This is a genomic window from Terriglobales bacterium, from assembly GCA_035764005.1.
Classification (GTDB): Bacteria; Acidobacteriota; Terriglobia; order Terriglobales; family Acidobacteriaceae; genus Gp1-AA112.
In genome coordinates, this window is the sequence record DASTZZ010000069.1 from 1 (window position 1) to 57,671 (window position 57,671).

Annotated in this window: 47 protein-coding genes and 1 tRNA gene (1 of these 48 running past the window's edge); 19 read left to right on the plus strand and 29 right to left on the minus strand. The window is 56.1% G+C overall.

The window, feature by feature from the left end; genetic code table 11:
- Window positions 1-32 precede the first annotated feature (32 nt).
- A complete protein-coding gene (locus VFU50_10925) occupies window positions 33-575 on the minus strand; it encodes a putative metal-dependent hydrolase (GenBank protein ID HEU5233366.1) in 543 nt (180 codons plus the stop codon).
- Between the two features lie 219 nt (window positions 576-794).
- Window positions 795-1,184: a thioesterase family protein gene (locus tag VFU50_10930; GenBank protein HEU5233367.1), complete on the minus strand. Its 390-nt coding sequence runs from the start codon at window positions 1,182-1,184 to the stop codon at window positions 795-797.
- A 367-nt stretch (window positions 1,185-1,551) separates the two neighbouring features.
- Between VFU50_10930 and VFU50_10935 the strand changes: the two genes are divergently transcribed.
- Window positions 1,552-4,791 (plus strand): TonB-dependent receptor, encoded by a 3,240-nt coding sequence (locus VFU50_10935; protein ID HEU5233368.1) that lies wholly within the window; start codon window positions 1,552-1,554, stop codon window positions 4,789-4,791.
- A gap of 106 nt (window positions 4,792-4,897) precedes the next feature.
- On the opposite strand, the gene VFU50_10940 is transcribed toward VFU50_10935, so the two are convergent.
- The gene (locus tag VFU50_10940) at window positions 4,898-5,632 is read right to left on the minus strand and encodes a hypothetical protein (protein HEU5233369.1); all 735 of its coding nucleotides are present in this window, start codon (window positions 5,630-5,632) and stop codon (window positions 4,898-4,900) included.
- Between the two features lie 344 nt (window positions 5,633-5,976).
- Here VFU50_10940 and VFU50_10945 point away from each other — a divergent pair, with 344 nt between their 5' ends.
- Window positions 5,977-7,596, plus strand: coding sequence for a M20/M25/M40 family metallo-hydrolase (locus VFU50_10945; protein ID HEU5233370.1), 1,620 nt, complete (start codon window positions 5,977-5,979; stop codon window positions 7,594-7,596).
- Window positions 7,597-7,746: 150 nt separating this feature from the next.
- On the opposite strand, the gene VFU50_10950 is transcribed toward VFU50_10945, so the two are convergent.
- The 7 genes from VFU50_10950 to VFU50_10980 form a co-directional block, all read right to left on the minus strand.
- Window positions 7,747-8,913 carry a M24 family metallopeptidase gene (locus tag VFU50_10950; protein HEU5233371.1) on the minus strand — a complete coding sequence of 389 codons (1,167 nt, stop codon included), beginning with the start codon at window positions 8,911-8,913 and terminating at the stop codon, window positions 7,747-7,749.
- 46 nt (window positions 8,914-8,959) lie between these two features.
- Window positions 8,960-10,210 (minus strand): beta-ketoacyl-[acyl-carrier-protein] synthase family protein, encoded by a 1,251-nt coding sequence (locus tag VFU50_10955; protein ID HEU5233372.1) that lies wholly within the window; start codon window positions 10,208-10,210, stop codon window positions 8,960-8,962.
- 116 nt (window positions 10,211-10,326) lie between these two features.
- On the minus strand, window positions 10,327-11,283 hold the full coding sequence (locus VFU50_10960) for an SDR family oxidoreductase (GenBank protein HEU5233373.1): 957 nt from the start codon (window positions 11,281-11,283) through the stop codon (window positions 10,327-10,329).
- A gap of 86 nt (window positions 11,284-11,369) precedes the next feature.
- The gene (locus VFU50_10965; GenBank protein ID HEU5233374.1) at window positions 11,370-11,837 is read right to left on the minus strand and encodes a hypothetical protein; all 468 of its coding nucleotides are present in this window, start codon (window positions 11,835-11,837) and stop codon (window positions 11,370-11,372) included.
- Window positions 11,838-11,847: 10 nt separating this feature from the next.
- A complete protein-coding gene (locus tag VFU50_10970; GenBank protein ID HEU5233375.1) occupies window positions 11,848-13,305 on the minus strand; it encodes a sigma-54 dependent transcriptional regulator in 1,458 nt (485 codons plus the stop codon).
- A complete protein-coding gene (locus VFU50_10975; GenBank protein ID HEU5233376.1) occupies window positions 13,302-14,153 on the minus strand; it encodes a HAMP domain-containing sensor histidine kinase in 852 nt (283 codons plus the stop codon). The genes VFU50_10970 and VFU50_10975 overlap by 4 nt, the downstream gene beginning before the upstream one ends.
- 253 nt (window positions 14,154-14,406) lie before the next feature.
- Window positions 14,407-14,745 carry a PilZ domain-containing protein gene (locus VFU50_10980; protein HEU5233377.1) on the minus strand — a complete coding sequence of 113 codons (339 nt, stop codon included), beginning with the start codon at window positions 14,743-14,745 and terminating at the stop codon, window positions 14,407-14,409.
- 664 nt (window positions 14,746-15,409) lie between these two features.
- Here VFU50_10980 and VFU50_10985 point away from each other — a divergent pair.
- Entirely contained in the window at window positions 15,410-16,474 is a 1,065-nt protein-coding gene (locus VFU50_10985; GenBank protein HEU5233378.1) for a sigma-54 dependent transcriptional regulator, read from the plus strand.
- Between the two features lie 317 nt (window positions 16,475-16,791).
- Here VFU50_10985 and VFU50_10990 read toward each other — a convergent pair whose 3' ends face one another.
- Entirely contained in the window at window positions 16,792-17,877 is a 1,086-nt protein-coding gene (locus VFU50_10990) for a GntG family PLP-dependent aldolase (GenBank protein ID HEU5233379.1), read from the minus strand.
- 142 nt (window positions 17,878-18,019) lie between these two features.
- Between VFU50_10990 and VFU50_10995 the strand changes: the two genes are divergently transcribed.
- On the plus strand, window positions 18,020-18,259 hold the full coding sequence (locus tag VFU50_10995) for a hypothetical protein (protein ID HEU5233380.1): 240 nt from the start codon (window positions 18,020-18,022) through the stop codon (window positions 18,257-18,259).
- Window positions 18,260-18,284: 25 nt separating this feature from the next.
- Here the strand turns inward: VFU50_10995 and hemW are convergent, their stop codons facing one another.
- From hemW to uvrA, 4 genes are all read right to left on the minus strand, one after another.
- Complete coding sequence (gene hemW, locus VFU50_11000; protein HEU5233381.1) at window positions 18,285-19,481, minus strand: radical SAM family heme chaperone HemW; 1,197 nt, start codon at window positions 19,479-19,481, stop codon at window positions 18,285-18,287.
- A gap of 145 nt (window positions 19,482-19,626) precedes the next feature.
- A complete protein-coding gene (gene pyrE, locus VFU50_11005; GenBank protein ID HEU5233382.1) occupies window positions 19,627-20,247 on the minus strand; it encodes an orotate phosphoribosyltransferase in 621 nt (206 codons plus the stop codon).
- A 326-nt stretch (window positions 20,248-20,573) separates the two neighbouring features.
- Window positions 20,574-21,380: a type II CAAX endopeptidase family protein gene (locus VFU50_11010; protein ID HEU5233383.1), complete on the minus strand. Its 807-nt coding sequence runs from the start codon at window positions 21,378-21,380 to the stop codon at window positions 20,574-20,576.
- Between the two features lie 247 nt (window positions 21,381-21,627).
- Complete coding sequence (gene uvrA / locus VFU50_11015; GenBank protein HEU5233384.1) at window positions 21,628-24,465, minus strand: excinuclease ABC subunit UvrA; 2,838 nt, start codon at window positions 24,463-24,465, stop codon at window positions 21,628-21,630.
- A 338-nt stretch (window positions 24,466-24,803) separates the two neighbouring features.
- Here uvrA and VFU50_11020 point away from each other — a divergent pair, with 338 nt between their 5' ends.
- Complete coding sequence (locus VFU50_11020; GenBank protein HEU5233385.1) at window positions 24,804-25,004, plus strand: hypothetical protein; 201 nt, start codon at window positions 24,804-24,806, stop codon at window positions 25,002-25,004.
- Window positions 25,005-25,323: 319 nt separating this feature from the next.
- Here the strand turns inward: VFU50_11020 and VFU50_11025 are convergent, their stop codons facing one another.
- Window positions 25,324-26,316, minus strand: coding sequence for a hypothetical protein (locus VFU50_11025; GenBank protein HEU5233386.1), 993 nt, complete (start codon window positions 26,314-26,316; stop codon window positions 25,324-25,326).
- Between the two features lie 261 nt (window positions 26,317-26,577).
- Here VFU50_11025 and VFU50_11030 point away from each other — a divergent pair, with 261 nt between their 5' ends.
- Window positions 26,578-27,576: a hypothetical protein gene (locus tag VFU50_11030; protein HEU5233387.1), complete on the plus strand. Its 999-nt coding sequence runs from the start codon at window positions 26,578-26,580 to the stop codon at window positions 27,574-27,576.
- Between the two features lie 336 nt (window positions 27,577-27,912).
- Window positions 27,913-28,989, plus strand: coding sequence for a bifunctional DNA-binding transcriptional regulator/O6-methylguanine-DNA methyltransferase Ada (ada, locus tag VFU50_11035; protein ID HEU5233388.1), 1,077 nt, complete (start codon window positions 27,913-27,915; stop codon window positions 28,987-28,989).
- Between the two features lie 370 nt (window positions 28,990-29,359).
- Here the strand turns inward: ada and VFU50_11040 are convergent, their stop codons facing one another.
- Window positions 29,360-31,276, minus strand: coding sequence for a SpoIVB peptidase S55 domain-containing protein (locus VFU50_11040; GenBank protein ID HEU5233389.1), 1,917 nt, complete (start codon window positions 31,274-31,276; stop codon window positions 29,360-29,362).
- Between the two features lie 115 nt (window positions 31,277-31,391).
- On the opposite strand from VFU50_11040, the gene VFU50_11045 reads away from it, so the two are divergent.
- Window positions 31,392-32,534, plus strand: coding sequence for a VWA domain-containing protein (locus VFU50_11045; GenBank protein ID HEU5233390.1), 1,143 nt, complete (start codon window positions 31,392-31,394; stop codon window positions 32,532-32,534).
- 193 nt (window positions 32,535-32,727) lie between these two features.
- The gene (locus tag VFU50_11050; GenBank protein HEU5233391.1) at window positions 32,728-35,163 is read left to right on the plus strand and encodes a hypothetical protein; all 2,436 of its coding nucleotides are present in this window, start codon (window positions 32,728-32,730) and stop codon (window positions 35,161-35,163) included.
- On the opposite strand, the gene VFU50_11055 is transcribed toward VFU50_11050, so the two are convergent.
- Both VFU50_11055 and VFU50_11060 read right to left on the minus strand, forming a co-directional pair.
- Window positions 35,155-35,601 (minus strand): TA system VapC family ribonuclease toxin, encoded by a 447-nt coding sequence (locus VFU50_11055; GenBank protein ID HEU5233392.1) that lies wholly within the window; start codon window positions 35,599-35,601, stop codon window positions 35,155-35,157. The two genes, VFU50_11050 and VFU50_11055, sit on opposite strands and share 9 nt — an antisense overlap.
- Window positions 35,567-35,797 carry a hypothetical protein gene (locus tag VFU50_11060; protein ID HEU5233393.1) on the minus strand — a complete coding sequence of 77 codons (231 nt, stop codon included), beginning with the start codon at window positions 35,795-35,797 and terminating at the stop codon, window positions 35,567-35,569. Before VFU50_11060 ends, VFU50_11055 begins: the two co-directional genes overlap by 35 nt.
- A gap of 140 nt (window positions 35,798-35,937) precedes the next feature.
- Here VFU50_11060 and VFU50_11065 point away from each other — a divergent pair, with 140 nt between their 5' ends.
- The 4 genes from VFU50_11065 (at window position 35,938) to VFU50_11080 (ending at window position 40,099) form a co-directional block, all read left to right on the plus strand.
- Window positions 35,938-36,546 carry a sigma-70 family RNA polymerase sigma factor gene (locus tag VFU50_11065; protein HEU5233394.1) on the plus strand — a complete coding sequence of 203 codons (609 nt, stop codon included), beginning with the start codon at window positions 35,938-35,940 and terminating at the stop codon, window positions 36,544-36,546.
- Window positions 36,543-37,331, plus strand: a complete 789-nt coding sequence (locus VFU50_11070; protein HEU5233395.1) for a hypothetical protein — start codon at window positions 36,543-36,545, stop codon at window positions 37,329-37,331. The genes VFU50_11065 and VFU50_11070 overlap by 4 nt, the downstream gene beginning before the upstream one ends.
- Window positions 37,332-37,372: 41 nt before the next feature.
- Window positions 37,373-38,857 carry a tetratricopeptide repeat protein gene (locus VFU50_11075; GenBank protein HEU5233396.1) on the plus strand — a complete coding sequence of 495 codons (1,485 nt, stop codon included), beginning with the start codon at window positions 37,373-37,375 and terminating at the stop codon, window positions 38,855-38,857.
- Between the two features lie 162 nt (window positions 38,858-39,019).
- On the plus strand, window positions 39,020-40,099 hold the full coding sequence (locus VFU50_11080; GenBank protein ID HEU5233397.1) for a HEAT repeat domain-containing protein: 1,080 nt from the start codon (window positions 39,020-39,022) through the stop codon (window positions 40,097-40,099).
- A gap of 291 nt (window positions 40,100-40,390) precedes the next feature.
- Here VFU50_11080 and VFU50_11085 read toward each other — a convergent pair whose 3' ends face one another.
- The 3 genes from VFU50_11085 to VFU50_11095 are packed head-to-tail and all read right to left on the minus strand — an operon-like array spanning window position 40,391 to window position 42,038.
- The gene (locus tag VFU50_11085; protein HEU5233398.1) at window positions 40,391-40,933 is read right to left on the minus strand and encodes a periplasmic heavy metal sensor; all 543 of its coding nucleotides are present in this window, start codon (window positions 40,931-40,933) and stop codon (window positions 40,391-40,393) included.
- Window positions 40,930-41,457, minus strand: coding sequence for a hypothetical protein (locus VFU50_11090; GenBank protein ID HEU5233399.1), 528 nt, complete (start codon window positions 41,455-41,457; stop codon window positions 40,930-40,932). The genes VFU50_11085 and VFU50_11090 overlap by 4 nt, the downstream gene beginning before the upstream one ends.
- The gene (locus VFU50_11095) at window positions 41,454-42,038 is read right to left on the minus strand and encodes a sigma-70 family RNA polymerase sigma factor (GenBank protein HEU5233400.1); all 585 of its coding nucleotides are present in this window, start codon (window positions 42,036-42,038) and stop codon (window positions 41,454-41,456) included. The genes VFU50_11090 and VFU50_11095 overlap by 4 nt, the downstream gene beginning before the upstream one ends.
- A gap of 331 nt (window positions 42,039-42,369) precedes the next feature.
- Here VFU50_11095 and rmuC point away from each other — a divergent pair, with 331 nt between their 5' ends.
- Entirely contained in the window at window positions 42,370-43,794 is a 1,425-nt protein-coding gene (gene rmuC, locus VFU50_11100) for a DNA recombination protein RmuC (protein ID HEU5233401.1), read from the plus strand.
- Between the two features lie 38 nt (window positions 43,795-43,832).
- Here rmuC and VFU50_11105 read toward each other — a convergent pair whose 3' ends face one another.
- Entirely contained in the window at window positions 43,833-44,243 is a 411-nt protein-coding gene (locus VFU50_11105) for a hypothetical protein (protein HEU5233402.1), read from the minus strand.
- Between the two features lie 202 nt (window positions 44,244-44,445).
- On the opposite strand from VFU50_11105, the gene VFU50_11110 reads away from it, so the two are divergent.
- Entirely contained in the window at window positions 44,446-44,739 is a 294-nt protein-coding gene (locus VFU50_11110; GenBank protein HEU5233403.1) for a hypothetical protein, read from the plus strand.
- Between the two features lie 143 nt (window positions 44,740-44,882).
- Here VFU50_11110 and VFU50_11115 read toward each other — a convergent pair.
- Window positions 44,883-44,975, minus strand: a tRNA-Ser gene (locus VFU50_11115).
- Window positions 44,976-45,271: 296 nt separating this feature from the next.
- Here VFU50_11115 and VFU50_11120 point away from each other — a divergent pair.
- Window positions 45,272-46,333, plus strand: coding sequence for a P1 family peptidase (locus VFU50_11120; GenBank protein HEU5233404.1), 1,062 nt, complete (start codon window positions 45,272-45,274; stop codon window positions 46,331-46,333).
- Between the two features lie 113 nt (window positions 46,334-46,446).
- On the opposite strand, the gene VFU50_11125 is transcribed toward VFU50_11120, so the two are convergent.
- Window positions 46,447-48,873, minus strand: a complete 2,427-nt coding sequence (locus VFU50_11125; protein ID HEU5233405.1) for an ABC transporter permease — start codon at window positions 48,871-48,873, stop codon at window positions 46,447-46,449.
- Window positions 48,874-49,141: 268 nt separating this feature from the next.
- Window positions 49,142-50,557 (minus strand): hypothetical protein, encoded by a 1,416-nt coding sequence (locus tag VFU50_11130; protein ID HEU5233406.1) that lies wholly within the window; start codon window positions 50,555-50,557, stop codon window positions 49,142-49,144.
- Between the two features lie 480 nt (window positions 50,558-51,037).
- On the opposite strand from VFU50_11130, the gene VFU50_11135 reads away from it, so the two are divergent.
- Window positions 51,038-51,832 carry a hypothetical protein gene (locus VFU50_11135; GenBank protein HEU5233407.1) on the plus strand — a complete coding sequence of 265 codons (795 nt, stop codon included), beginning with the start codon at window positions 51,038-51,040 and terminating at the stop codon, window positions 51,830-51,832.
- A 375-nt stretch (window positions 51,833-52,207) separates the two neighbouring features.
- Here VFU50_11135 and VFU50_11140 read toward each other — a convergent pair whose 3' ends face one another.
- Window positions 52,208-52,675, minus strand: coding sequence for a hypothetical protein (locus VFU50_11140; GenBank protein HEU5233408.1), 468 nt, complete (start codon window positions 52,673-52,675; stop codon window positions 52,208-52,210).
- A gap of 580 nt (window positions 52,676-53,255) precedes the next feature.
- Between VFU50_11140 and VFU50_11145 the strand changes: the two genes are divergently transcribed.
- Window positions 53,256-55,016 (plus strand): hypothetical protein, encoded by a 1,761-nt coding sequence (locus VFU50_11145; protein HEU5233409.1) that lies wholly within the window; start codon window positions 53,256-53,258, stop codon window positions 55,014-55,016.
- 47 nt (window positions 55,017-55,063) lie between these two features.
- Here the strand turns inward: VFU50_11145 and VFU50_11150 are convergent, their stop codons facing one another.
- On the minus strand, window positions 55,064-55,906 hold the full coding sequence (locus tag VFU50_11150) for an energy transducer TonB (GenBank protein ID HEU5233410.1): 843 nt from the start codon (window positions 55,904-55,906) through the stop codon (window positions 55,064-55,066).
- A gap of 217 nt (window positions 55,907-56,123) precedes the next feature.
- On the minus strand, window positions 56,124-57,332 hold the full coding sequence (locus tag VFU50_11155; protein ID HEU5233411.1) for a glycoside hydrolase family 76 protein: 1,209 nt from the start codon (window positions 57,330-57,332) through the stop codon (window positions 56,124-56,126).
- Window positions 57,333-57,393: 61 nt separating this feature from the next.
- Here VFU50_11155 and VFU50_11160 point away from each other — a divergent pair, with 61 nt between their 5' ends.
- Window positions 57,394-57,671, plus strand: partial view of a hypothetical protein gene (locus tag VFU50_11160; GenBank protein HEU5233412.1) — the 5' end (the start) only. Its footprint extends 430 nt past the window's final position; only the first 278 of its 708 coding nucleotides appear in the window; its start codon is at window positions 57,394-57,396; the stop codon falls past the right edge of the window.

Genomic DNA, 57,671 nt, shown 5'->3' on the forward strand with positions numbered 1-57,671 from the left:
CCGATGGCCCGATCACCCGATGACCCGATTCCTCACCATCGCATTCGCTGTCGCAAGCTGGTTATGTGCGCCACGTGATGCCGCCCATGCCAGGCATAGAGGGCAACCATCCAGTCCAGCGTGCGCACTCCATGTTCGGGGTGGCGGAAGGTGCGGGAATAATCGGCATCGGTCAAGGCGCGAAGAAGGTGATTCCAGCGTTCGTGCACAGCGTCGAGCATCGTGAGCGACGTTTCAATTGGCGTGTTAGGCACGTCGGCGAGAGTTGCCCATGCTTTTTCGTCGTACGGCTTGATCGTAGGCTCGCGTTCAGTGAGCGCCAGTTTGGTTCGGATAAAGGCGTGCATGTGCGAATCAGGCACATGGTGCACGACCTGCCGCACTGTCCATCCACCCGGACGATACGGCGTATCGAGCTGAGCTGCATTGAGTCCGCGCACAGCTTCGCGCATCTTTGCCGGAGTCTGCGCAATCGCCTCGATAGCAGCCGTGCGCTGCGCTGCACTCATCAGAGTTTCATATTGGAACTTGCCAATTGGATAGCTGAGATCTGGGACCGATACGGCCGTGCTCATGAAGTCTCCTCTCTTTGATGTTCCGTCAATTGATTTCGAGAGCGCGAGCTTGGTCGCAATATCTTGGTGAATCACGTGGAGCCGGGCGCCCTAGCCCGGGTGTTTTGCTTGGAACTGTTACCTCCGCGTGGACCGTGTTCTGATCCGTTCCATCGGCCGTGGATTTACAAGCAATATGGAATTACACCAAGCACCCGGGCGAGGACGCCCGGCTCCACGTTAGGTATTCCTGATCTTGTCCAAAAACCTCTTCACATTCACAACAGCGCGGTGCACTGTGCCCGATCCGATTGACTGTTGCTCATTGCGAGCAGTTACCCGGTAAATGAAGAATCGCCCGTCGATGCGCTCCAACACGGCCTCGGCGACAACTGTTTCTCCGATACCGGTAGGTGCGCGGTGATCCACATGGATCGCTGTCCCAACAGTCGTTTCCCCATCTTCGCAATAAGGCTCCTGCGCCAGATAACAAGCACCCTCCATCCACCCGATCATCCAGGGCGTAGCCAGCACTGGCGGCAACTTCGGATCGATTCCTGCGAGCGTGTGCTTGTGTTCGACTACATGTGTCAATTCGGCGTGGATGCCCATGGGAACGTCTTTGCTCATGCTGTATCGACGATAAGAGGCTCGACTATACGGGAGTTGGAAAGCGGTGTGCAATCGTTTGACTAAGCTGCCCATTTCAACGCGGATTTCCGGACTTTCATAGATTTTGCATGACACTCGGTCCCAAGCTACAAAATCCCGTATCGGCTGTGAATATCCTCTGCACTACTCTTGCTGCACTCTTTGTAAAATTCACGATCGATCAATCTTGGTATGGAAAACTGTCGCTCAGCGATGATAGATTGCAACGTCCCCCTTCCAGTTTTCATGGATTCCAGGCTGCCGGATCCTGGGCTCTCCTGACCGGACGCCTGACTGATAGGTAGATTTTCGCTTGATGCTGTCAACTTACAGGAGCTTCGAATATATGCTGTCGCAAATTAGCAGTACGCTCAGCGTGCGCTTTGCCGATTCACGCGGATACCTGCGAATCTTTGCCTTGCTTGCCACATCTCTGCTGCTGTGCGTGAGTGGCCTCGCTCAATCAACAACTGACGGCGCGATTGGCGGCACCGTTTACGACGCCAACGGTGCAGTCGTGCCCAATGCCACCGTCACAGTCCACAACAACGGCACCAACGCCGAACAGCGCATCACGACTGACGCCTCGGGCTACTACCGTGTGCGCCAGCTTCAGCCGGCGACCTACACCGTAACCGTCAACTCAACGGGATTCTCGCCCTACAAAGCTGAGAACGTCGTGGTTCAAGTAGGCAGTTTGACCGATGTTTCGCCGCGACTCGGAGTTGCGGGGGCTGCGGAAACGGTCAGCGTGACCGCAGAGACTCCAGAAATCAACACAAGCTCGCCGGATTTCGCGCCCGTCGTGGATGCGACTCAAGTCCAGAATCTCCCGATCAATGGTGGACGCTGGTCTGAATTTGCGCTTCTTACTCCTACAGTCCTGAACAACGGCAGCGGCTTTGGACTCATCAGCGTGCGTGGAGTCAGTGTGCTCCTGAACAACAACACGGTGGATGGAGCCGACAACAACCAAGCTTTCTTCTCCGAGGAGCGTGGGCGCACTCGAGCGGGATATTCGACTCCGAAAACCGCGGTACAAGAATTTCAGGTAAACACATCAAACTACTCGGCGGAATACGGTCGAGCGGCAGGTGCGGTTATTAACACTGTGACGAAGAGCGGCACCAACGCACTGCACGGAGAGGCGTATTTCTATGATCGAGATAACGATTGGGGAGCCAAGAACCCATACACGACAGTCTTCGCCCAGACCGGTCCCGGCCAATTTACGAAAACAGTTATTAAGCCGAAAGACTGGAGAAAGATCTGGGGACTTTCGATCGGCGGTCCAATCATCAAAGATCGGCTGTTCTTCTATTTCAACTATGATCAGTTCCGGCGCAACTTCCCCGGTGTCGCTGCGCTAACCAATCCGACTGCTTTCTTTGCCGCTCCAACAGCTTCACAATTGAATACCCTCTCCGGCAATCTTGGAATCACAACCGCCGCCGCGCAGACGCTGTACACCACTGCCCAGAATGACTTCATTGGCGAATTGGGAACAGTTCCTCGAACAGGCGAGCAGATCATTTTCCTGCCAAAAGTCGATTGGAATATCAGCAGCAAAAACCATGCATCATTCGAACTGAACAGGATGCGCTGGCACTCGCCCGCAGGTATTCAAACGCAGGCAAACGTCAATTTTGCGAATTCAAGCTTTGGGAATGACGACGTGAAGGATACCTGGGGCATCGCCAAGCTCAACACATTCATTACAAACACACTGGCGAATGAAGCCCGGTTTCAATACGGTCGAGATTTCGAATTCGAGCACCCGCAACCCGCAAATGCCTATGAACAGGCACATCTGCTGCATCCAACGGGCTATACCAATCCATTAGGAATTCCGCCGAACGTATTCTTCAGTTTCAATTCGTTCAATTTTGGAACCGCGACTTTCCTCGATCGTGCCGCATTCCCCGATGAACGACGCACTCAATTTGCCGACACAATTACCTGGTCTCACGGTAATCACAATCTAAAGTTTGGCGGAGACATTCTGCGCACCGATGATTTAAGCCAAAATCTCAGATTGCAATTTGGCGAATTCTTGTACACAAGCTTTGAAAACTATGTCTCTGACCTCACAACGCCGAACCGTTGCGGCGCAGCGCATACCCTGCCCTGCTACAGCAACTACCAGCAAGGATTCGGACCGTTGGGACTTGAGTTCCAGAACAGCGATATCGGCTTGTTTGCCCAGGATGATTGGAAGATTCTTCCGCGGCTTACTCTAAACCTCGGCCTGCGCTGGGATTACGAAACTATGCCTGATCCCAAGTTCCCCAACACCCTCGTACCGCAAAGCACCGCTTTACCGTCTGACAAGAACAACTTGGGACCGCGCGTTGGTTTCGCATATGACCTCTCCGGCAACGGTACTTCCGTTGTACGAGGCGGCTATGGCATCTTCTTTGGCCGAATCATTAATTCGACCATCTACAATGCATTGATCAACACTGGCAATCCCTCCGGCCAGGCATCGTTTACGTTTAATGGAACGAGTAACACGACTCCTGGCGCACCTCCGTTCCCCCAGATCCTCACATCACTTCCGACTGGCGCAACGACTGCCAAACCTAATGTTGTTTTCCTCGACAAACATTTCCAGGCTCCTCAAATCCACGAGGCCGATCTCACGTTCCAGCACGATTTAGGACATAACAATGTTGTCTCGCTTAGCTGGTTGGGGAGTTATTCGCGCGAGCTACCTGGTTTTGTCGACAGCAATATTGCTCCTGCTACTTCTACAATCCGCTACACGATTCAACCGGGCGGTCCTCTACCGGCAGGCACTGTCGTAAGTATGCCGCTCTATACCGCGCGTCTGAATTCAGCGTTCGGCTCCATGACTGACGTCTTCAGTGGGCTGAATGGTTCTTACAATGCGCTTGCTGCGCAATTCACGCATCGCATGACCAAGAACGTCGAGTTCAATGCGAACTACACATGGGCGCATGCGATTGACTACAACCAAAACGAATCCACGTTCAGTGACACTAACGACCTTTTTGATCCATACAATCTCAGTCTGGAAAAGGGAAACTCGATCTACGATGTGCCCAACCGCTTTGTGTTTAACGCGGTGGCGCAAACGCCTTGGAGATTAGATGGCTGGAAAGGAATACTCAGCAATGGATGGGAGATTGCGCCGCTCGTCCAGATTCAGGACGGTCTTCCCTACTCACTGACCACCTCGGGCGGTGCTCCAAGTGGAACCGGCGCACTACTGAGCAGCACCATCAACGGCTCAGGAGGGCGCTCCGGATTGCCCATTCTTCAACGCAACAGTTTCCGGTTCCCGGGAACGCAAGTTGTGGATCTTCGCATTTCCAAACATTTTGCTTTCCACGATCGCTATAGCCTTGAATTGTTGGGCGAAGCATTCAATCTGCTCAATCACTTCAACGCTACCGGAATTACTACGCTGGGTTACAAAACGGGTGGAACGGCGGCGGCTCCGATACTGACTCCAAACGTGGACAACACAGGTACTCTGTTGTTCGGCCAAGTTACAAATGCCAACAGTAATTTCGCCTACTCGCCGAGACAGGTGCAGTTGGGAGTTCGACTGATGTTTTAGAAGACCTTTATTAAGTTCAAGGCGGCAGCCGAAAGGCTGCCGCTTTTTTGGGCCGAAGACTCCGTGACCTCAGGTTTAAACCTTCGTGACCTTCGTGTTCGCTCTTCTAACGTCGGCGGTAGTGAATCACAAACTCGTAAGGCGGAACGGGAGGAAAGAGCTCTGCGATTTTTCGCAAGCGCTCAGCGAGAGAGCCCGGCACGAGGAGCGGGTAATCACGTTCGCGCAGGTCGTAGTAGTCAACATCGACTGCTAGCGACAGAAGATAGACGGCAATCGCGTCTGCGAACGTCGTGTTCAGATATTCATTGCGGGCCTTTTCGCGATCGCCGGAGTGTCCTGTTGCTAACTTTCGGAGTTCGAAGGCGTCCATGCTGCTTTCTCCGCGGACATTCGCTTCGGCTTGCTTCCAAACAATCGCCGCGAATTCTTCCGAAACGCCGGCCTTCTCAACAAACGCATGGCCTACATTGATGAAGAACTCGAAAGCAACGGAGAACTTGTCTTCCATTACGCGCGTCGAGATGAAGACGCACTGTGAGTTGCCGACGTTGTAGTTACGATGGCATACGGCGCGGTCGCTCAGCTCGGTTTCGTAGCGCTCGGCAATACGGGTTTCGTCGCCTTCGCCGACCGTGAGCGGGACGAAGTAATACGCTTTGCGCTGCAAGGCGGCGGCGATCGCCGGCGGCACGGCTCCGATCACGCGCTCCAGGTCCTCGCGCGAGATGGTGTTCTCGCCAAACATCGTGTAGCAGATGCCGTTAGCCGCTTGCGCGACTTTGGCGCTGCGCACGACGTCGGCAGCCGGACGAGTCTCCACGTTGGCGGTCTGGGACATTGAGCAGATTCTATCAGCCGCCGCTCACTCCCACAGTGACGGCTGTCGGCTGGACTTGGCTTTGTCTGTCATTCCGAACGCCTGGTTTTGGCGGAGGAATCCCTACGGACGCTCATGAACGTCGGTTTGTCTTGGCCATAGGGATTCCTCTCTCCTGCTCACGCAAACGACACGCGCGAGCATCCGCTCGGAATGACAGAACAAAGCCGTCGCACCTGTTACTATTCTCCCCGCACTCCATCGAGTGCGGCGAGTGCGCGTCCACAGGCAGGCGCGAACCCCATACATTTCATCATTTCATTGGAGGTCACAACGTGAAGGTTGCGACACGCTGTTGTCTTTGTGTGCTTTTACTTCTGCCTCTCTATTCGTTTTCGCAAGCGCAGGAAAAAGTCGATCTCGACATGGTCACGAAAATCCGGTACGAGGGATTCCGTAATTCGCATATCCGCGAGATCGCCGAGGGATTGCTGGAGCAGATCGGCCCGCGTCTCACCGGCTCTCCTAACATGAAACGCGCGAATGACTGGACTCGCGACGAGCTCACGAAGTTCGGTCTGGTCAATGCGCATCTGGAATCCTGGGGACCTTTCGGTCGCGGATGGTCGAATGACTACGTCAACGTCCGCATGCTCTCGCCGGATATTCAGACCTTCATCGCATATCCCAAGGCCTGGACGCCGGGCACGGATGGCGCCGTGCATGGCGACTGTGTGCGCGCCGATATCAAGACCAAGCAGGACTTTGCTAAGTACAAAGGCAAGCTGGCGGGCAAGATCGTCATCTTCGGCGACATGCCCGAAGTAAAGCCCATTGTTGAAGCTCCATACGAGCGCTATACGGACAAATCGCTCACTGATATCGCCGATTACGAAATTCCCAGTGAGAAGCCGCGCTTCAGCCCCGAAGACATACAGCGTCGGCAGCAGTTCCAGCGCGACCTGAACGCATTCTTTGCGGAAGAAAAGCCGCTTGCCGTTATCGATCACAGCCGAGGAACCGCCGGTGGCGGAACGGTTTTCGTGCAATCGGGCGGTCCTTATCAGAAGAATCAGCCACAAGCCGCTGTACCGCAGATAACGATGGCAATCGAGCAATGGGACCGCATTGCGCGTCTGCTCGAAGACAAGCAGCCTGTTCAGCTTGAGGTGAACGTCAAGAGTAATTGGTACGACGCCGACGATCAGTACGACACGCTTGCCGAGATTCCCGGAACCGACAAAAAAGATGAAGTTGTGATGCTCGGCGCTCACCTCGATTCGTGGCATAGCGGTACAGGGGCGACCGACAACGGCGCCGGGTCGATCGTAATGATGGAAGCCGTGCGAATCCTGAAGGCTTTGGATGTGAAGCCGCGGCGCACGATCCGCATCGGGCTATGGAGCGGCGAAGAAGAAGGGTTGCTCGGCTCGCAGTGGTATGTCATGCACCATTTTGGGTCGCGCCCGCCGCTGACCGGCCTGCAGCAAGGCACGCCTAGCCTGCGTCGGCGAGAGGCTGGACCGATGACGGTGAAGCCGGAGCAGTCGAAGGTCTCGGTATATTTCAACATCGATAACGGCACGGGCAAGATTCGCGGTGTCTACATGCAAGGTAATGCCGCCGTGCAGCCGATCTTTGAGGCTTGGATGAAGCCCTTCAAAGATCTGGGCATGGATACGCTCACGATGCGCGATACCGGCGGCACCGATCATCTTTCATTCGACGCCGTTGGCATTCCCGGATTCCAGTTCATTCAGGATCCAATCGAGTATGAGACGCGCACGCATCACTCGAACATGGACGTCTACGATCGTTTGCAGTTCGACGACTTGAAACAGATTGCTGTGATTGTCGCGGATTTCGTCTATAACGCCGCTATGCGCGATCAGATGTTCCCGCGCAAGCCGATCGAGAAGGAGTTGCCGAAGCCGCCACAGCAGAAAGAAGAAGGAGAGGGCGCTCCCAATTCGGGAATGAATTAGCGCTGTCATTCCGAACGCCTGCTTTTGGCGTGAGGAATCCCTATCAACTTCAACCCCGGTTTTAAAAGCTTGTGGTGTCGGTAGGGATTCCTCTCTCCTGCTCACGCGAACTGCACGCGTGAGCATCCGCTCGGAATGACAAAAAATCGCTCAAATCAAAACTAACTCTTCCTGTTGTCGTCCTGTCACCTCGGCCTTCCCCGGGCGAGTGAGCACATTCACTTCGCTGCGAACTCCAAATTCCGGGAGATAGATCCCCGGCTCAATAGAGAAGCAGGTATTCGGCAGAATCTGACGCTCATCTTTCGTTTCGAAGTTATCGATGTTGGCGCCGTTGCCGTGTATCGCCGAACTGATATTGTGCCCGGTGCGGTGAACGAACTTGTCGCCGTAGCCCTTGCTGGAAATGAAGTCCCTTACGGCTTTATCTACTTCCCAACCGGCGATCTTCCGCCCTGCAGCAAAAGCCTTTTGCACCGTTTCGGAGCCTAGCTTGCGAGCGTCGCGCACAATGGAGAAGACTTCGCGCTGACGATCGCTTGGATTCTTACCGATAAAGCCGGTCCAGGTGATGTCGTAGAAGCAGGCTTCGGGATCTTTGGTTTTTGCCCATACGTCGAGCAGAACAAAATCCCCTTCTCTCATAGGCTCAGTGCGATCGGCGCGAGGCTCGAAGTGCGGGTCGCCGCTGTGAGCGTTCACGCCAACGATCGGGGTATCTTGTGACAGCAGGTTCTCTCGACGAAAAGCTTCGAGAATCCACTGTGCAATTTCGAATTCATTGGTTCCACCATTGCGAACCCGTTGGCCGATCACCTTAAATGCTTCAGGAATAATTCTGTCGACTGCGTCGCGTGCCGCGTAATGGCTGGCAATTTGCTCATTTGTAAGCACAGCTTCGAACTCGCTGACCAGGTCGCCGGAGCTGAGAACGTTCACTCCGAACGTGCGTAGAAGTTCTACGGTGCCGGCATCAACCAGTCCGACATAGGGAATCGCGTTTTGCGGCGAGTATTGCATGGCCAACCGCGGATAGGGCTTCACCATCTCCTGCAGGTTGCGCTGGAGTTCCTGCCAGGAAGAGTAGCTGCGCTTGGAGCCGGGCAGCGTGTCCAGATGGCCCGCCTCGATACGATGCACTAGCTTCTGAGGCTCGCCGGTTGCAGGCACGAGATAGAACCAGCGGCGTGTGACCATCAGGTCAGGACGTAAGCCGAGGACACGATACGCAATGGGATCACGATGATGATGATCGTAGAAGAGCCAGGCGTCAAAGTTGCGCTCACGCAGCGCTGATTGGATGCGGTCGAGATTCATGCAGGCAATTTTAAACCTGCGCTCCGTGTCCTCAGTGGCTCCGTGGTTAATGGATTTTTCGCAGAACCAGCGCGGAGTTCTTTGAACCGAACGCAATACAATTGCAAACCGCGTGCTCTACCTCGTGCTTGCGCCCAACTTCGGGAACGTAGTCGAGGTCACAGTCGGGATCGGGGTTATCAAGATTGATGGTGGGGGGAATCTGCGAGTGATGCATGGCAACAAGCGTCGCCGCGACTCCTGCTGCCCCGCAGGCGCCCTGCGGATGCCCAATCTGGGATTTCAGTCCCGACATAGGAGTGGAGTGTGCGCGTTCGCCCAAGACCAGCTTGAGTGCTCGAGTTTCAATGCGATCGTTAAGCTGAGTTGACGTGCCATGCAGGTTCACATAATCAATGTCACTGCAGGTCACACCAGCCTCCTGCATTGCTATAGAAATCGCGCGCGCCGGTTCCTCGCCGCATTCAGCCAAACGCACGCGATGGAAGGCCTCGCAGGTAGACCCGTATCCTGCGATCTCCGCATATATGTGCGCTCCGCGTGCGCGGGCGTGTTCGTACTCCTCCAGCACAAACATCCATGAGCCTTCGGCTACAACGAAGCCATCGCGGTCCTGAGAAAAAGGACGCGAGCCTCGCTCCGGATCGTGATTCCAGGAAGTCGTCATGATCTTCATCAGGCAAAAGCCCTTCATGATCCCGGGTGCGAGCGGTACGTCGACGCCTCCCACGAGCAGCACCGGAAGAGTTCCGAATTGGATCTGTCGGAGCGCGTAGCCGAGCGCGTCTGTTGATGACGTACAGCCTGTTGTGAATACGTGGCTAAAGCCGCGGAAGCCGAAGCGCATGCTCACTTCGCTGGACAACGTTCCCATCGTTCCACTGGGAATGCTGAATAAGCTTGCCTGCTTTACATTCCCCTGAAAGTAGTGGCGGTATTGCTCTTCGCTGAACTCCTGCGCTCCGCCTCCGCTGCCCAGCATTACGCCCACGTCGCGCTTCTCGTCCATGCTCATGGATTCAGGAACGAATCCGGCATCCTTCAGCGCTTCATGAGAGGCCGCGATTGCCAAAGGCACTGCACGAGAGACGTGCTTACGTTCGCGCGCATCGATCCACGCGAACTCATCGAAATCGGTGATCTCTCCCGCAATCTGCACGGGCAAATTGCTCGTGTCAAAGCGCGAGATGCGCTTTACTCCGCTCTTTCCCGCAAGTATTGCGCGGCAAAATGCATCTTTTCCAATTCCGTTTGGGCTCACTACGCCCATACCTGTGATGACGGCGCATTTGGCCATCGGTTCGGGCCCTCAGTGCCGATTGTATGCCGGGGGATGATGCGGTGCTCGGAAGAGCGGATTTCAGTCGACGTGGAGCGCTAGTCAACCTGACCACTAGACGCTGAGAAACCGCTTCAATTCGATGCGGCAGCGAACGAATGTTTATACCACTCGACCGTACGCCGCAATCCTTCTTCGAAGTTGACGGTCGGCTCGTATCCGAAAGCTGCTTTTGCGCGTGAGATATCCGCTAAAGAATGTTTCACGTCTCCAGTCCGGGGCTCTGCGTAACGAGGCTTTCCCGAGTAACCGATAATGCCGGACAACATTCGGAATGTTTCATTTAAGGAATATCTATCTCCGGTGGCAACATTGAAAACCTTGCCGCAGACCTTCTCCGCCGGAGCTGCGCACGCCAAGAGATTCGCGTTCACGGCGTTCTCAACATAAGTGAAGTCGCGGCTCTGCTCTCCATCGCCAAAAATTGTGCAGGTCTCTCCGGCAAGCATTTGGGAAATAAAGCGAGCCAGCACTCCGGAATATTGGGAAGTAGGATCCTGATGCGGTCCAAAAATGTTGAAGTAGCGCAGCGACACCGTCTCGAGACCGTACACACTGTGGAATGAGCTGAGGTAAAGCTCCCCTGTCAGCTTTTGCACGGCATAAGGGGAAATGGGATTCGACTGCATGGTTTCCTGCTTTGGCAAAGTTGGCGTGTCGCCATATGCAGACGAGGAGGCGGCATAGATCACTCGCTTGACCTTGGCGTCCCGCGCTGCGAGCAGCAGGTTGAAAGTGCCGTTGATATTTGCTTCATGGCTCTTGAGCGGATCCGCTACCGACCTGGGAACAGACGCGAGTGCGGCTTGATGCAGAACATAGTCCGCGCCCTGGCACATTTCGCCGACGCCCTCGGCGTCAAGAAGATCGATTTCGCGAAATTCAATCTTTCGCTCCAATCCGCAAAGATTTTCGCGTTTTCCGGTTTCGAAGTTGTCGAAACCGCGCACAGTCTCGCCGCGACGGACGAGTTCCTGCGCGAGATTGGATCCGATGAAGCCGGCGATTCCCGTGATCAGATAGGTAGCCATAACAATGCGAACCTATTGTATGGGAGTCGAAGTCCGAATGCGCTGCGATGCCGTTACGGATAGTAGATCCAAAGCCGACTCGACCTTCAATACTCAGAGCGAATTCCGAGCACGCGGAAATCGTTGAGAAATGATTTCACGACGAATACGACGCGATTATTGCTGTGAGGGTCTGGAGGGCGGAGAAAGAAGCCCTTGTCGGAAACGAATGGCAAAGAGTTATGAACGATGCCTTCGGTAATCTCGCCGTCTTTAAAGCGGATTTTGATCCATAGGCCCTCGATTTGCGGATTGCGCTCGAAGAATTTTACCTCTACGTAGTCGGTCCGTCCTTCGAGGGTTTTAACGAAGAAGAGGGCTTTCGCAGTATGCAGATCGACGGTTCGCTTGCTGCCGTCCTGCAGCTCAAGCGCGACTTGAGGAGGCAGGGTGCTCCCGATCGCGCCCGCGGCGAGAGGATCAAATGATTGGGTTTGCTCCAGATAGCCCTTAATCAGCGAGCCATCGGCGAGGTGCGCAACAACCTTAAGGTCATCCCGGTTGCCGGTCGGCATGTGCAACAGCTTACCTCAAGCCGGTTCGAGTCTCCGATAACCGATTTGAGCCAGGGGGAACGATCTGGTACTGCTTGATCTTGTAAAGCAAGGCTTTATAGCTGATGTTCAGCCGCGCCGCAGCTAGCTTACGGTTCCAGTTTGTGGCTGTTAGCGCCTGCTCAATGGCTCGCAACTCAGCTTCATCTTTCAGGCTGCGAACGAGCGATTTCAGCCCGCCTTCCGGAGTTCCTGCCGGAGTTCCATTCGGGGAATCTGGCGTTCCGCCGAGGCCCTTGCTCTTGGCCTCCAGTTCGGAAATGGCCATGTCTTCGTCCTGAAGCACGAGATAGCGCTTCACGAAGTTGCCCAACTCGCGCAGATTGCCCGGCCAGTGATACTGCACACAGGCGCGCAGCAGACGTTCTGAGTAGGCAAGAGGTGGATGAGCATACCGCTCGGAAAGTCGATTCATGAAGTGCTTGAGCAGCAGCGGAATTTCTTCGCGGCGCTCGCGTAGCGGCGGAATCTGCATCGTGAACGCGTTCAGCCGGTAATACAGATCTTCGCGCAGAGTCTTGTTCGCAATCGCTTCCTGAATGTTGATGTTGGTTGCCGCCAGCACGCGCACGTCAACCGTGATGTTCGAGCGGCTGCCGAGGCGTGAAAACGATCCGTCCTGCAGGACGTGGAGAAGTTTTGCCTGCAGTGGCGTGCTCATCTCGCCGATTTCGTCCATCAGGATCGTGCCCTTGTTGCACAGCTCGAACTTTCCCGGTTTGGGACGACTCGCGCCAGTGAAAGCTCCCGCTTCGTATCCGAAAAGTTCGCTTTCCAGCAGTTCTGCCGGCAACGCCGCGCAGTTCACCTTCAACAGCGGACGATGCGCGCGGATGGACATCTTGTGAATCAATCGCGCGAGAATTTCTTTACCGACTCCGCTTTCTCCGAGGAGCAATACGGGAACATCGACTTTCGCGACCAGCGAAACCTGGGCGCGAATCTGCTTCATCTGCGGGCTGGCCGCGAGGAAGAAGAGATCGTCTTCCAGATTCTCGACTTCGACATCGTCGGAAACTGAGTATTGCTGCAGATCTTTCTTGCCCTTTTCCGACTTGTCTTGTTCGAGGCAGCGCTTCAGGACAGCATCGAGCTCCGACTTGTAGAAAGGCTTGGTGACGTAGTCGAGCGCGCCGAGCTTAATCGCCTGCACGACCGTGCTCGTATCACTCACACAGGAAAGAACAACGATCTTCTGGTCGGGACGAACCTTCTTGCATTCCTCGATCGTCTGCAACCCATTCATGCTGGGCATTGCCATATCGAGAAGAATGAGGCTTGGACTCAAGCCCTCACGAACCCGCTTCACCGCCTCGAAGCCGCTGTTGGCGGTTTCTACGGCGTAGTTGTCCACCTCGAGCAGAGTCTTCGTATAGCGAAGCATGCTCGGTTCATCATCAACAATCAGAATGGTGGGATTTGCGTTCATTGTTGTTCTTTCGTCCTCATCGGAAGAAGCAAAGAAAACGTGCTGCCATTACCGGGTTCACTCTCGACCCAAATCTTGCCGCCATGCGCTTCGATTAAACGGCGCGCGATGGCAAGTCCGAGACCCATGCCGTGGGAGTCGGAGGTCTGCTGTAACCTGAGAAACTCGTTGAAAATTTCCTGATGATATTCGGCAGGTATGCCTGGTCCGTTATCGCAAATGCTTATGCGGACCGCGTTCGGTTGAGAATTACTTGAGGTTCTCCGCTCAGTTGCAATCGGCAGATTTTGTCTATAAGTGCGTCGTTCCCAAAGGTAGGCAGCTGTGCTCACGCGGACATTGCCGCCCACTGGAGTAAACTTCACCGCATTGTCGATCAGATTTGAAATTACGTGCTGCAGCTTGAGCTGATCGAAGAGCAGCGGTTTCAGACCGCTGTCCGGACGAAATTCCCAGCGCAAGCGCTTCTGCTCGAAGCGGCTCGACCAGTGCTCCAACACTTCGGCGACACACTCGTTCACATTGCCGAGTTCTTTGCCGATACGGATCTTGCCCGATTCCAGTGCACTAAAAGCGAGAAAGTCTTGCACAAAGCGCTGCAATCGCAGCCCGCTCTGTTTCATCTCTTCCAGAACTTTTCTTTGTTGCTCGTTGAGAGGTCCGAGAAGCTGGCCAAGGAGCAGATCGGTATAGCCAGTCATCACCGAAAGCGGAGTCTTTAACTCGTGCGCGGCAGATGCCAGGGCAATCGTGCGCCGGAAGATGTCCTGTTTCAGAGAGTCTTCAATTTCAAGCCGTGAGGCGGACGGGTTCGTACCACCGACAGCCTGACCAGGGGAACTAGACACGCTTTTCTCCGTTTCCGGCGGGAAAATCCGCGATGACCGGGAACTGCTGCTTGATTGTTATTCACACGAGGGTTTTGTTCAGGGCCGAGGGAGGGGTTTAGCCCACGAAGATGCCACTCTCGTTAAATCCTACTCCGCTAACAGTATCGCAATTTTTTGCGATTCTCAAGAGAAGTTTTGCAGAAATCCGGCCGGAAGTGGCTGAAACTACTATGAGTAATCCTAGATGGTTACCAAATCGAAGCGAACTGCGCTAAGCATCCCCTAGGGCAGAGGAAGCGGCTTGGGCAAGAAAATCGTAACTGTGAATGGCCGCCGCGATTCCAATTTTCCCCGTCTCTGGATCGGTCTGGACACGTACAACTTTGCCCTTGCAGGAAACTTGGATGGCTGCCGTCCTCGTCAATTCGGGAGGAAGCGTCATGGTGAACTCGATCTCCGAGTTCTCCTGGATTTCACAGTTGACGTAGAAAAACACTCCACTCGCGCTCACATCGCGAGTCTTTGCATGCACCGTGGCGTCTGAACCGGGAAGCCGCAACCAAACCGGCATTTCCAGAGGAAATCTGGGGAGTACGCGCTTCTCTTCCAAGGGCAAGGTCCTGTTCCTGAGATTTTCGCGTTCTGCAATCAATCCGAGCGACATATCGAGAAAGCTGACTCGTGTACCGGTGACCGGCGCTCTATTGGTACCGAACGCTCTTACCTATCGGGCCGGCATCCCTCTTGCCGGACCTTGTGCGCTATATTGCAGTTTCTCGACCATCTGCAAGATCCGAGCAAGTGTTGATTTCAAAGGAGTTTCTCTGCGAAATCAAGAGTTTCCACCACTCCGGTAAGTGCAAAGCGGTGCACACGGAATGGTAACCGAAGTGATTACCTCTGGCTTTTTGCGTTCACGGGATTGCTAGCTGATCGTCCATCTTTCCCTCACCATATTGTGATCGAGAGCGTACAAGCGCGATGTCTCCCGATCTCCGAAACGGTACTTGAGGGAAAGCACTTTATCTCAAAACTGAAACGATTTGCACTGCATCGTGCGAGTAGGGACATGTGGCGACACCATGTAAGACAGCAAAACCGAAGGTCAGGAATAACGAGATTAAGTTCTCGTAATCATCGGTTTACAGCACCGTCCCGGTAGTTTTCCACAGTCGAAAACGTCCATTTCCAGAGTTGGTCGCGAATATGCAAATAAATGCATCGGGAGTCTGTCGCCTCATGATTCGCAAGCGCCAGATTCGGAGAGTGACTCTGTGAGCGCAACCGCATTTGCGAATGGACATTCAGGACTCCTGGCTGGATTCCCGCCAGAGCGCGTGGTTTTCGGCAGCACAGAACGCATGCAGTCGCTACAGCGCAAACTGCACATTGTCGCGCAGGCGAACGTTCCCGTGCTGATCACGGGCGAAAACGGAACCGGCAAAGAGATCATGGCGCGCATGATCCACCAGCACTCCGGCATCAGCGATGGACCATTCGTGAAGGTCAACTGTCCGGCAATCCCGGGCACACTGCTTGAGAGCGAGTTATTCGGCTATGAGCGCGGTGCGTTCACTGGCGCGTACGCAGCGAAGCCCGGTCGCGTGGAAATGGCCAATCGCGGTACTCTCTTCCTCGATGAAATCGGGGAGATGGACCTCGGTATTCAGGCCAAGCTGCTGCAACTTCTGCAGGACGGGCAATTCAGCAGGATCGGCGGACAGGAAGATCGCAAAGTCGATGTCAGAGTAATCTGCGCGACGAATCGCAGCCTTGAGACCGAAGTCGCATCCGGCCGATTCCGCCAGGATCTCTTCTACCGCATCAATGTTGTTCAAATCCAAGTGCCGCCGCTCCGCCATCGCGCACAGGACATTCCAATGCTCGTCCACTATTTCCTGCAGCTCTATTGCGACAAATTCTCGGTACGTCCAAAGCCGATCTCGTCCTCGCTGCTCGAAATGATGCAGAACTACTCCTGGCCGGGAAACATTCGCCAGCTTGAGAACCTGATGAAGCGCTACGTCATCCTCGGCAACGACGAAGCCGTCACCTCAGAGCTCATAGTGCGCAATGGCGATTGCTTCGATCCCGTGATCCCAGCAGACGGCAAAATCTCACTCAAGAAGGCCACTCGTGACGCCGTCCGGGAACTCGAACGCCGAATCATCCTCAAAGTTCTGCACGCCCATAACTGGAACCGCAAGCGAGCCGCTCGGGCCATGAGCATCAGCTATCGCGCTCTGCTCTACAAGATCCAGGAGACGGGAATCAGTCCAGGCAGGGGCGTTCCGATCGATCTGCTCGACGAGGAACCCGTTGACGCTGTCGTAAATTGAAAATGCTGGTTACCGTGGATAACGCTGAGCAGGCACTTCGCTGCTAACAGCCTAAAAAACAGCGTAAGAAATCCGACTTTGCTGTTTTTCGCCCATTTTCCGCAAATTTCACCGAAAGAACAGCGAAAAACAACGTAAGAACACCGAAAAATTTCGTTCTTCGTAATAAGACGCAGTTGTGCAGTATGAGACAGGGGATGGTGCTCTTGCGACGAGTGCAACGATGCGTCCCAGCAGACTTCGACCCGCCCCACATGTTGGCCGCGTCTGAGTGAACGTTGAGCGAACCACGGCTCGGCGGAGCGGCGCCTACGCGGCTAGCCGCACACGGCTCGAATCGCCTCAACCGCCTGTTCGCAGTCTTCGCGAGTGACGTCAAAATGGGTAACCAACCTCACCAGCGACTGGCTCACCGCGCTGGCAATCACATTTTTCTCTTTCAGGCGCTGCAGAAAGGCCGCTGAATCCAGCTTTGTGCCGCTGATATCAAAGATGACGATATTCGTTCGGACTTTTTCGGGTGCGATTTTGATACCGGGAACGTCAGCCAGCGAGCCAGCGAGCCATCTGGCATTGGTGTGATCCTCGTCGAGACGGTTCGGCATCTCTTCTAATGCAATGAGGCCTGCAGCGGCCAGCACACCAGCCTGCCTCATGCCTCCACCCAGAGCTTTGCGCACCGAGCGCGCCTGATCGATGAATTTGCGACTACCAACCAGCATCGATCCGACGGGCGCCCCCAGGCCTTTTGACAAGCAGAACATTACTGAGTCGACCTTGCCTGCCACTTCGGCCACGGGACGCCCAAGTGCAACGGCCGCGTTGAAGATGCGTGCGCCATCCAGATGCACTGGGATGCCGCGGTCATGCGCCTGCCGGCAAATCTCGTTCGTCACTTCAGGGGCAGTAATCGCACCTCCAGCCATGTTGTGTGTATTTTCAAGTTCGATTAGCCCAGTCTGGGCTCGCGCATAACTGGAAGAAGGAATTTTGTTCTTGATCTCGCTCCAGGTCAGAATTCCGTCTTCGCCTCGCAAGGTGCGAATCAGGCAGCCCGAGAACAGTGCCGGCATCGCCATCTCCCAGTCGAGAATGTGGGCGCGCTCCTCGCAGATGATCTCCTGCCCAGGTCGAGTGTGGACCTTGATCGCGATCTGATTGCCCATCGTGCCCGTCGGCACAAACAGCGCAGCCTCACGTCCGAAGATGCGAGCCGCAGAGGCTTCCAGCCGGTTTACGGTCGGATCTTCGCCGTAAACGTCATCGCCAACCTCCGCCTCCGCCATGGCGCGTCGCATGGCCGGTGTTGGGCGCGTAACTGTATCGCTGCGCAGATCAATTACACGCGGTGCTACTGATGCGGGCTCATCTTGCTCGAGAAATTCCAGGGCAGGTTTGCTCATAATTGAATGAGACTACACTTTTCGTCGCGCACAAAAGAAATGGTGGCTGAACGATGGCGAGCATCGCTGATTGAGCCTGTAGATTTCATCGACAGCCTTATTCATCGCTTGATCGTATGATGGCACCATAATGGCGTCACGCATGCAAGTAAGCCTCGACTGCGAGACACATCAACACGCGCGCCGACGCGCTAGCCAGCTCGGAGTATCTCTGGCAGAGTACTTTCGCCGGCTAGTCTCCCGCGATCTGGCCGGACTCGAAACCAACGCTGATGTGGATCGCATCTTCGATCTCGGCGATTCGGGCGGTTCAGATTTTGCGAGAAACAAGACTGAGATGATTGCCGGAGCCATGGCTTCCTCCCGCAAGCGATTGCGGTAATTGTTGAGAAAGCGCAGATATCGAACTACGCAGTATTCACGCTCACTCCACATTCAGAGCGAATGAAACGCTCGAAGACTTCATTCGACAGCAGACGTCCCTGCGATGTGAGCCGCAGGTTTTCGCTACTCTCTTCCAACAGACCGAGCGCGATCAGTTCCCGAATCTCGACGGCAAAAGGCATTAGCTCACTGGATTCAAGTTCGGCAATGGGAATGCCTCGATTTAGCCTCAGGCCCAGGAACAAGCGCTCCTCTGCAGCATTCGCTGCACTGATGTGCGTCAGCACAGGCGCGGTCTCAGCCGCCAGATAGCCCGCCAGCTCGTCTCCGTGGCTGAACCTGAGCGATTCGAATTCCCCTGAGCAGCCTTGGGCATAAAGCATCGAGTGTGCATCCAAGCCAAATCCAAGATAAGGCTGGCGCGTCCAGTACTTCAGGTTGTGGCGGGACTCGTGCCCGCTTCGAGCAAAGTTCGAGATCTCATACTGCTCAAGTTCCCCATCACGCAGAAATTCGATGGCTTCCAAATAAACATCGGCAGCCAAATCCGGATCGGGAACGGCATGCGCGTGGTACCGGCTGCCGCCTGCGATCAGCTCGCGTCCGAGGCGCGAGTCTTCATCGACTTCGAGGATATAAACGCTGGCATGCGGCACGCCGGTGTTCGCCAGTTGCTGCAAGGAATATTGCCAGCTCTCCGCCGTCTGGTGCGGCAGGCCGGCAATCAGATCGATGTTGATGTTCGCTATTCCGAATTCGCGGAGCCGTTCAATATCCACCAAGGCTCCTGCCGCCGTGTGCAGCCGGCCAACAGAACGAATCTCCTGATCGACAAATGACTGCACTCCCAGGCTCACACGATTCACGCCAGAGTCAGCCAGCACGTCGATGGTCTCACCGCCCAGCGTTCCGGGAGCTGCTTCGACCGTAATCTCAGCATCTGCCGCGATTTCGAACTCACCGCGAACGATTGAGAAAATCTCTTTGAGATGCTCCGGCGAAAGCGTAGTCGGCGTGCCTCCGCCGAGATAAATGGAATCGACATGCCGATCGAAAGCCGCACCCAGTTTATTGGCCAAAGCCTCCGCCGCAACGATTTCCTCCCGCACTCGAGCAACGTACGCACTCATCAACTCCCGCGAGAAGACACCCGAAGCGAAATTGCAGAAACTGCACTTCGAGCGGCAGAATGGGACGGAAATGTAGATTCCGAGCGGCATCGCGAATGTCGAGTCAATTATAGGTAACACCAAAAACCAAGAGCGAACACGAAGGTCACGAAGGTTCAAAAGACGAGGTCACAGATAGCCTCTCCGTGGCCTTTGCCTTTTGAACCTTTGCGACCTTCGTGTTCGCTCTTAGGTTTTATTTTTTTTGCGTCAGATGAGCAGCACGAACGTCCGACGATGTGAAGATCGAAACAAACTCCGCATCACCCGCAGCTTTCTCCACTGCGGGTCGCCCGCCGGCTTCTTCCCTTTCCACCAGGCACGCTACTCCCGCGATCTCGAACCCAAACTCCCGCGCGGCTTCGAGGGCCTGGATGGTCGACGAGCCAGTCGTACACACGTCGTCGACGATCACCACCCGCGCACCTTTTCCGCGAAAGCCCTCGATGCGCTGGCCGGTGCCGTGCGCCTTCTCCTGCTTGCGAACTAAAAATCCATGAATCAGAGAATCGCTCGCGTCAGAATCGTTAGGCCGCGCCGAACGTGTCTGCGCAAGCTGCGCCGTGAGCTGCGCAACGGCAACCACGATCGGATCCGCTCCCATCGTTAGCCCGCCGATTGCAAGCGGCTTCCATTTCTTTTCCTGAATCAGATCGAGCAAAACACGGCCAGTCAGTCGCGCGCCTTCGGCGTCGAGCGTAGTCGTGCGGCAGTCGATGTAATAGTCGCTTTTGCCGCCGGAGGAGAGTTTGAAATCTCCGAGGCGGAACGATTGGCGAGCGAGCATGTTCAACAGGAGATCGCGGGAGGAGGGCACGCAATTACATTAGCATCGCTGACGCAGGAGCTAGATCAGACCATCGCACTCGTGCCCTCGTTTACGGAGATATCAGCCGTCGCGGTATGAACAGCATCTCTTAGTGCCTGTCATCCTGAGTCCGCCTTAGGCGGACGAAGGATCTCCCGCGATGTTTCGGCCTGAAATGCACTTTCCAGGCTCCTCGGCCATGTCGCTTGGAGTTCCTCGTGGAAGAGCCTCACCGGCAGCAATGATGTCCTGATCATTATCGGAGATCCTTCGTCCGCCTTAAGGCGGACTCAGGATGACAGTCCTCAATGCCTCGCAATCAGACGAGAAAAAACTCATCGCAACCGTTCCATGTGCTGAAAGCCCCCTGTAGCCACGAAGATCATCCCAAACAGAAACGCGTTGTACCCCGAATGAACCAGAAAGCTCGCGCCCACCGATTGCGCTTTTGCGCGCACGTAAGTCAACACCATGCCGACGATAAACAGCACCAGCAGCGGCGCCCAGGCGTGCGCAAGCTGTCCTTCGTGGGTAAACGCAAACAGCAGTGAGTTCAACACCATCGCAGCGAAAAAACCGATGCGGCGATAGAGTACTGGATAGAGAAATCCGCGAAAAAACAGCTCCTCGAAGAATGGCGCAATCACCACCCCGAAGACGGCGAGCATCCAGGCCGCGTGCGTGGTTTTGAAGAACTCGTCGATCGGCAGCGTTTTAGGAATGGGTAAAAAGCTCGATCCAAGCTGGATCAGCACAGAGAGTCCCAACCCGACGCCAAAGAACAGGACCACATTTGCAGGCCATTTCCACTTGATCGCGTTCCAGAATGGGGCGGTAGTTCCTCGTCGTACCACTAAGACCATGAAGAAAAGCGTGAACAGATACCCGACCGCTTGAGGCGGAATCACCGCCACAGGCTCGGCCGCCAATTGCCCGACGGTGTAGCTTCTCCACGCAGGAATCGCGTGCACGATTCCGAATGCGATCGCCGTCAGCAGTCCGGTGGCGATCAGGCTGAAGATGGCGATCAAAACAACATCGATGATTCCAAACGGCGGGTTCTCCACGAGCACGACTGCAGGAACCTGCGGCGGCGCAGTCTCAGTACTCGGTTCCAGCGGAGCGTTAGGCGTGAGCGACACTGTGGGTTGAGTTGAATCTACAGGAAATCGGGTGATCGGGTCATCTGGTCATCTGGTCATCTGGTCATCTGGTCATCGGGTCATCGGGTCATCGGGTCATCGGATAAAGTGAAAAGCAAAACCAGACGCGGATTGCGCGGATGGGACGCGGATAAACGCGGGAAAACTTAGATTCCAGCAATCCTGAAACATCCGCGTTGATCCGCGGGCGAAGCATCCGCGAAATCCGCGTCGGGTTTTTCCTTCACTATGTCTTCAGCGCGATCCGATCGCTCGATCCTTTCCACTTAGCCTGCGCCATATACTCACCGAGCGCCTGACCTGTGTACGACTTCTTTACGCGCGCGATCTGCTGCGGAGTGCCCTGGGCCACAAGGCGTCCGCCGTCTTCGCCGCCTTCGGGACCGAGATCGATGAGCCAGTCGGCGTTGCGGATTACGTCGAGGTTGTGCTCGATGATGATGATGGTGTTTCCGAGATCCGTGAGCCTGTGCAGCACGTCGAGCAATTTCTTCACATCTTCGAAGTGCAGGCCTGTCGTCGGCTCGTCGAGTAGATAGAGAGTTCTTCCGGTCTGGCGTTTGCTGAGTTCGCGCGCAAGCTTAATTCGCTGTGCTTCCCCGCCGGAGAGCGTGACTGCCGATTGGCCGAGCTGAATATAGCCGAGGCCAACATCGACTAGCGTCTGCAGCTTTTGTCGCACCTGCGGAATGTCTTCCAGAATCGGTAACGCATCCGCGATGGGTGTTTCCAGCAAATCGGCTATTGATTGCCCCTTGTAGCGAATTTGTAGCGTCTCGTGGTTGTAGCGCTTGCCGCCGCAGACTTCGCACTGCACGTACACATCCGGCAGAAAGTTCATTTCGATGCGGCGCTGGCCCTCGCCCTGGCACGCTTCGCAGCGGCCGCCGCTTACGTTGAAGGAGAAGCGCCCGGCTTTATATCCGCGCTCACGCGATTCGGGAAGCATGGCATAGAGATCGCGGATCTGTGTGAAGACTCCCGTATAAGTAGCCGGATTCGAGCGGGGGGTGCGCCCGATGGGCGACTGGTCGATGCGAATGACTTTATCGACGCTCTCCATTCCGCTCACGCTTTTGTGCGCGCCAGGTTCTTCCCGCGAGCGATAGAGACTCTTGGCCAGTGCGCGATAAAGAATATCGTTCACCAGTGTCGATTTGCCGGAGCCGCTCACGCCGGTAACGACCGTCATCACGCCGAGGGGAAAACTTACGTCGAGGTTCTTGAGATTGTTTTCCCGCGCCCCCAAAACGGTAATGGCTTTTCCGTTCGCCTGGCGCGGCTCGAAGCGGCTGCCGATTGTTTCTTCGCCGGAGATGTAGCGGCCGGTGAGCGACTCAGAAGAATGTTCGATTTCTTCCGGTGTGCCTTGCGCGACCAGCGCGCCACCATGCCGTCCTGCACCCGGACCTAGATCGATGACGTAGTTGGCGCGCCGAATTGTCTCTTCGTCGTGCTCGACGACCAGCACCGTGTTGCCCAAGTCGCGCAGAGATTCAAGCGCCGCGATCAGCCGATTGTTATCGCGATGATGCAGGCCGATCGACGGCTCATCCAGGACGTACAAAACTCCCCGCAACTTCGAACCAATCTGTGTCGCGAGACGAATGCGCTGGCCTTCTCCACCGGAAAGAGTTGCAGCCGAGCGGTCGAGCGAGATGTATCCGAGTCCAACAGCATTCAGAAACTGCAGACGTTCGGCAATTTCTCGCAGCACCCGCCCGGCGACGATCTGGCCTCGCTGATCGAGTTTGATCTTCTGCGCCGACTCGAGCGCCCGTGAGACCGGCATACCAGTGAAGTCAGCGATGCCTATCCCGTTCACCTGCACCGCCAAGCTCTCCGGTCGCAGGCGCTTGCCGTGGCACAGCGGGCAAGTCGTCGCAGACATGTATTCGAGCAGCCACTCGCGGTAGCTCTCGGAAGTCGATTCCTCTAAGTTCTGTTTTAGGAATGCAAGAATCCCATGGAATCCGCTACGCGCTGCCTCGCGCTCCGATGGTCCATACAGCAGCAGGTTCTGTTGTTCGGGCGAAAGCTTCTCAAACGGAATGCTGAGGTCGAGCTTGTAAACCTGCGCCGCGATCTCCAGCATGCGCTGCAGGTAAGTCGAACCGGACCCGGGCCCCAAACCACCCTCAAGCAGTGGTTTCGACCAATCGACGATCAGCTTGGCGGGATCAAAATCGTATTTACTGCCCAGCCCATGGCACTCAGGGCATGCTCCATAGATACTGTTGAACGAGAACGAGCGCGGTTCCAAAGCGGGAACGCTGATTCCACACTCGGGACACGCCATTTTGGCCGAGTACATGCGCTCGTCGCCATCCACAATCGAAACCACTACCAGCCCGTCAGCCAACTTCATCGCAGTCGCAACTGAGCTTTCCAGACGCTTCTCAATGCCCGGCTTCACCAGCAGCCGATCGACGACTACTTCAATCGTGTGGTTCTTGCGCTTGTCGAGCTTGATTTCGTCGAGCCCATCTTCGCCGCCATCGAGGCTGCGCAACTCTCCATCGATACGTGCGCGAGTGAACCCCTGCTGCGCCAGTTTTTCCAGTTCCTTTTTGAACTCGCCTTTACGTCCGCGCACAATGGGCGCCAGCAGCATCACGCGCTCTTCCGGCTTGAGCTGCATCACCTGTTGCACGATCTGCTCCGCCGATTGCCGGCTGATCTCGCGTCCGCAGTTGGGGCAATGAGGAACGCCAACGGACGAATAGAGCAGGCGTAAATAGTCGTAAATCTCAGTGATTGTCCCTACAGTCGAGCGCGGATTGCGAGTTGTAGTCTTCTGCTCAATAGCGATCGAGGGGCTGAGTCCGTCGATCGCATCAACGTCGGGCCGCTCCATCTGGTCGAGGAACTGCCGGGCGTAGGCGGACAGGGTTTCGACGTACCGCCGCTGGCCCTCGGCGTAGATGGTGTCGAAGGCGAGCGAAGACTTCCCCGAACCGCTAAGGCCGGTGATGACCGTTAGGGTGTTACGGGGTATCTCGACGTTGATGTTCTTCAGGTTGTGCTGGCGAGCGCCGCGCACCCGGATCGAGGTAATTGCCATTACAAAAGTCGAGACCTACAGAGGGGTTCGTTGACTGGTGGGCACAACGATACGTCCGTATCTTAGTTGTCAACACCGGGGACGGTCAATGCAGTTAAAGTGGCTTTGCCGCTTCGTCGATGTGTGATTCAGCAGGGCTGGAAAGTTACCTGCGTAATCTGGCCGAAACGAGCGATTTCCTTCATAACAAAGGAGTTCGCTCCAGTTTGGCTTCTGCGCGGAAGTACATGAACCAGGGTGATAGATGATTTCCCTGGTTCCAGGAGCAGAATGGGCCAGCTAAGCAGAGTTGATCCAACTGGCTCTAGCGGAATCGACATCATAAAGGCGGAACGACGGTGAATCCCCAATTGGTGAGCTCGGCAACCTTGAACAGCCTGATCCTAAGCACAATCGTTTTCGCCACTATCGTCTCGGCCATGATTTTGGGCATCTACTCCGGATACCTCACGGTTTCCGGCATCCTGCGGGCGATGAACCGCCGCCCGGCAAAGGCGCAGGCCACAGTTATCGAATTTCCGGCCAACGTCGCCAGCTAAGTTTCCCTACAACGTTACCTCCCCAAAAGATAGCTCCCTTGCGGAGCTTTTCTTTTTGCTGCGATCGAAGGCTTGGTTGACAGAACCGGCGCCGGTGGGCAGTGGGGCAGGCGCGTGTGTTGCGGCTGCGCTGCAAGCGCAAATGCCGGCAGCATCGTCGCATTCGGAGTTCACCTTTCGATGAACTCCGGACCCCCCGACTACCGCCGGCGGTTCTGTTCAAAGCCGCAGCCAGTCATCCGCCAAATCGCAGTTCCAGACGTGCCGCAAACACGCGACACTAACGCGATTTCCGAGTATGGGGCCTCCGGAATGGGAACTATCGCGGGGTCTGCTGCGGGGTCTGCTGCGGCGTCTGCTGACCTTGTTGTTGCTGCTGTTGGCGGAGTCGCTGGAGTTCTTGCAGCAATTGTTCTGGCGTCTTGACCTGCTGCTGCTGTGGTTGCTGCTGCTGGGCTGGCTGAGGCTGGGGTGCCCTCACCTGTTCGGAGGGCACATTCTGTACCGGTCGACCTTCTCCGCCCTGATACACCGGAGCTTGCTCGCTCTCTTCCTGCTCTTCGTTGTTTTCAGGTGGCCGGTAGGGCTGGTTGTTCGCCGTGCTGACACCAGCGGCCGGAGCTGTACCATGTGGGCTCAAAATAATCGTCCGCACGTCGGCAGGATTTTCCAGGCTGCCGACCAGGATGAAGTCGTACCGCGAGCCATCGAAAAGTGAGTTCAGCACATCCCGCGACGAGCCTGGACCAAACTGCCCGAATACTCGCTCTGAATCTGGTCTGGTGCCCTCCACGCGAACACCCGTAGCTCGCTCGATCCCGCTGACAATGTCTGCCAGGGACGAGTTGTTCGCGACAATCGTCAGGTCGCCGTTCGCGTAAGTGACGTTTGGCGGATTCGGAGGCTGCAAAGCCAATCCATAAGGTTGCTGTGGCTGCTGAGGGTTTGCACTACTCACGCCCTGCTGTGGCGGCTGTTGCCCATTCGGCGCCGTTGCTGAACCGGTGGACAAGCCGTTGTTTGGCTCGCTTTGTCCCGGCTGTGGAGCCGGTTGCCTGGGAAAAATCTGGCCCTGACCTGGGGTCCCTACGCGCTGCTCGGGCGGAAACTGCTGCGCAGGATTCGGGAACTGCCTTGCCTGCTGCGTCCCATTTTGCTGGGAGCCGTTTGGTGCCGCCGGCGGAACCCGCCGCATGCGGTTGTAGACCGAAGATGTAGGTTGAGCAGGCTGCCCAGCCTGCGTCTGCTGTGCGTGCATGCTCGTATAGAACAACAGCAGGAGAATGACTGCGAGATTCGTTTTTCCTGGCACGCTGGGTTTATGCTACTCCAAAATGAGTTAACAGAACCGCCGCCTGAAGGCGGTGGGTCGGTGACGGCGAATGGCCGTTGCCGAGCGACAGGATTGCCTCCCGCGGCGAAGATGCCACAGTCGCAAAAGGCGACTGCCCCAGCGGCTACCGCCGCCGGTTCTGTAGGAGAACGGCTGAATCCATCCGAGTTGCAGCCTTCGGCATCTAAAAAACGCGAGCGGCTGCTGGCCGGCCGCTCTAACCACGCTTTTGAGAGGACTATGATCCGCCTCCGTTCTTTGCTTCCCCTTGCCCTGTTGAGCCTTTGTTTCCTGCAGGCGGCCAATGCCGCCGAATCCTGCTACACCACGCAGGATCCCGATTTCGACGCGGCGACGCGCTCGGCGGTTGAAGCCGCGGCCCAACAGTTGTTCAACGATGCCGCTGCAGGCAATGTCGCGGCGATGCAGCAGAATTCCATTTCGGGAATCAATTTCCAGGGGATCGCCAATACGGTCACCGCTAATAAAGCCAAGCTTGCCGGAGGCCAGGCGCACCTGCGCAATGAATGGCTTCTCGATGCGCCCGGCACGCAGACTTACGAACGGGCTGAATTTTTCTGCGGAACTTTCAATTCTCCACAGCACTCGTCATTCGTGATCCCCGGCCTGCCGCCGGGTAAGTATGCGGTTGCGATTCAGGATGTCACCGGCGTTAAGGAGCCGTACCGGATCACCTATATCCTCCAGCAAGACGCCGGCCAATGGAAATTGGCAGGATATTACGCATCGCCGAATCAAGTCGGACCGCATGACGGCCTTTGGTACTGGGTTCAGGCCCGCGATTTGAAAAAACAGGGATTCCAGCACACATCGTTCTTCTATTACACGCAAGCCGCGAGTTTGCTCACTGGCGGCGTGGGTTTCATGAGCACACCGCAACTCGAGGCACTCTATCAAGAACAGCAGGCTACGCAGCCAAAAGACATTCCCCAGAATCCGCAGCAGCCTGTGCCGTTAACGTTGAACGGACAGACCTACAACATTGTCCAGGCTTTCGTCGTACCAGATGAAAAGCAGGGGCTCGATCTGGTGTACAAGTACTCGTCACCCGATATCACGGACCAGGTAAAGACTTTCCAGCAGAACATGGCCTTCATCAAGGCCTTGGCACAGCAATATCCGGAGTATAAGCAGGCGTTCACGTCGATCGTCGCCCGCGCAGTGGCTCCGAGCGGGCAGGACTTCGGTACGCAATTGCCGGTGAACGAAATCAAGTAGCGCTCTTTCATCACAGGACCACGGAGAACGGCTCGGTTGTTGTGTCATTCCGAACCGCGCTTTTTGCGGTGAGGAATCTCTATCGACTGCTACACGCGAAGTAAATCCACTGCTCTTACGTCTGCATCAGATGAGTGGCGAAACCGAAGATTCCTCGATCGGTTTCGCAAAAAACCAGCTCCCCGTGACTATAGGGATTCCTCACCGCCAAAAACCGGCGGTTCGGAATGACAAGCACAACAAGCCTCCGTGTCCTCCGTGTCTCCGTGGTGAAAAAGACTTTCCCGTCGAAAACCGGATAGCGGCCCCCATCCGCGCTAACATAAGCTGCGCAGTATGACTACCGCAGCAGTCGCAGCCCACAATCCGCAGGAGCTTTGGGACGCCGTTGTCGCCCGTAACCGCCGCTTTGATGGGGCGCTGTTCTATGGCGTAAGCACGACTCGCATCTACTGCCGTCCGACTTGCCCTTCGCGGCGACCGAAGCCCGAGAACGTGCAGTTCTTCTTCGATCCGGAGAGCGCCGAGCGCGCCGGGTTCCGCGCGTGCAAGCGCTGCGAGCCCCGCAAGCATGAGGATTCGGAAAAGCTGGACCTCGTTCGCGACGTGTGCCGCGCGGTTGAGAAGAACGTCGATTCTCCGCTGCCGATGAAGCAGTTGAGTGCCGAGTTGAAGATGCATCCGGCGACGCTTGATCGCGCGTTCAAACAGAACACGGGAATCACGATCAAGCAGTATGCGGAAGCGCGACGGCTTTCACTCTTCAAGACTGCGCTGCGATTCGGGCGAGATGTGACCACCGCGATCTACGAAGCCGGCTACAACTCCAGTAGCCGTATCTATGAGCACTCAAATCTGCGTCTCGGCATGACTCCCGCTGCTTATGGCAAAGGGGGCGACGGCGTTAGCATCCGCTACGCAATCGCTCCGTATTCTGCGGGCAGAGCGCTGCTGGCAGTCACCGACAAGGGCGTCTGCAGCGTGAAGCTCGGCAACGATCCCGCGCGCCTGCGTCATGAACTCGAAGGCGAATTTCCCAAAGCGGAACTGTTGGACGCTGGCGAAGAGCTGAAAGACTGGATGAACAACTTGCTTCGCCGGCTCGAAGGCGAGATAGCCCTTCCCGATCTGCCAATCGACGTACGCGCGACCGCATTTCAACGACGGGTATATGAAGAGCTCAAGCGCATCCCCGCAGGCGAGACCCGCACCTACTCGCAAATCGCCAAAAAACTCGGCGGCGAGTCGGGCCGCAGAGCGGTAGCGCGAGCCTGTGCCACCAACAACGTTGCCGTGCTGATTCCCTGCCATCGCGTAGTCCGCACGGACGGCGGCATGGGTGGATATCGCTGGGGAATCGAGCGGAAGCAAGCGCTGCTGTCGCACGAGCGCGAGAAGGTGGAGAAGGCTTGAATCTCTAAGTGGATAAACGCGCCACGTCAGGAGGCCCAACGGGCCGGCAGAAGCGCAGCCCAGTGGCGTGAGCCCCGGGTTAACGAGCCAACAGAAATTTGAGCCCTGGAAGGGCGACACCTCGGCTCCATTTCCGCGGATGCCGCCCTTTCAGGGCTCGACTGGATGGATTTACTCGACCCAGGGCTCACGCCGCTGGGCTCAACTTCTGCCGGCCCGTTGGGCCTCTGGTTCACTCAGGTTTTCCGGCCGATGAATGGCACATTTAAGTGCCACTTTCCCTTGCGACTGTCGCAGCCTGCGGCCCGGACTGGGGTCGCGGCTTCCACGCTGGCAATAGCTAGCGGCCAGCAGCTAGTAGCTGGCAGCTCTACTTAATTTGCACCGTCAACAACTGCGAGCCGGACACGACATAATCCATCGGCGTGGCTGTCTCATCTACCGCTGACTCGCCGCTCACGTACATGTCTTGGCCGTTGCGCATGCCCTGCATCACGTTCATTACTGAGAGCGGCAGGGTGGGCATCACTTTGTCTTCCACCATCGCTTCGGGATTGGCTTCGAGCAGCGAGACGTACAGGTTGTTGTTGGCGTGCTCTTTGTTGAGCAGGTCGATGGTTGAGCCGAGTTCGAGGTTCCGGCCCAGGCTGGAAGGAAGCTTACGGCTGTGATCGAGCGTCTCAGAGTCGCTGACCAGAATACGGAGCTGGCCGCGCGGTACCGAAGTGGGAATCTTCACCGGAATCTGCCGCACGATGGGATCGCCGCGATACGGACGCAGCACCGCTTCCACCGTGATTTCATCTCCGGGACGCGCTTCGGTCACATCGGTACGGGCGGTCTCGAGACGCGCTGCGCGACGTTCCGGCGTTACGTCGAAGTCGACATTCACGCCGTTAATGCCGGGCGTGCTGTACGGATTCTCGAAGATGCGTCCGAAGTGCTCGCCCAGGTTCATCGCCGCCAGCACCGAGCTTTCGGCGCTGTCGTTGGACGTGAACATGTTGTGCATATGCACCGACGGGTATCCGTTGACGGCGATGTCGCCGTTCATGCGATAGGTCACCTGATCGCCATATTGGTTTTGGCTCTGCAGTGCCTGATAGACGGTCGTCATCATGATCAGCGGCGTCAGCTTTGCGTTGTTGAGCACAGAGAACTTCATCTGCTTGGGCTTGCTGCCGCCGTGGATGGTTACCGTAACGGGAATCATCTTCGGCTCTTCGCCGAAGCGCCCGAGGATGCCGCTGTGACGGTCCTGCACGAAGGTGCCAACTTCGTCGGTGGTATTGACGATCTTGTACGAGTTGTACGGCGATGCGAGCGTCGCCACAACATTCGCCTTCGTCATCGGCATATCGACCATGCCGTACTGAGTGAGCGGATGTCCGCAGGCGAGCAGGCGCTGGGGATCGATATACGTAACGGTGCAGGTGGCAGCGATGTCGAGATCGCCGCTGACTAAAACAGCGCTGACCGCAGAGCCAGGCTCGATCGGCTCCGGCTGATGCTCGTGGCTCGCCGAGCCCACTCCCATTACGGGAACGAGTCCGGCTTGCGCGAACTGTGAGGCGAACTGACGGATCGTTGACTCTGTGAATCCGCTGAAGACGAACGGAGCGTCGATGGGCTGCATCATCGAGGCGAAGCTCTGAAGATCAGGGCTGCCATCGCCGGCGTTCGAGATCTTGCTCATCGTCTTCGCGGCGCGTGCAGTGCTGATTTGCTCAGGCTGGCTGCGGTCCATGGCGTCGATTTCGAGCATGTCCTCGATAGGGGTGATACCGCAGATCGGCTCTTTCGAGAATTGCCCAATTCGATACGAGATCGCGCCGACGAGTTTGCCGTCGATGTACACCGGGCTGCCGCTCATGCCGGCGACCACGCCCGTGTATTCCACTTTCTCGCCATGCAGGCGCGCCAGGATCAGGTCGCTCTTCGGACCGTTGAGGTTCGGCAGCACGCCGAGGACTTCCACGTCCATCGGCTCGGGCTTCGTCCCCTCGAAGACCGTGTACGCAACGCCGCGCATGCCGCGATGCACGTCGCTCACCGGCATCGTCTCCGGCGTGACGCGCGTCGCTTTAGCAATGGGTTGAGGAGCGGGAATCGCTTGCGCGCCCGCCAAACTGCATAACAAAATTAAAGGGGAAATCCGAGCGAGGTAGGAAAGAATGCTCTTCATACTGATGTACAAACACTCGGAGCGCACCAGAGATGCGGGGATGAAACGTCCCGCAAACGCAGGAAACACGCAATCCACGATGGTTTCCGAGTAGTTCGCCATCTATACTAATACAGAGACTCTCGAAAGCAATACGCAAAGAGTCAGTAGGAAGGCATCAAAAATGTCCCTTAGTGGTACTAGGGTGCAACCATCAGGCGCTCTTAAGGTGCTCCTGATGGCGATGTGCACCGTTGCATTTGCAATCTCTCCCAGCAACGCCCAGAATTGGCAGAACCAATCGCAGAACCAGCAAGGCGCTCAGCAGCAAACACAGACGCCCGAAGCCGGTGGACCCACAGGCGATATTGGGCCGATTGCCGTCCCAAAGAAGAAGCCCGAGGATGAAAAGCCGCCGGAACGCGTCCCAAAGGTAAAGAATCCGGAAGAAATCGGCACATTTTCGCTGAAAGTCGATGTGCCGCTCGTGAACTTGCCGGTGGACGTCGTCACTTCCAACGGCCAGTTCATTCCCGGACTCAGGGCCGAGAACTTCAAGGTCCTGGAAGACGGAGTTCCGCAGAAGATCGACACCTTCGCCCAGCAGGGCGACAAGCCCATCACGGCGGTGCTGCTGATCGAGTTCGCGGCCAACAACTACTACTTCATGATGGACGCGCTCAACGCCGCGTACTCCTTCACCCAGCAGATGAAGAAGGAAGACTGGATCGCGGTGACCTCGTATGACATGAAGCCACATATCCTGGTCGACTTCACGCAGGACAAAAACCAGGTCATGGGTGCACTGGGTCAGCTACGCATCCCCGGCTTCAGCGAGACGAATCTCTTCGACGCGTTGTACGACACGATCGATCGTCTCGAAGGCGTCGAGGGGCAGAAGTATATCCTCCTCATTTGCGACGGCATCGATACCTTCAGCAAGCTGAACTATGACAAAGTGCTGAAGAAGATTCAGGGCTCGAAGAACATCACCATCTTCTGCGTAGGCACAGGGCAGGCGTTTCGGCTTTGGGCTGAGTCGCATGGCTACATGGGCCCAATCGCGAACCTCGATTTCCTGCAGGCCGACAACCAGCTCAACACCTTCGCCCGCATGACTGGCGGACGAGCCTACTTCCCGCGCTTCACTGCGGAGTTTCCTGAGGACTTTGCAGACATCGCCGCCGATATTCGCAATCAGTACATGCTTTCGTATCGTCCGTCGAATGCGAAGCAGGACGGCACCTGGCGCAAGGTCAAGGTGGAACTGGTCGATCCGCAAACGGGACAGCCACTGATCGTGCAGGACCAGCATAGGAAGAAGATCAAGTATCAGATCATCGCGCGCGACGGATACAAGGCGAAGAACGAGGTGGAATGATTTTCTTTCTGGTTGTCATTCCGAACCGCGGTTTTTGCGGTGAGGAATCCCTACCGGTTACAACCAAGCTTTCGTGAAAAGAGTAAGTTTCAGCACGCCTTTTCGGGAGAGCATGAAAGTGGATAGGGATTCCTCACCGCCAAACAGCGGCGGTTCGGAATGACATACCTTGAACATCTGATATGTTCACAGGATGCCCGAATCGACCCTGGTCCTCCAGCCAGAGAGCAGCACGCAAGTCGCGCAGCCGGCCAATCTTCGCCTCCCGCTAATTATTGCGATCGTCAGTTGCGGCAGCCTTCTGCTGGAGCTCGCGCTCACGCGGCTATTCTCGGTCGTGCTCTTCTACCACTTCGCCTTTCTGGCGATTTCGGTCGCGCTGTTGGGACTAGGCGCCGGGGGCGTGTTCGCGCATATTTTCCGCACCAGGCTTTCGCGATGGACGGTTCCCGAACTTGGCGGCAAGCTGCTGGTGCTCAGTTCCATTCTGGTATTCGGAGTTCTTGAGGTCGTCCTTCACTCGGCAGTCTCGCTCAATCTTGAGCTGCGCAATTTCGAAAAACTTACCATCATCTATTTGGCCGCGGCTGTTCCTTTTTTCATTACGGGTCTGATTTTTTCGATCGTCTTCGCGCGTGAAACTCAGCAGGTCGCGAAGCTTTACGGATTCGACCTGATTGGCGGCGCTAGCGCATGCATTCTGCTGGTGCCTCTTCTGAACATTGTCGGTGGACCCAATGCAGTGCTCTGCTCCGCGGCGCTGATGGCCATTGGCGCTGCTCTTTGGAGCAAGACTCGGGCCGTACGTTCGCTCGCGCTCGCGATCGTCATTGCATACCTCGCATTGATCGCCGCCAACCACAATGGTCGTTTGATCGACATCATCTATGCCAAAGGTGCCCGAAGGACAGGTGTAGAGTTCGCGCGGTGGAATGCTCTATCACGTGTGGAGGTGGATCAGGTCGGTCAGTCGAAGTATGTCGTCATCGACGCGGACGCGTCCACGGCAATCATGAACGTCGCCCCGGCCTTGTGGGCTGTTGATATTCCGGTGCGTCCTGATTCGGGAAGCTCGTCAGCTTCGTTCAACTGGCGCAACGACCTTATGAACGCCGCGCCGTCGCTGGCGAACGTGCTCCGCCCGCGCGGGGACTTCGCGATCATTGGTCCGGGAGGCGGCGTCGATGTGCTGCGCGCGGTCGCCAATGGCAGCCGCAACGTCACCGGCATTGAGATCAATCCCCTCATTGCGAACACGATTATGCGCGACGAATATGCCGGCTATGCGTATCACCTCTACGATCGGCCTGAGGTACACATCCACGTTGCCGATGGACGCTCATATCTGCGTAGCAGCCGTGATCTCTACGATGTTGTGCAGATGACCCTCGTCGATACCTGGGCATCCACCGCGGCCGGAGCCTATGCGCTGAGCGAAAACAACCTCTACACAGTCGAGGCCTTTCGTGAGTACTTCGATCATCTTCGTCCCGATGGCATGATCGCCATCACGCGCTGGGAGTTCCTCCAACCGCGTGAAGCTTTGCGCGTGGTGTCACAAGCAATTGAGGCGCTTCACGAGCTAGGAGTCTCAAATCCGGAAGCCAATTTCATCGTCGCATCGGATGGTCCCCTTGATCAGGACGGACGTCCAGTGATTGTGCTCGCGAAAAAGTCTGCGTTCACTGCAGATGAGATCGCAGCGGTGCGATCACATCTGGCTGTCCATCCCAAACTTGTCAGTCTCTACATTCCTGGCGGCGACAATGCGCAGAACGCGTTCACGCGCTTGATTCAGTCCAATGATCCGCGAGCCTTCGCCGCAACCTATCAGTACAACGTCGCTCCGGTTTTTGATTCTTCGCCGTTCTTCTTCTTCACGTTGAAGACCGGCCACGCATTGGCCGATCTGCGGAGAACGCGCGGCGGTATGGATTGGCGCGTGAACCTGGGCATTGTGATTCTCGGCATGGTGCTGGCGATATCGATTGTTGCTGTGATTGTATTTCTGGTCGTTCCTCTTGCGCTCGAGCCGCGGACAACGTATCCGCGCATTTTGCCTCTGTGCTACTTCATCGCCGTAGGACTCGGGTACATTCTGGTGGAGATCACGCTCATTCAGCGCTTCGTGCTCTTCCTCGGCCACCCGACCTATGCATTGACCGTTGTTATCTTTCTCCTCCTGTTGGCGAGCGGTGCCGGAAGTCTCACCGCACGACGCTGGATGCCGCGAGTACAAACGCTTCGTCCGGTTCTGTTGGCGATCGTTGCCGGCGTAATTGCGTACCTGCTTCTGCTGCCGTTGATCCTTAAGTCGCTCGTGGGAGTTCCGTTTCCACTCAAGCTTCTCATCAGCGGAGCACTGATCATTCCGCTCGGCTTCGTAATGGGAATGCCGTTCCCGACCGGCCTTTGTCTGCTGGATGAGAATTCACGCAGTGGCAATGGAATGTGCGAGTGGGCGTGGGCAATCAATGCGTCAGCTAGCGTGCTGGGGTCAGTAGTTGCGATGGTTGTCGCGATCCATTTCGGACTCAACGTGACGCTGACTTGTGGCGCGCTGGCGTACGTGCTGGCTATGATGTTTGCACCCGCCCTTCGACTCTCGATCCCAATTGAATTAGATTGAGAGCAGTTTCAAATTTCTCACTCTGCCGCGAAAAGCCTGGTCGAATGTCACCAGAGTCAGATCTCCAGAGGCCGCAAACGCAGCAAGATAGTCATCCGTCCAAGTTTTAGAAGTGGGATGCGGTCGCGAAGAGTGGCGTCGGAACTCAATCTCAAGTTCCGCAGGTTCAGGTGCAAATTCTATATGGTCGTCTTCGAGAAACTCATCGTAGGCTTTCCATGCTTCAGCTTGCGTGAGAACTTCGGGACCCATAACGCTCTCGGAGGTCAGAAGCCGGAGTAAACCCATCTGCGTCACACGGCAGAAGCACACGCGAGCTTCCGGAAGGAGTGAGTCGAACCATCGACTAGCAATGGAGTGATGGATGTGGGCAGCAGCAGAGGCAGCGAGCCAAACGTTGATATCAGGGAAAAGGCACAAGCTCTGCGATCTTGGCATTGTCGATATTTAACCAGCCTGGCGTTTTCGATTTCACAATGGGAAGCTTGACCCGTTTGCCAGTCTTCTTCTTTCTGAGACCCAATTCATTCTCGACACTGCGCAGAACGATCGCCTTTACTGATTTGCCCTCCTGCGCGGCCTTGCTTTTCAGAATCCGGTAAACGGGGTCCGGAATGTCCAGTGTCGTTCGCATGCCTTGATTCTGCCATATTTATGGCTGAATCGCTACGCCCTTTCGGGTTGTGCTGCTAACCTCTGCTTTTTCCGCCAGATCCGATGCGGTTCTTAAATGTTCCCTAACCGCTTGCTCTCAAAGCTGGTCTAATCCCTCGAATGGAGCTCACCGACCGGGCAGCCGTGGATGAGGTGCTCGCCGGCAAACACGAGTCGTTTCGTGTGCTGGTAGATCGTCACGGACGCAAGGTCTTTGGGCTGGCATATCGCATGACCGGCAATGAACATGACGCAGACGAAGTAGTGCAGGAGACTTTCCTGCGCTGTTACAAGCGGCTCGACAGCTTCGAGGCGCGCTCCAGCTTTTCCACCTGGCTGTATCGCATAGCCTCCAACTGTGCCCTCGACCTGCTCGCGAAGCGCAAGCAGGACAAAACGCACATCGTCGAGAGCGACGCGCGGGATGACGAACTGAATCCCGAAGAGCGCACCCTCGACTATGCCACGCCTCAGCCGGGGCCGGAGCGCATGCTGCTCAGCACTGAATTGCGCAAGCGTGTAAGCGATGCCATGCAGCGATTGACCGCTATCGAACGGACCGCATTCGTGCTGCGCCACTTTGAAGGGCGTTCGATTTCGGAAATCGGAAGTGTGCTCAAGGTCCGCGATGAGGCGGTGAAGAACACGATTTTTCGCGCGGTAAAGAAGATGCGCAGTGAACTCGAGCCATTTATGACCGCCGGCACAGTACAGAGAGGTACGCGATGAGCCGCCATTTGACGGAACAGGAACTCGTCCTTCATTTCTACGAACCCGGCCGAAGCGACGAGCGGCATTTGGCCGAGTGTCCGACGTGCGCAGCCGAGTTTGCCCAGATTCGCGCGACACTTTCGGCGATTGATTATCCCATTCCGGAACGCGCAGCGGATTATGAAACACAACTATGGAGCACGTTGAAGCCGCGGCTGGATTTAACCGAGTCACCTAAAGCATCGGTCTGGCGTGCGCTGCTTCAGCCGCGGAAGTGGGCGATCGCTGGTGCGTTGGCGTTGTTGGTGATGGCTGCGTTCCTGGCAGGGCGGTATCTGTCACGTCACGAGCAGCCGAGCCCGTTGGTCAAAGTGGAGGCGCCGAAGACTGGCAGTGATCGCGTGCTCATGGTCGCTGTCGGCGACCACCTCGATCGCACAGAGATGATTCTCGTCGAACTCGCCAACACGCCAGCTGAAGGCAAGGTCGATATCTCCGCGGAGCGTGAACTGGCGCAGAACTTGGTGAGCGAAAACCGGCTTTATCGGCAAACTGCGCAGCGCGATAAAGATACAGAAATCGCCAACGTCCTCGATCAAGTTGAGCGGGTGCTGATCGACATCTCGCATCATCCCGATTCGGTCTCCGGGAAGGAACTGCAGGAGCTCCAGCAGCGCATCGAGTCGCAGGGCGTGCTGTTCAAGGTCAGAGTGATCGACTCGAAGGTGAAGGCACGAAGCCGAGGTGAAAGAGCAGCACCGGCGAAGAATACTAACGGCCCGCAATTGCCGATTGTGATTTAAGCAGTCCATGAAACTTGCAAGCATAGAAGGCAACTAACGAGATGAACAAATTCATATCTTTCATATTCATTCTTATCCTTGCGCTCGCCGCCGCGGTGGGCGCACAAACCGATGATCTTCCTCAAGGCGCGATCTCGAGCTTTCAGCCGCAGAGAACTGGCGACCGCGTGGAAGATGCCTACAGCGCCGGCAAGAAAGCCATCTACGACAGCAACTGGCAGCAGGCGCTGGATTCCTATTCTCAGGTGGTAAAAGCTGGACGCGCCCACGTGGATGAGGCGCTCTATTGGCAGGCATACGCGCAGAACAAACTCGGGCGACGCGGAGACGCTCTTAACAGCATTGCGCAACTGAAGCGCAGCTATCCTCAAAGTTCTTGGATCAAGGATGCCGATGCATTGCAGCTTGAGTGGCGGGCGCGTCCCAACCCTGACCAGGAGAGCGATTGCGATCTCAAAATTCTCGCAGTTAACAGTCTGCTGAACACAGATCCGGATCGCGCTCTTCCCATTCTGGAAAAGCTGCTGGGCAACAATGGCAACGCAGGACAGTGCGGTGGACAAGTGCTGGAGAAGGCGCTGTTTGTACTCTCGCAGAGCGATGATCCACGTGCGCGCGATCTGATGCTGAAGATTGCGACCGGCAAGCTGCATCCCGAGCTTCAACAGAAGGCGATTCACTATCTCGGGATCAGCGGTAACCACGAAACGCTGATGAAGATCTACACAGAGAGCACTTCTGTCGACGCTAAGAAGAGCGCGCTGCACTCTCTTGGCATCTCTGGGGGATGCAAGGAATTACTCACGCTTTCAGGACCGGAAAAAGACGCGTCGCTCGTGCGTGAAGCAATTCATTCGATGGGCATCGCCGGATGCAGAGATCAATTACGGGATCTCTACAGTAAGGCCACATCACCCGACATGAAACGCGACCTGTTGCATTCAACGATCGTTTCTGGTGATACCGAGCTGCAAGAGAAAGTCGCACACAGTGATCCTGATCCGAAGCTGCGGGCCGAGGCGGTGAAAGACCTAGGAATCTCCGGTGGATGCAAGCAGCTTACGGACTTCGCAGGAGAGAAAGATCCCGATGTTATGCACTCGGCGATTCACGCGATGGGCGTCGGTGGATGCCGCGATCAGCTTCGCGATCTGTACAGCAAGACCACGAATCGTGATCTGAAGGGCGACATCTTGCACGCAACGATTGTCTCGGGCGATACCGAGCTGCAGGAGAAAGTTGCGCTCAGCGATCCCGATCCGGAACTGAGGGCACAAGCCATCAAAGATTTGGGCATCTCTGGCGGCAGCAGCGAGACGCTCATGAAGATCTACCAGAGCAACCAGAGCGCCGACGTTCGTGATGCAGCGATCAACGCGCTCTTCATTAAGGGCGACGCGCATTCTCTGGTTGAACTGGCTCGAAAAGAAACAAATCCGGAGCTGCGCAAAGAGATCGTGGGCAAGCTCTCCGTGATGGGAAATCGGGAAGCAAACGATTATCTGATGGAGATTCTGAACAAGTAGGGAAGGAGGGAACAGGGGACAGGTTACAGGGGACAGAAAACCAATGAGCACGTGCCGACGTTGCCGTGAGCTTGAACGTTATCGTTTCCTTTCCCTCATCTCCGTCCCTTGTTCCCTGTCCCCTGTCACCTGTTCCCTGTCACCTGTATTCGAGAGGCCATTATGAAAACCAAGCTCATTATCGTCGCAGCGTTGATCGCAGCCACTTGCTCCGCACAGGTTTCGCTGAAAAGCGAACCTGGCGAGATGCCACAGATTAAGAACGCAAAGCTGGAGACCGTAGCGGCGGCAGGCAATCTGCAGCAGCAGATCGAAGCCTTTGCTTCGCGCCAGAATGGAACTGCATGGATCGGCTATTCGGTGCCGGCCGTCAGTTCACATCGAACTATCTGCTGCTACGACGGCGGATGGCAGGAGCGTAGCTGTTGCGGCACGTGCCGGCTATCGTCTGAGCACAACACCTTTTCGGGCTCTCGCGATGATTGCGACGATGTCGAGGTCACGAGCCTGGCTGTTCTCTACCGCGTGGAAGATAAGAAGATCGACACTATTCGCATCTTCAGCCAGAACTGCTCGATTGACGCCGGAGGTCTTCCCGTTTGGGTAATTACGAACGCTGATCCCAAACAGAGCGTCGCCTATCTCAGCACATTTGTAACCAAGGATCAGGATTCTCACCTCGCTCGACGCGCCGTCGACGCAATTTCCGAGCACGCCGATTCTTCGGCTGATGCTGCCCTTGATCATTTCGTGAGCGCGGAATATCCGGAGAAGACGCGCGAGCACGCTGCATTCTGGCTCGGTGTTGCCCGCGGTGAACACGGCTACGCTACGCTGAAGCGGCTGATTGAGTCCGATCCTAGCGACACCTTTCGCGACAAGCTGACGTTCCCATTGAGCCAGAGCAGCGATGCGCAGGCGCAAGACGAGTTAATCCATGTCGCCAAACAGGACTCGAGTTCGCGCGTGCGCGGTCAGGCTCTGTTTTGGCTCGCGCAGAAAGCCGGAAAGAAGGTTGCCGGAGCAATCAGCGACGCAATCGAGAACGATCCGGATACTGACGTAAAAAAGAAAGCTGTCTTCGCACTTTCGCAAATGCCAGACCATGAAGGTGTCCCCAAGCTAATCGAAGTGGCCAGGAACAACAGGAATCCTGCGGTCAGAAAGCAGGCCGTGTTCTGGCTGGGGCAGTCGAATGATCCACGGGCACTGGATTTCATCACCAGCGTGCTTACGCATTAGGTACATTTCTTCCTTTGTATTTCCTAGGCAGTGTCATCCCTCGCGCAGCCGCGATCTATCAGGGATCTTTGCTTTGCTGCGCGGGGGACCTGCTGTTGTATCTGCGGCAAAAACAGATCCCCCGCTCCGCAACACCAGCTTGTCGAAGTTCTAAACCGTGTCGCTGCGGAGCGAGGGATGACAATGTTTCGGGAATCGAAGAGCATAAGCCCATTTCCCCGATCAGGAAGCGCACAACAACGCCAAAAACAAAAGCCCTGCCGTGCGACAGGGCTTTGGCAGTCCAGGCCGTTATTCAAGTGGCGGCATGGGAGGAGGGCCGTCCCCCGGGCCACCCGGTCCTGGCTTGTGCATGCGGAAAAACATTCTTTCGTGACTCATCGATTGGAGCTGCTTCCACTGGTCGGGCGTGAGTACTCCGCGGAACGCCAGCGTCATCACCGTAAATTCTTTCTCCAGGGCGTTGCGTGCGTTCTGGAGTTGCGTCACTTGCGCCAGCACCTGGTCCTGCTGCGGCTGGTCCTGATCGAGCAGATCGCTCAACTTGCCTTCCTCGATCTCGACGTTGGCTTTCATCTGCGCCAGATTGGCGCGGTGACTGGAGAAGATCTGGTTGAGCTGCTGCGTCTGCTGTTCACTGAGTCCAATCTTCTGCGCAAGTTCAGAGTTGCGCCACCAATCATGCCCAAATCCCATGCCCGGCATTCCTCCGTGCATCTTGTCCCGCATGACATAGACTCTGGGCTTCTCGGTTGGCGGTTGTGAATCGTTCTGTGCTGACAAAATTCCGCCCGCCGCCAGCAAGAAGATCAATACATGAGACGAAGTCTTCATTGTGTGTTCCTTGTTCGATTGTGCGAAGTATTATGCGAATTCAGGTTCTTGTTCGAACCTTCCATTTCTCCCACCAGCAGACTGGCCGGCTGCAGAGCCTCCGGCAGATCTCCATCGAGCTGTGCTTCGACGTCGCCGAGCAAAGCAGAGTCAGAGATTTCCGCCGGCGGCTGATTCGTTGCGGTCGTTGGGGGAGAGCTGTGAAATCCGAGGAAAAGGAATGCCACCAGTACGATCGTCAACACCGCCATTGCGAGCGCGAATCCGGCGCTGCGTCCCTGTGTTTCCCGAATCTGCACTGCCAGGATTCCCTGCTGAATCGCGCGCGACTGCCTTCCCCAATCGATCGCCGATCGCCCGGCGCTGTAGCAGACATCCTGACGCAGGCTCGCCATGCGCTGGCGATACATCTCCACCTGCTGCTGGCAGTCAGCGCAAATCTGCAGATGCTGCGCCGCGCGTAGTTCCCGTTCGCCCGCTGCGGCAGCAGTAATTTCCTGATCGCTCAGGTGAATCGAAATCACGATTGTTCTCCTTCCTGCCACGTGCGCAGGTTCATCATTGCTCGATGCAAGTGCGACTTCACTGTGCCCGGCTTGCGATTCGTCGCGCGCGCAATCTCGTCGATTGACATTCCTTCTACCGCACTCAACAGTAGCGCCTCGCGCTGCGGCGGAGTCAGATCGCGAATTCGCGCGGAGACGCGTTCCAGGCGTTCGCGCCGCAGAATCTGCTCTTCCGGAGTCGAGCCCGGATCGCGCACCTGCTGTGCCCGCTTCTGCTCCTCATCCGAATGATCGAAGCGGATGAAGCGCCGCCAGAACCCGAAGCGCCGGTTGCGGTAATGATCACGAACAAGATTGATCGCGATCCGCGCCAGCCAGGTAAACACCTGCGAGTCGCCGCGGAAGCCATGCTGCTTCTGAAATGCGCGGATAAAGCACTCCTGCGTCAATTCTTCGGCGAGATCCGGATCGCCAGTCTGCGCCAGCAACAGCCGATAGACGCGCTGCTGATAGAGCCGAATGAATTCGTCGAAATCGGCGAAAGGCGAATCAGTTTCAGCATTCGCCGTAACCGGAGCCGCGGCCTGTACCATGTTCATCGTTTCGATGAGCTCTCTCCATTAAGTGAATGGACGAATTTGCAGGCGGGGAGTTTACGCGCTCCTGCAATTTTTCTAAAACCAGGTGGAGCCTTCAAGTTTTGGAATTTCCTGATTTTGTGATTTCGTGATTTCGCGATTTCGTGATTGTTGTGCTCCCAATCGCAAAATCACGAAATCACCCAATCGCGAATTTGGCAGCACGAGCTCGTCATGATTTGGGGGACCTCGAGTTTCTGCCCTGATTCCCTCAATTCCACAGTGAATTTTCATGTAACCGCCGACGCGAAACGTGGTACCTTCGTTTAAGCTTCGCCCTGTCGGAGGACGAATGGGATTTGCAGTCGCTGGGCTTTCCGCTTTCGCTGGAGCAATCGCCGTTTATGCAGCTCTTCGCCCCAAGCTCGCGGTCGCTCGCGAACGAGCGGAGCATTTGGATGCACGTGTGGCCGAACTCACCTCCGCGCAGACTCGATTATCCGCTGACGTCGCCGCCAAGCAGAACGCACTTCTTGCTGCCTCCAGCGAACTTTCGGCCCTGAAAGCCTCTCTGGCAGCCGAGCGAGAAGCGGCCGAGGAGAAGCTGGCGTTGATTCAGCAAACACAGCAGAAGTTTGAGGACGCTTTTGGACACTTGGCTGATCGCGCTCTCAAGGGTAATGCGGCTGAATTCCTGAACCTGGCGAAGAACCTTCTCGATCAGCAGCAGAAGATGGCATCGGGCGATCTGGATGCAAAGAAAGATGCCATCCAATCGTTGCTGAAAACCGCAGCCGATTCCCTTTCGCAACTCCAGGAGCGCATCTCGGCCAGCGATAGCGAGCGCAAAGCCAGCGAATCGGTCTTCGGAGAGCAAATTCACTCGCTGGTTGAATTGCAACACCGTCTATCGGACGAAACTCGCCGTCTCTCTCGCGCGCTTGAGCGCCCGACCGTCCGTGGCAACTGGGGCGAAGTGCAGTTGCGGCGCGTAGTCGAGTTCGCAGGCATGGTCGAATACTGCGACTTCGAATCGCAAAAGACCTTCTTCGACGATGATCGCCGACGGCTTCGTCCAGACCTCATCGTCAGAATGCCGAATGGGCGAATCATCGCCGTAGATGCCAAAGTTTCTCTCGATGCGTTCACGAAAGCCGCCAACGCCGAGCAGGACACCGAAGTTCGCGAGCACCTCGATCAGCATGCCCGCCAAGTCCGCGCGCACATCGAAAGCCTGTCGTCGAAAGCATATTGGGAACAGCTTCCCAATTCTCCGGACTTCGTGGTTGCCTTCATGCCCAGCGAAGCGCTGCTGAGCGCCGCTTTGCAGGCTGATCGCTCGCTGCTCGACGACGCTGCGCAAGGCAAAGTTCTCCTCGCCAGTCCTTTGACCCTCATCGCGCTACTCAAGGCCGTCTACTGCGGCTGGCGCGAAGACAAGCTTGCCAAGAACGCAGAAGAAATCAGCAATCTTGGCCGCCAGCTCTACGCTCGGCTGGTCACGCTCGGAAATCATCTTTCGAAATTGGGAAATCATCTCGATCGCGCGGTATCTACCTACAACGATGTGATCGGGTCTATCGAGCGCAATGCCTTCCCAGCAGCGCGCAGATTCGAACAGCTTGGAGCCGCTTCCGGCGACGTGATTCCGGAACTCGTAGCCGTCGATCACCTCGCGCGGCCTTTGCAGGCTGCGGAATGGCGGACAGAGACTAGCGAGAATGCATTGGACCTGAACACTCTGGAACTTGCTGAAGGAAGCGGGATGCCGTCATAAACGTGCGCTAAGCAAACCTGCTCGCCTTATTGCAACCTCTAAACGCGCGCCACTGGCGAAGAGTTTTCCTCAACTTCGTGTCCGGGCAAAATTTCCCGCAACGCCCAATCGATACGCTGGATCGCATCCCGAATCGTGTTGAGCTGCATTTCCTGATCCTGAGAGTACGGCAGGTACATCACGGGCTGCAGTGCATTGCGCACGTGGTGATTCATCAGCTCGATCACCTGCAGTTTGCGGATCAGTTCTCTTTCTCGCCGCCGTTCGTAGAAAAATACAACGAGTCCAAGCAGTAAGGCGGCAGCGACGTTGTCGACCCAAAGAGTCCAACCGGTAATGCCTTCATGTCGCTGAAAAGCTTCAACCATCATTCCAAGCGAGAACGAGACGAATGCCAACAACACGCTGAGGAGGCCCTTGCGGAAGCTGATGTAGGCTTTCTGAGGCATGTACCTATTATCGCGGAAGTAAATTTTTACCAACGCGATCTTCACCAACACGATAATCCCGTTCACCCCAGCTCATACCGAATTCCATATACATTCACCCCTAAGCCTCCAAGAATTCGGAATTTTCGACATGCAAAACGTAATGTTTTGTTAAAGATACTGCTGGCCCATGACTTGCTTATAGCTGGCATAAGGGAGACTCATGAACCAGGAAATTTCAATCTCGTACCGGGCGGTCAAATCAAAGATCTACAAATTGATAGACGCTCTGGTCGAAGGCGAAAAGAACGAAGCCGAAGTGCAAGAGTCAATCCGCCGCTGGTGGAAGATGGTGCGCCCGGACGATCGGGCAGTCGCGGAAAAGTACCTCTCGATGGTCCTCAACCGGTCGAATGCTAGCCTGCTTGCGATCCGCGACGGCATCCCCACCTACGAGGCTTTCGAACTCGGACATCAGCATAGCGTGCGTGTCGGGAATCGACAGCCTGCAGCCTAAGGCAGAACAGATAGAAGTAGAAAACGGACCCATCAGGGTCCGCTTTTTTGCTTTCGAAGGTTCCTGGACTTCAGACACAGCCGATACCAAATCATGCGCGAGAAAGACGATTCAGTTTGCGTGCTGTCGCAAGCGAAGATATCTGGCGGAGAGGGGGGGATTCGAACCCCCGATAGAGCTTTTGACCCTATAACGGTTTAGCAAACCGCCGCCTTCAGCCACTCGGCCACCTCTCCGTGAGGTATAACAGGCGGGCTTTCAAGATTCTACTACGACGCGCTGCTCACCTTAATCTCCCAGCAATTTAAAAAACGCGGCGCCGCAAGATACAACAGATTCGATCAAACGAGCGCGATCAAGGTAGCGACTTCCACGTTTCGCGGGATGCTTTCGGCGCGAACAAGCCTGCGCTGTGCTGGTAACCTGTTTCGCTGTCATGCGCACAGCTATCTCCGCCGTTCTCTTGTTGACATCTTTCACTTCTGCTCAGAACACCACTTCCAACACGCGGCCTCGGACTTCGGATCTCGGGTTGAAGATTGGGGTTCTCGCCCGCGGTCCGCTCAACGCGATTACCGACGTTGAAGGCGTCGAAGTCGGACAGACCACAATCATTCGCGGCGACGACATTCGCACGGGCGTCACGGCGATTCTTCCGCATTCGGGAAATCTATTTCGGGAAAAAGTTCCGGCAGGGATTTTCGTCGGCAATGGGTTCGGCAAGCTCGCGGGCTCAACCCAAGTGGAAGAGATGGGAGACATCGAAACTCCGATCCTCTTGACCAACACCCTAAGCGTGCCGCAGGTGGCAGATGCCATGATCCAATACATGCTCGCGCTGCCGGAGAATCGGGACGTGTTGTCCATCAATCCAGTAGTTGGCGAGACCAACGACGGATATCTCAACGACATTCGCGGACGCCACATCGCACCCGAAGATGTTTTTTCCGCAATCAGGAATGCGAAAGGCGGTCCTGTGGATGAAGGCGCCGTCGGTGCCGGCGCCGGGACCGTCGCCTTTGGCTGGAAGGGAGGCATCGGCACCTCGTCGCGGAGGCTGCCACCGAGCCTCGGCGGATACACAGTAGGAGTGCTCGTGCAAAGCAATTTCGGCGGCGTGCTTACAATCGCTGGCGCTCCAGTTGGCCAGGAACTCGGTCAGTATTACCTGCGCAAAGAAATCGAGCAGCAAGGCAACAGCAAAGACAAGGCAGACGGCTCGTGCATGATGATCGTCGCCAGCGACGCGCCACTCGATGCACGCAACCTCAAGCGGCTCGCAGCACGTGCGTGGCTGGGAATGGCCCGCACCGGCAGCTCGGCGTCGAACGGCAGCGGAGACTACGCCATCGCATTCTCCACCGCGTCGCAAGTGCGAATTCATACCTCAGACAAGTCTCTAACCCGGCATATCGAAGTGCTCACCAACGACGCCATGTCTCCGCTCTTCGAAGCAGTCATCGAATCCACTGAGGAAGCCGTCTACAACTCCATGTTGCGTGCCACCACGGTGAGTGGAAACGGCCACACAGTTCAAGCACTCCCGATCGACAAAACAGTGGCAATCCTAAAAGCTCACCACGCAATTCAATAAAGCAGCTTCGGGCGTGTACTGGAACAAAATGGCGATCGCGATGGGAACCAACCGGAAGATCGCCGGCCTTTAACTTCAAACTTGAAATTTCGCCCTTCTCCAAACAGTGCTCATTATTCATAGCGCAACGCAACCAGCGGATCTACCTGGGTTGCGCGATATGCTGGCAAGAAACATGCCAGCAGTCCAATTGTAATCAGCACCGCGAGGACGGCGGCGAAGGTGATTGGATCGCGGTCTGTGATTCCCCAGACCTGATTGCGCAGGAAGCGCGTGAGCACCAGGCTCGACAATTCACCGATGATAATTCCCACAGCAATGATCGTGAGTCCCCGCACGAATACCATTTTCATTACCGCACTCCGCTGTGCGCCCAGCGCCATGCGGATACCGATCTCGTGCGTCTGCAGGCTTACGGTGTACGCCATCAGGCTGAAGATACCGATCGCCACCAAGGCAAGGCCGATGGCGGCAAATATCGCAAATATCAGCATGCCGAAGCGCGGCTCGGCGTAGGAGTTTTGCTGCAGGTGCTCGTCGAGCGTACCGGTCATAGTAAGAGCGACGCCCGGATCGACTGACCAGATCTCGCGTTGAACCGATGAGAGAATCGAAAGCGGATCGATTGCAGTCCGCACCAGCACGCCGCGTGCGAAGTCTCCCGATACGCTGTACGGTGCGAATGCTTCAGGGACGGGAGCCTCCTTCACTCCCATGTTCTTCTCGTTAAAGGTGACGCCAATGATTTCGAAGTAGGCGTCGTGAGGAGACTGCGGCATTCGGTCGAGGGCATCGAATTTGATGGCCTTTCCAATCGGATCTTCGTTGCCAAAGAAATCGTGAGCCAGCCTTTCATTCACGACGATGACATGGCGGGCTCCGTCCACATCGTTCTGAGTGAACGTGCGTCCGCGCATCAGGCGGATGCCGAGCGTCTTGAAGTAGTCCTCGCTGCAAAGTTGAAGCAGAGATCTTTTGTGCTCCTGCCCAGGGATCGTGACCTCGCTGCCAATTCCGCCGTACGGAGGCAGAGTGCTCGTTTCCGTCGCCGTGACTACTCCGGGCAAAGCCTGAATTTTCTGGAGCACGGCGCGGAAGAAAATCTGCTTTTGCTCTGCCGTGTCATACCGACCCCGAGGAAGCGGAGTGCGCGCAGTGAGGACGTGGTCGGGCGTAAATCCAAGATCGACGTGCTCCAGGGCGAACACGGTGCGCATCATGAGGCCGGCGGCTACCAGCAGAACGATCGAGAGCGCTACTTGCGAGACAAGGAGCGTGGAGCGGAAGTCAATGCGATGCGGTGAACCACTGACGCCCTTCATAGCATCTTTGAGCCGATCATGGAGTTCTCCGCGCACCGAGTGCAGCGCTGGAGCGAGGCCGCAAAGGAGCGTGGTCAGCGCAGTCACTCCCACGGCAAAGGCGAGGACGCGAAGATTCAGCCGGACCACAGCTTCTGAAGGGATGAACTCCGGCGGGATCGCCGCGACGATTCCCTTCAGTCCGAAGTACGCAAACGCCCAGCCTGCAAGACAGCCCAACGCGGCGAGAAGGAAACTTTCCACCAGCAACTGCAACACAATGCGCGAGCGGCTTGCGCCGATCGACGCGCGAATTGCGATTTCCTTCTGGCGGCGGGTGGCACGAGCCAGCAGGAGGTTGGCGACATTGCTGCATGCAATCAGCAACAACATGCCGACGGCGCCGAGCAGAATGAACAGCGTTGTCCGGAAGTAGTGAACGACGGAGTCGGTGAGGGTCCAGGTCTTTATGCGGAAGTTGGCTGGGTACAGTTTGGGATAAATCTTTGCCAGTGAGTGACCGATCACGTCGAGATCGCTCGCCGCAGCCTCAAGTGTCACCCCGGGCTTGAGCCGCGCCATTACGCCCATAAAGTGAAACGGCTCCGCGTCGGCAGGGTTAATCACGATCGGAAGCCAGAAATCCCCGCTCCCATAACGGAACCGAGGCGGCATAACACCGACCAGAGTTGTTTGTTTACCGTTGAGCGTCAGCAGGCTACCGACGACATTGGGATCGGCTTGGAATTCCCTCTGCCACACGCGGTAGCTCATCACCGCAACCGGCGGGGCATCCGGACGTCCATCGTCGGGAACGATTCCGCGTCCCAAAATGGGCTTCACTCCGAGAAACTCCAGCATGTTCGGAGTCATTGCAAATCCGCTGAACTGCTTGGTACCAGCTTTCTCCGTGTAGAGCACATCCATGCCGCTGCCGGCGATGATGTCGGAGAAGACGTGGTTCTGGTCGCGGTAAGCTGCGAATTCCGCCATGGTAAAGCCAGGACGCCCTTCCTGGTCCGGCTTGGAATTATCGTGGACGTAGAATCTCACGATATTGTCTGGGTCCCGATACGGGAATGGCTCCAGGACGACGGCGTCGATCACGCTGAAGATGACGGTAGTGGCGCCAATGCCAAGCGCAAGAGCAAGGATGGCGAGCAGCGCGAAGCTGCGGTCCTTGCGAATGCCGCGCAGCCCATAGCGCAAATCTTGCCAGAGGTTACTCAGAACGTCCATGGTTCTCCTCGGAAGAGAGCCGCCAAAATCATACATCTCATGGATGAAGCGAGCGTCCGTCGATTCAGTGAAACCTCTCTACACGCGCCGATTACGCGATCACCCGATTCTTCTCTATACCCATCCCTGTCCTCTCAGCCTCCCCCCTGCCCCTCCCCTTTTCGCAAAATCCCTGGAGCAAAGGGCTTAGCCCCGATTCCCGCTCATTTTCCCAATTTGGAATACAGCATCTTGGGATCGCGACTTTTACAAATCCAATATCTTGGGATCACCACTTGAGAATTGCGCCTTTCCCCGCTCTCCGTACCGCTACCGTGGCTACCTGGATTCCGTAAAGCAGAGTTGCCGCTCGTTTCGGGTCTATCCTTTCGTTCGCCAGGTGGCGGCAGATGTTGCTTACCGCCATCTTGATCGCGAGATCGTCTTCCAGCACCGGCATCTCCAGCGGGGAACGTGCTGCGGCGCGCGAACCTGCACTCGTGGTGTTTTTGCGCTTGCGATCCTCCGCAGTCTTAGAGTGGAAGTAGCAAAACCGCTTGCGCCGCAGCGCCGGTGAACCGCACTGTTGGCCATCGGCCTTGATGAACTGGCAGCGCGGTGCGTCGTCGGCAGTTCGCGCTTTCTCGTCCGGTTCGTTCAGCGGGATCGGCTTGTCGTAATCGTAGTTGTCAATGTAGGCCTGATACTTCTCAGGATCCAAGGCAGCGGCAGCAAGCTCCGGATAGACAGTCTTGATGTACTCACCCCACCACACCAGGCGCATGGAGTTCATTGGCTCCTCGAGCTCCTGATCGGGATCATCCCAAAGCCACGGATGCCGGTTCTCGAACTCTTCTCCTCTCGTGTTGGCTTGCTCCATATCTCTGGCATCGAGAGCGCAGACGTCTTGATCTCCCGAACTGCCATCCGGGGAAAGAGCAACCGCAGCGTTCGTGCGATCAGTCTCCGTGGGCTGCGGTTGACCCGTTTCAGCCGGACGAATCGCCGAATGAAGCTCTTCGCTCGGTGCCGGCTTGGGTGCAGCGCACGGATCTGTCGTGGGCGAATTAATGAGCGAATTGGGAAAAGATGACTTCGCTTCTGCAGCCGGATCGCCTTCTGCGCCTGGGCTAGCCGGTTCTGTAGCAGGAACCAATTTCCCGTCCAGAGAAAGAGCAAATTTCTCTCTGTCAGGGTTGGTGCCAGCTAAGATCTGCGTGCGTCCATTGGGAGTTTCTTGTTTAGCCGAGCGCTCCGCCTGAGGCGGACCAAGTGCCGATGGCCGGTTTTCCCGCGCCACACCGAGCCGCTCGAGCATCTCCGGATAGGTAGAGGTGATTAGCCCATTCGGTCCGATGACCTTGGTGCTAACCGGCGCGCCGGCGCTCGCCTCTGTGTAGTGTTCACAGATTGTGATCAGCACCTCCTCTCCTCTAACGCGCACAGTGTGGCTGGTTCGCTTGTCCCACTCGCTCGTACATGAAGCTTGAGGCTGGGTCGCGATGCCCGGCGCGACCAGCAACCCCATCTTCTGCCGGTAGAGCATCTGCAGCATGTGGTCATAGGTGGGCGCCTCAAGACCAGTGTCAGAGCGAAACCAATGCCGCTCCGCCACCCCGGGAACATTGCCCTCAGACTCCCAGCATTCCCAGAACTGAAACTCAAAGTCCGCAATCCGGCCAGTTCGTGGCTCCTCTCGCTTCATCTTGTATTCTCCTTTTGTTCGCTCACGATTGTACCGTAATGGAACTGCAGTTGAGCGGCTGATTCGAAGAAAAATAATGTGGAAATCTCAACGAAGAATCAGCGAGTTGCGGAGGTTAGACCCACGGTATTTTGATCCGTGGTTCGTCAAGATCAAAACACAACACGGATTGCACGGATGTTACGGATTTGTAAATGACAGAAGCGAGGGCGGTCTCCAGCAATCTCGATTGCCTGGAAGCAGTATCATTGAACGGTTCGACGGAGTGTGGCTATGCGACGCCTCATTCTCTTCTTCTGCTGCAATGTCACCTGCGCAGCCGTTCTTTGCGTTACCTCTTTTGCTGATTCCAAAGCTAAGACTGACGTGGAACTGCGCGGCCTGCACGGGCCTGTCCGTTTCGTACACAGCGAAACTAGATTGTTTAGGCCGGATGGCCAGCCAGCGACTCAACGCTTCGTTCGGAGGTTCAGCTGCGTCGTGCCCACGAACCAGCAAGAAGACATCAGCTTCGATCGCGATGGATGGATCACCGAAATCGTGAGATATGCCGCAGGCATAAAGACGGAGGATCTGATCTTCCGCCGCAATGGGTGGATCATCCTCTCCCAAGAGACGACATTCTTCACTGGACCTAAGGCGCGCAAAGAAGTGCAGACGAACGACGCGCAGGGTCGGCCCATGGAGCTGCTCATCTCTACTCTGAGCGGCACTCTGCTGGAGCGCACCGAGCGCCAATACGGAACAGGAGGTATACGCGAGCTAACCTACGATGGTTCGGGCAAACTGCTCGATGACACTCTGAGGACGGAGAAGGAGGAGCGTATAGACGGTGGTCTAGTGCAACGAACGTCCGCCAATGGGAATCTCGAAAGTGTTGTAACCAGGCAGGGCACGCGTTCCCAGGCTATCCGCTACTCCAGCGATGGCACAGTGAAGTTACGATCGATTTTTGAAACCGGTAATAACGAAGCCTATGGTGGCATAACCACCAAGGACGGCTTTGAGAGTGCGTTTACGAGAGACACAGCCGGAAACAACTTCCAGATTTCCCATGACCCGAAGGTCGGCTGGACAGTAACCACGAGCAGCCGGAGCAGCATAAAAAGGGAGCACTCCGACCAGAATGGGAATTTGCTAAATACTGTGACTACAAGCTACGACCAGTATGATCAGCACGGAAGCTGGATTCATTCGACCGATTCCACCACTGTTCCAAACTCAGAGCCGCGAGTGGATTCGGATACCACACGCACCATCACCTACTACGAGTAGATCGTTCGCCGTTCACGCCGCGGAGAGCAGTCGCCTGGGTCGGGTAATTCGATATAGGGTATTTGTCATCCTGAGCCTGGGTTGAAACAGCAAAAAAACTCGATGGATTCCCGTTATGGGATTCTCCCCAGACGAAGCGACCATCGCTCCTGACGGTCCAGGTCTTCCCACACGAAACCAACAATTTCGCAAGACCAATTCGGCAGAATCGAAGATCGCACATCCTACTTCGAGAGAAGGATTCCCAACTTGGGAGCCTCGGGTGTCGCAGAAAGTCGGTGCCCGGAGCCGTAGCGACGGGGGTGCTTTCGTTCATGCGCTGCGTCTCGCTACGCACAGGCCTTCGGCAGAGTGGTAGTGGATTCCTTCATCCGTTTACTCGTTCTTAAAGGTAGCCAGAAGGATCGCTCCGCCCAGAACTGCAGCTAGACTGGACCCCAGCTCAAACAGTCCGATAAGACGCGCACTTGCCAGTTCGTAACGTACGGACGAAACCAGGGCTGGGGAATGCGAAAACTTCCAGGCCAGGATAAATCCCGTTACTCCCAACCCAGCAAAGAACAGCCCCGTTACCGCACCAATGGCCTTCGCAGCACGTCCAGCAATCACACTAATTCTCTTAGTGCTATCTGCATCCAGATGATGATTACTTTGGCGCGCGGCCACGGCGATCTGCCTCTCTGAACTGCCTGGCGGAATCAAGTCAATCTCTCTCATTTCCGGAATCCCTGCAAAAACTCGCCAAGGCAAATGCCGGAAAGCCGACCACACGAGATAGATTCCCAGCGCACTGAACGGAGCAAAAAGAACCAGCCGTGAAAGAACGGAAAACAAACTGCGCATGCTGGGGTCGGGCGAGGTCTGCCGGCCGAGTGAGCGGCAAAGCCAGATCCCCCAGGCTGAAATTGCGGAACAAGCTACGACAACGATCAACCGTAGCCATTGCGACAATGATCTATCCATTTTCATCAGAGCCCGCGTTGTCGTTCAGCATTTTCTCAGAAACGCACTATCGCGGTTCGTACGGATCTGGTTACTTTGGTGATCACTTTATCCTTCCCATTATGGAGCTTTGAAACCTTCTGGCAAGACTTCTAAAGAGCGGGTCGGCTGCGCTAAAAAGAAATGAGACATGCGAGTGAACAGGCTGTGGTCTTTCTGAGGCAGTTACGACCTAAGTCTTCATTTCCATAAACACGTTGACTCGAGCGTATTGGGACCGAATTACCTGGTCAGGCAAACCGTCTTCGGCGCCCACGGAAAGTCATAGAGGTGAATCGTGTTTGCCATTTTGCGATTGGTTTTGAGGTATACATCTGACGGGAGTACCAAAGTGCGGCGGAGTCGGATGAAGCACGAAAATAAGTGACTAAAATCATGGGCAGAACACACAAGTCCGATCACCCGGAATCAATCGTTTCGAATGAAGGCGAAAGTCGCAATTTGGGCCATTCTGCTTGCCGTCGCTTTGGTGCCGACTTGTCTTTCGGCGCAGCCGACGCAGCATGATTGGTACATCACGAGGGTAGAACATCACGCTCCCATCGAAGTCATCTCACTTACCAGCGACGATGGTTCGGTTCGCGTTACTGTTCCCGATCACATTTTCACTGGAGAGCGTTTCTACGGTACGGTCGAATTACCGCCGGAAGGCGCCAGCACGGCCACGCAAAGCTACTTGCTGCATTTTGGTGAAGAGGTAGCCGCCGCAAAGAATGGAAAATTTTCGTGGCAGGCACCGATCGTTTCCGCTGACACGGACGTTCCGCTTCTCGTCACAGACTTCCGAGGCGCACGTGTGGCCCTGGCGACGCTCACGGTATATGCACACCCCGCCGTGGACGGACAGGAAACGCCGCTCTATATCCCACGGATCGCTCAAGCTGGCCGCCCACTTGTCATAAGCGGATCCTTCGATGGTACGGGCGCGGGCATCTCTCTCGACTTCGGCAGCGAGGCTGCCGAGCTGATCACGCAAAGCCCTCATGAGTCAGTGTTCATGGTTCCACACGGACTGCTTGGGAAGACGAACTACGCCTTTGCGCAAAACGGGAAAACGCGGGGCGGAGTGATCCGTTGCATGGTGCTGGAACAAAGGCTTGGTTCGACTTCGCTGCGCAACGCTGCCAACACACCTTACCAACTCGTTGTCCGAGGACTAGCGGAAATTGATCGCGAAGTGGCAATCAGCTTCCGCAATGAGACGCCGACACTGGCATCATTCGGCCCAGCGCGCGTGACGCCGAAAAACCGCAAAAGTGAGCCTGCCGAGATTATTTATTTTCCGCACGACGCCGAACTTGTATTCATTCAACCTGCGTGGGTGCAGAAGGACGGCACGTTCAGGATCGACCGAGTTCTTACTGGTATCCAGCCGGGCGAGATTCGTGTGAGCGCATTCGTCGTCGTTCCGGCAGATATGGAAGAAGAGGTCTCCCTTCTATTGAAAATGGCGCGGCAAAACTTCACCGACCTGCCGGGGCAAGAGCACGCCGCCATTATGCGCGAGCGCTATGGCGATCGCGCGATGCAGCTCCTCGAGAGTGTGCTCGACCGGCAGCCTGATTTTGGTGAAGCTGCCGACGCGATGCTGTATCTCGATGCGGACGCTGCTGCTCCCGCGATTTTCCGCGCAATCGGCCGCAAGCCCATTTACAACTGGGATTTCGCGCTGGATTGGTACATGCGCAAGCTCGACAAAGACGCGAATTATCGATTTCGCAAAGAGCTGCACACGGCGGCAACGCAGATCATCGAAGCGGCACCGACTGTCACCGCGGTGCGTGCTCTAGTGCAGACAGGCTCGGCCGCCGATGTTCCGATTCTGGAACAGGCGTATATGATTCCCGACCTGCACCCGGTCAACCGGAATATGGTGGAAGCGGCGCTGGGCAAGTACGGCAATGAGGCTGCGGTACAGGCGATCGAAAACAAACTGAGCGTTGTTGTTGCCGAGGTACCGCCGGGACTGGACTTCAGGTGGGCTACGGAGGAGGCAGCTTTTACGCAAAGCGCAAGACTCATCCCGGCTTTGTGCCGGCACCTGCACGATCGCTCGTGGGATTTCGGCGATTACTCCGTGGCTCCTGCAAGCGACGCTGCCGCCGCGATTGAGCAGATTCGGAAAGCAAATAAAAACATAGATCCTCAGCAGCTTGAATGTTCGGCAGAGCAAAAGCAGTAGCGCGCTGTCACCCCGGGGTGACAGACGGGACGAGACCGCCGCTTCCCTCAGTCGGGCTTGATGTCTGTTCTGACTACGATCGCCTGCGCGGCGTTGTCGAGCGCGTCGGCGTCAGCGTTCTTGCCTACGTGACGCAGCAAGATTGCGTGCTCGGACATGATGGTCTTCAATGTCTTCGCATACTGGTTCTTTAGGAACTCAGATCCAATCTTGTTTTGAGCAGCTCGGAGAGTAGTTTCTGCACGTTCGTAATAGGGGATGGCTTCCTCAGTGCGGTGATTCGTCGTTAATCCCATTCCCATGTGGTGATAGGCGTATGCCATCTCGGCATCGTCGTCGTGCAGCTTTTTCTTTGCACTTTCGAGCTGGTGTTGAAAATAGGTGAGCGCCTCGGGAAATTTGTAATCATAGAAGTAGGCTTGTCCCAACAGCCCGTAAGCTTCAAAGCGCTCCATTTCGCGCGCGGCGGGTAGCTGCTCGCCCAGCTTAGCCTCTTCTGTGCAGATGCTCTGCGCCTCGGAGAAGTGGCCGGCGGAAATCGCAGCGCGACACCGCTTGTCGTCAGCGAAGTACCGGCGCGAAGTCTCCTCTTCCTTTTTATAGTTCGCGTCGGGGATCCCCAGCGAAAACGGAATCGACACCGCTGTTGTGACCTCGGATGCTTTCCCGTCAACCAAGAATGGGCTGTAATGCCACTGCTTCACCGCTTCTATCGACGACTCGATGAGCATGGGGTTGCCACTGACTCTGTCCACACGTAAAACTGACCCATCTGCGGCAATGACCAGCTTAAGAACTACTGTGTCCTGTATCCGGAGCGTCTTGGCAAAGGTGGGATACACGGGATCGATCTTCTTAACGAGGTGGTGCGCGGCGTCTTCAGCAGACACTTCAGCAATCTTTGCGGGCGAAGGCGCAATAACAAAGAACAACACGGCAACTGAGCATAGAGCGCGAACAATCACGGCCACCGATGATATCGCAACCGTCCACCTCCAATCGCAAGCGGTTTGCGCATGAAGTCTTCAGGCATCGGCGTGCAGATTGTGGACGAGATCGAACTGGTACCTTACTGCCTGAAGGCATTCACTGTGCTTCTACATCTTTTCAATTCGTATTTTCGACTGCCGCAGCGCCGACGATAGCGTCTAGCGCCGAACTCTGGATCGCCGCATTGCTTGTGGTGAAGGGCCCGGACCACACTTGTCCAAACTGTGTATTGGGACCTTGCGCCTTTTCCCAAATTGAATCTGCATTTGCGATGATGAATGTCTTGTAGGCGGGCTGCGCGCTCAGGCTGTAGAGTCGGACGAGATTTCGCACGAAGATGCCTTTGAACTGTACACCATCTGCTCCGCACTTCGGTTCACACGGATCGTGGAGAATCCCGTTGCTGTCTGCGAGAGATTGAATGGCGGCGCTCGCAATTGCATTTGCGCTCTGTATCGTGGTTCGTATCGTGGTTCGGTCCGCAGCGGCTTTCGAAAGCTCGCTAAGGCCGTTCAGAATGACTCCCTGGTTGTAAGTCCATGTTGTTTTGCCGTTGTTGACACAAGTTGTTCCCGCCTCTCCGCTGGTAATTGCTAGCCCATCGTTGATCAGATTGCGAGAGTTGATCATTCCTGATCCCGAGAACCAAAGCCATTCCTTCTTCGCCCAATCGAGGTACGTGCGCTTGTCCGCGGAATCGCGATTTGCGAGTGAGGCCGAGACCGACAGGAACAACTCGTTGGCGATGGCGTTCTTGTAGGTTCGATCTTTACTCCACCAGATGCCGCCACCGCACACATTGTCCCAGCCGCCGGCCATGTCAGTGAAAATGGATTCGGCCATCGAAAGGTAATCATGGCGGCGAGTCAGATCGTAGGCATCGATCCAGGCAAGGGCCCACCAGCCCTCGTCGTCGTAGTACTTATTCAGGAATCCCGGCTGTCTCTGGTTGCCGGCCTGCGCAGCCGTGAAGGTGGTTGCGAGTTCAGAATCGTACTGATGCGTACTTGCGACTCTTGCATAGTCGATCAGCACCGTAAGCGCATTCGCCGAATTCCACCAACCGGTTGTTCGATACAAACCACTCGCTCGGTTGTACCAGCCTTGGAGTGTCTGGATTCCCGCAGTAGCATGCTGCAGGTGCGTGGTCGTCGAGATCGGCTGCGGCGGGTTCGAGTTACTGCGATGAGCCCTGCCGCCCGAGGCCAGCAACAGAACCAATAGCAGACCACCAACACCGCGAATTCCCGGAAGCATGGTTTGGCGATGCTTAGCACATTCGAAATCTACCGGATTCGTTCCACATAGTACGCGTGGGCGACTCATCGAAATTTTACGTGCAACTCGTACCAGAGCTATTATGCGCAATCATCGAAGGAGGTCTCGAATGAATCGCAGAAGCATTTCTCTTTTGAGCGCAGCCGCACTCCTTTGCTTCGCATGGACTTCTTCTCCATCTCAAGTAGCAGAATCGAGTCAATTGCCGGTGGGCAGCACGATTCCCGTAACGCTCGAAAAGAGCGTTGACGCGCGGAAGAACAAGGCCGGCGACAAGGTGATCGCACGAACAACCGAGAGCGTGAAGTCACAAGGTCAAGTTCTGATACCGAGGGGCTCGCAGATCATCGGTCGCGTGAGCGAAGCTAAGGTCCGGTCCACGGAAGA

Bases quoted from the DNA above. Each gene is read 5' to 3' on its own strand.
- VFU50_11140 (HEU5233408.1), bottom strand. From the start codon at position 52,675: ATGCGCAGTTTGTTTTCCGTTCTTTCACGGCTGGTTCTTTTTGCTCCG.
- VFU50_10995 (HEU5233380.1), top strand. From the start codon at position 18,020: ATGCAAGTAAGCCTCGACTGCGAGACACATCAACACGCGCGCCGACGC.
- VFU50_10950 (HEU5233371.1), bottom strand. From the start codon at position 8,913: ATGAATCTCGACCGCATCCAATCAGCGCTGCGTGAGCGCAACTTTGAC.
- uvrA (HEU5233384.1), bottom strand. From the start codon at position 24,465: ATGGCAATTACCTCGATCCGGGTGCGCGGCGCTCGCCAGCACAACCTG.
- VFU50_11075 (HEU5233396.1), top strand. From the start codon at position 37,373: ATGAACAAATTCATATCTTTCATATTCATTCTTATCCTTGCGCTCGCC.
- VFU50_11080 (HEU5233397.1), top strand. From the start codon at position 39,020: ATGAAAACCAAGCTCATTATCGTCGCAGCGTTGATCGCAGCCACTTGC.
- VFU50_11095 (HEU5233400.1), bottom strand. From the start codon at position 42,038: ATGAACATGGTACAGGCCGCGGCTCCGGTTACGGCGAATGCTGAAACT.
- hemW (HEU5233381.1), bottom strand. From the start codon at position 19,481: ATGCCGCTCGGAATCTACATTTCCGTCCCATTCTGCCGCTCGAAGTGC.
- VFU50_10965 (HEU5233374.1), bottom strand. From the start codon at position 11,837: ATGCCGACCGGCAACCGGGATGACCTTAAGGTTGTTGCGCACCTCGCC.
- VFU50_11030 (HEU5233387.1), top strand. From the start codon at position 26,578: ATGATCCGCCTCCGTTCTTTGCTTCCCCTTGCCCTGTTGAGCCTTTGT.
- VFU50_11145 (HEU5233409.1), top strand. From the start codon at position 53,256: ATGAAGGCGAAAGTCGCAATTTGGGCCATTCTGCTTGCCGTCGCTTTG.
- VFU50_11045 (HEU5233390.1), top strand. From the start codon at position 31,392: ATGGCGATGTGCACCGTTGCATTTGCAATCTCTCCCAGCAACGCCCAG.
- VFU50_10955 (HEU5233372.1), bottom strand. From the start codon at position 10,210: ATGGCCAAATGCGCCGTCATCACAGGTATGGGCGTAGTGAGCCCAAAC.
- VFU50_11155 (HEU5233411.1), bottom strand. From the start codon at position 57,332: ATGAGTCGCCCACGCGTACTATGTGGAACGAATCCGGTAGATTTCGAA.
- VFU50_11050 (HEU5233391.1), top strand. From the start codon at position 32,728: ATGCCCGAATCGACCCTGGTCCTCCAGCCAGAGAGCAGCACGCAAGTC.
- VFU50_11065 (HEU5233394.1), top strand. From the start codon at position 35,938: ATGGAGCTCACCGACCGGGCAGCCGTGGATGAGGTGCTCGCCGGCAAA.
- VFU50_11055 (HEU5233392.1), bottom strand. From the start codon at position 35,601: ATGCCAAGATCGCAGAGCTTGTGCCTTTTCCCTGATATCAACGTTTGG.
- VFU50_10935 (HEU5233368.1), top strand. From the start codon at position 1,552: ATGCTGTCGCAAATTAGCAGTACGCTCAGCGTGCGCTTTGCCGATTCA.
- ada (HEU5233388.1), top strand. From the start codon at position 27,913: ATGACTACCGCAGCAGTCGCAGCCCACAATCCGCAGGAGCTTTGGGAC.
- VFU50_11060 (HEU5233393.1), bottom strand. From the start codon at position 35,797: ATGCGAACGACACTGGACATTCCGGACCCCGTTTACCGGATTCTGAAA.
- rmuC (HEU5233401.1), top strand. From the start codon at position 42,370: ATGGGATTTGCAGTCGCTGGGCTTTCCGCTTTCGCTGGAGCAATCGCC.
- VFU50_10970 (HEU5233375.1), bottom strand. From the start codon at position 13,305: ATGAACGCAAATCCCACCATTCTGATTGTTGATGATGAACCGAGCATG.
- VFU50_11040 (HEU5233389.1), bottom strand. From the start codon at position 31,276: ATGGCGAACTACTCGGAAACCATCGTGGATTGCGTGTTTCCTGCGTTT.
- VFU50_10960 (HEU5233373.1), bottom strand. From the start codon at position 11,283: ATGGCTACCTATCTGATCACGGGAATCGCCGGCTTCATCGGATCCAAT.
- VFU50_11070 (HEU5233395.1), top strand. From the start codon at position 36,543: ATGAGCCGCCATTTGACGGAACAGGAACTCGTCCTTCATTTCTACGAA.
- VFU50_10940 (HEU5233369.1), bottom strand. From the start codon at position 5,632: ATGTCCCAGACCGCCAACGTGGAGACTCGTCCGGCTGCCGACGTCGTG.
- VFU50_11125 (HEU5233405.1), bottom strand. From the start codon at position 48,873: ATGGACGTTCTGAGTAACCTCTGGCAAGATTTGCGCTATGGGCTGCGC.
- VFU50_11085 (HEU5233398.1), bottom strand. From the start codon at position 40,933: ATGAAGACTTCGTCTCATGTATTGATCTTCTTGCTGGCGGCGGGCGGA.
- VFU50_11130 (HEU5233406.1), bottom strand. From the start codon at position 50,557: ATGAAGCGAGAGGAGCCACGAACTGGCCGGATTGCGGACTTTGAGTTT.
- VFU50_10925 (HEU5233366.1), bottom strand. From the start codon at position 575: ATGAGCACGGCCGTATCGGTCCCAGATCTCAGCTATCCAATTGGCAAG.
- VFU50_10990 (HEU5233379.1), bottom strand. From the start codon at position 17,877: ATGAGCAAACCTGCCCTGGAATTTCTCGAGCAAGATGAGCCCGCATCA.
- VFU50_11110 (HEU5233403.1), top strand. From the start codon at position 44,446: ATGAACCAGGAAATTTCAATCTCGTACCGGGCGGTCAAATCAAAGATC.
- VFU50_10930 (HEU5233367.1), bottom strand. From the start codon at position 1,184: ATGAGCAAAGACGTTCCCATGGGCATCCACGCCGAATTGACACATGTA.
- VFU50_11105 (HEU5233402.1), bottom strand. From the start codon at position 44,243: ATGCCTCAGAAAGCCTACATCAGCTTCCGCAAGGGCCTCCTCAGCGTG.